General features: G+C 45.4%; 51 protein-coding genes and 1 tRNA gene (1 of these 52 only partly in view). 24 read left to right on the forward strand and 28 right to left on the reverse strand.

The features are described 5' to 3' along the window. The 4 genes in view from R7E51_RS16085 to R7E51_RS16100 are tightly spaced (at most 21 nt apart) and all read left to right on the forward strand, a layout consistent with a single transcriptional unit that may run on beyond the window. Positions 1–1,510 carry the 3' portion of a penicillin-binding protein activator gene (locus R7E51_RS16085; protein ID WP_206958040.1) on the forward strand. 302 nt of this gene lie to the left of the window's left edge, so 1,510 of the gene's 1,812 nt are visible here — the last part of the coding sequence; its start codon lies beyond the left edge, outside the window; it ends in the stop codon at positions 1,508–1,510. Further along, positions 1,497–1,865 (forward strand): YraN family protein, encoded by a 369-nt coding sequence (locus R7E51_RS16090; RefSeq protein WP_005372903.1) that lies wholly within the window; start codon positions 1,497–1,499, stop codon positions 1,863–1,865. The genes R7E51_RS16085 and R7E51_RS16090 overlap by 14 nt, the downstream gene beginning before the upstream one ends. Before the next feature lie 3 nt (positions 1,866–1,868). Further along, complete coding sequence (locus R7E51_RS16095) at positions 1,869–2,459, forward strand: phosphoheptose isomerase (protein WP_005372901.1); 591 nt, start codon at positions 1,869–1,871, stop codon at positions 2,457–2,459. 21 nt (positions 2,460–2,480) lie between these two features. Beyond that, a complete protein-coding gene (locus tag R7E51_RS16100; protein ID WP_005372899.1) occupies positions 2,481–3,149 on the forward strand; it encodes a BON domain-containing protein in 669 nt (222 codons plus the stop codon). A gap of 71 nt (positions 3,150–3,220) precedes the next feature. Here the strand turns inward: R7E51_RS16100 and sspB are convergent, their stop codons facing one another. From sspB to zapE, 8 genes are all read right to left on the reverse strand, one after another. Continuing rightward, positions 3,221–3,706 carry a ClpXP protease specificity-enhancing factor gene (sspB, locus tag R7E51_RS16105; protein ID WP_005372898.1) on the reverse strand — a complete coding sequence of 162 codons (486 nt, stop codon included), beginning with the start codon at positions 3,704–3,706 and terminating at the stop codon, positions 3,221–3,223. A gap of 17 nt (positions 3,707–3,723) precedes the next feature. Beyond that, on the reverse strand, positions 3,724–4,359 hold the full coding sequence (gene sspA, locus R7E51_RS16110; protein ID WP_005372897.1) for a stringent starvation protein SspA: 636 nt from the start codon (positions 4,357–4,359) through the stop codon (positions 3,724–3,726). 96 nt (positions 4,360–4,455) lie between these two features. Further along, positions 4,456–5,193, reverse strand: coding sequence for a cytochrome c1 (locus R7E51_RS16115; protein ID WP_005372881.1), 738 nt, complete (start codon positions 5,191–5,193; stop codon positions 4,456–4,458). Then, entirely contained in the window at positions 5,190–6,455 is a 1,266-nt protein-coding gene (locus R7E51_RS16120) for a cytochrome b (RefSeq protein ID WP_005372880.1), read from the reverse strand. Before R7E51_RS16120 ends, R7E51_RS16115 begins: the two co-directional genes overlap by 4 nt. Continuing rightward, entirely contained in the window at positions 6,455–7,045 is a 591-nt protein-coding gene (gene petA, locus R7E51_RS16125; RefSeq protein ID WP_005372877.1) for a ubiquinol-cytochrome c reductase iron-sulfur subunit, read from the reverse strand. The genes R7E51_RS16120 and petA overlap by 1 nt, the downstream gene beginning before the upstream one ends. Positions 7,046–7,738: 693 nt before the next feature. After that, complete coding sequence (rpsI, locus tag R7E51_RS16130) at positions 7,739–8,131, reverse strand: 30S ribosomal protein S9 (protein ID WP_005372876.1); 393 nt, start codon at positions 8,129–8,131, stop codon at positions 7,739–7,741. A gap of 15 nt (positions 8,132–8,146) precedes the next feature. Beyond that, on the reverse strand, positions 8,147–8,575 hold the full coding sequence (gene rplM, locus R7E51_RS16135) for a 50S ribosomal protein L13 (RefSeq protein ID WP_005372872.1): 429 nt from the start codon (positions 8,573–8,575) through the stop codon (positions 8,147–8,149). 251 nt (positions 8,576–8,826) lie between these two features. Further along, positions 8,827–9,930, reverse strand: a complete 1,104-nt coding sequence (gene zapE, locus R7E51_RS16140; RefSeq protein ID WP_005387411.1) for a cell division protein ZapE — start codon at positions 9,928–9,930, stop codon at positions 8,827–8,829. Between the two features lie 195 nt (positions 9,931–10,125). Between zapE and zapG the strand changes: the two genes are divergently transcribed. The 3 genes from zapG (at position 10,126) to degS (ending at position 13,392) form a co-directional block, all read left to right on the forward strand. Then, on the forward strand, positions 10,126–10,569 hold the full coding sequence (gene zapG, locus R7E51_RS16145; RefSeq protein WP_005379861.1) for a Z-ring associated protein ZapG: 444 nt from the start codon (positions 10,126–10,128) through the stop codon (positions 10,567–10,569). 200 nt (positions 10,570–10,769) lie between these two features. Continuing rightward, positions 10,770–12,137: a Do family serine endopeptidase gene (locus R7E51_RS16150; protein ID WP_017820244.1), complete on the forward strand. Its 1,368-nt coding sequence runs from the start codon at positions 10,770–10,772 to the stop codon at positions 12,135–12,137. Positions 12,138–12,327: 190 nt separating this feature from the next. Further along, positions 12,328–13,392: an outer membrane-stress sensor serine endopeptidase DegS gene (degS, locus tag R7E51_RS16155; protein WP_017633606.1), complete on the forward strand. Its 1,065-nt coding sequence runs from the start codon at positions 12,328–12,330 to the stop codon at positions 13,390–13,392. Between the two features lie 37 nt (positions 13,393–13,429). On the opposite strand, the gene parC is transcribed toward degS, so the two are convergent. From parC to nudF, 6 genes are all read right to left on the reverse strand, one after another. Next, entirely contained in the window at positions 13,430–15,715 is a 2,286-nt protein-coding gene (gene parC / locus R7E51_RS16160) for a DNA topoisomerase IV subunit A (protein WP_017633605.1), read from the reverse strand. A 3-nt stretch (positions 15,716–15,718) separates the two neighbouring features. Beyond that, positions 15,719–17,599, reverse strand: coding sequence for a DNA topoisomerase IV subunit B (parE, locus tag R7E51_RS16165; protein WP_005387417.1), 1,881 nt, complete (start codon positions 17,597–17,599; stop codon positions 15,719–15,721). Between the two features lie 249 nt (positions 17,600–17,848). Further along, a complete protein-coding gene (gene yqiA / locus R7E51_RS16170) occupies positions 17,849–18,433 on the reverse strand; it encodes an esterase YqiA (protein WP_017820245.1) in 585 nt (194 codons plus the stop codon). A gap of 47 nt (positions 18,434–18,480) precedes the next feature. Further along, on the reverse strand, positions 18,481–19,287 hold the full coding sequence (cpdA, locus tag R7E51_RS16175; protein WP_005387419.1) for a 3',5'-cyclic-AMP phosphodiesterase: 807 nt from the start codon (positions 19,285–19,287) through the stop codon (positions 18,481–18,483). Between the two features lie 61 nt (positions 19,288–19,348). After that, a complete protein-coding gene (locus R7E51_RS16180) occupies positions 19,349–19,792 on the reverse strand; it encodes a DUF1249 family protein (RefSeq protein WP_017633603.1) in 444 nt (147 codons plus the stop codon). Beyond that, a complete protein-coding gene (nudF, locus tag R7E51_RS16185; protein ID WP_017820247.1) occupies positions 19,792–20,442 on the reverse strand; it encodes an ADP-ribose diphosphatase in 651 nt (216 codons plus the stop codon). Before nudF ends, R7E51_RS16180 begins: the two co-directional genes overlap by 1 nt. 229 nt (positions 20,443–20,671) lie before the next feature. On the opposite strand from nudF, the gene tolC reads away from it, so the two are divergent. After that, entirely contained in the window at positions 20,672–22,036 is a 1,365-nt protein-coding gene (tolC, locus tag R7E51_RS16190; RefSeq protein ID WP_017820248.1) for an outer membrane channel protein TolC, read from the forward strand. Positions 22,037–22,213: 177 nt separating this feature from the next. On the opposite strand, the gene hldE is transcribed toward tolC, so the two are convergent. The 3 genes from hldE to R7E51_RS16205 form a co-directional block, all read right to left on the reverse strand. Further along, entirely contained in the window at positions 22,214–23,644 is a 1,431-nt protein-coding gene (gene hldE, locus R7E51_RS16195; RefSeq protein ID WP_017820249.1) for a bifunctional D-glycero-beta-D-manno-heptose-7-phosphate kinase/D-glycero-beta-D-manno-heptose 1-phosphate adenylyltransferase HldE, read from the reverse strand. A 67-nt stretch (positions 23,645–23,711) separates the two neighbouring features. After that, positions 23,712–26,555, reverse strand: coding sequence for a bifunctional [glutamate--ammonia ligase]-adenylyl-L-tyrosine phosphorylase/[glutamate--ammonia-ligase] adenylyltransferase (gene glnE / locus R7E51_RS16200; RefSeq protein WP_206958038.1), 2,844 nt, complete (start codon positions 26,553–26,555; stop codon positions 23,712–23,714). A 113-nt stretch (positions 26,556–26,668) separates the two neighbouring features. Next, complete coding sequence (locus tag R7E51_RS16205) at positions 26,669–27,925, reverse strand: methyl-accepting chemotaxis protein (protein ID WP_206958036.1); 1,257 nt, start codon at positions 27,923–27,925, stop codon at positions 26,669–26,671. Between the two features lie 105 nt (positions 27,926–28,030). On the opposite strand from R7E51_RS16205, the gene R7E51_RS16210 reads away from it, so the two are divergent. Beyond that, complete coding sequence (locus R7E51_RS16210; RefSeq protein ID WP_005387432.1) at positions 28,031–28,804, forward strand: potassium channel family protein; 774 nt, start codon at positions 28,031–28,033, stop codon at positions 28,802–28,804. 41 nt (positions 28,805–28,845) lie between these two features. Here R7E51_RS16210 and R7E51_RS16215 read toward each other — a convergent pair whose 3' ends face one another. Further along, positions 28,846–30,378, reverse strand: a complete 1,533-nt coding sequence (locus tag R7E51_RS16215) for a CYTH and CHAD domain-containing protein (protein WP_104975843.1) — start codon at positions 30,376–30,378, stop codon at positions 28,846–28,848. 212 nt (positions 30,379–30,590) lie between these two features. On the opposite strand from R7E51_RS16215, the gene R7E51_RS16220 reads away from it, so the two are divergent. From R7E51_RS16220 to R7E51_RS16230, 3 genes are all read left to right on the forward strand, one after another. Then, positions 30,591–31,271: a TIGR00153 family protein gene (locus R7E51_RS16220; protein WP_005379896.1), complete on the forward strand. Its 681-nt coding sequence runs from the start codon at positions 30,591–30,593 to the stop codon at positions 31,269–31,271. Positions 31,272–31,402: 131 nt separating this feature from the next. Beyond that, positions 31,403–32,662, forward strand: coding sequence for an inorganic phosphate transporter (locus R7E51_RS16225; RefSeq protein ID WP_005379898.1), 1,260 nt, complete (start codon positions 31,403–31,405; stop codon positions 32,660–32,662). A 178-nt stretch (positions 32,663–32,840) separates the two neighbouring features. Next, positions 32,841–33,452 (forward strand): TIGR04211 family SH3 domain-containing protein, encoded by a 612-nt coding sequence (locus R7E51_RS16230; protein WP_005379900.1) that lies wholly within the window; start codon positions 32,841–32,843, stop codon positions 33,450–33,452. Positions 33,453–33,540: 88 nt separating this feature from the next. On the opposite strand, the gene ggt is transcribed toward R7E51_RS16230, so the two are convergent. From ggt to R7E51_RS16245, 3 genes are all read right to left on the reverse strand, one after another. After that, positions 33,541–35,271: a gamma-glutamyltransferase gene (ggt, locus tag R7E51_RS16235; protein ID WP_025768393.1), complete on the reverse strand. Its 1,731-nt coding sequence runs from the start codon at positions 35,269–35,271 to the stop codon at positions 33,541–33,543. A gap of 273 nt (positions 35,272–35,544) precedes the next feature. Continuing rightward, entirely contained in the window at positions 35,545–36,231 is a 687-nt protein-coding gene (locus R7E51_RS16240; RefSeq protein ID WP_005379904.1) for a general secretion pathway protein GspB, read from the reverse strand. Further along, positions 36,231–37,847 carry an ExeA family protein gene (locus tag R7E51_RS16245; RefSeq protein WP_025768392.1) on the reverse strand — a complete coding sequence of 539 codons (1,617 nt, stop codon included), beginning with the start codon at positions 37,845–37,847 and terminating at the stop codon, positions 36,231–36,233. Before R7E51_RS16245 ends, R7E51_RS16240 begins: the two co-directional genes overlap by 1 nt. Before the next feature lie 137 nt (positions 37,848–37,984). Here R7E51_RS16245 and R7E51_RS16250 point away from each other — a divergent pair, with 137 nt between their 5' ends. Then, positions 37,985–39,205 (forward strand): multifunctional CCA addition/repair protein, encoded by a 1,221-nt coding sequence (locus tag R7E51_RS16250; RefSeq protein WP_005379907.1) that lies wholly within the window; start codon positions 37,985–37,987, stop codon positions 39,203–39,205. A 52-nt stretch (positions 39,206–39,257) separates the two neighbouring features. On the opposite strand, the gene R7E51_RS16255 is transcribed toward R7E51_RS16250, so the two are convergent. Genes R7E51_RS16255 through folB form a run of 3 tightly spaced genes read right to left on the reverse strand, consistent with a single transcriptional unit; the run spans position 39,258 to position 40,914 of the window. After that, the gene (locus R7E51_RS16255) at positions 39,258–40,061 is read right to left on the reverse strand and encodes an undecaprenyl-diphosphate phosphatase (RefSeq protein ID WP_005379908.1); all 804 of its coding nucleotides are present in this window, start codon (positions 40,059–40,061) and stop codon (positions 39,258–39,260) included. A gap of 14 nt (positions 40,062–40,075) precedes the next feature. Beyond that, complete coding sequence (gene folK, locus R7E51_RS16260) at positions 40,076–40,558, reverse strand: 2-amino-4-hydroxy-6-hydroxymethyldihydropteridine diphosphokinase (protein ID WP_005387457.1); 483 nt, start codon at positions 40,556–40,558, stop codon at positions 40,076–40,078. Beyond that, positions 40,555–40,914, reverse strand: a complete 360-nt coding sequence (gene folB, locus R7E51_RS16265) for a bifunctional dihydroneopterin aldolase/7,8-dihydroneopterin epimerase (RefSeq protein ID WP_005379859.1) — start codon at positions 40,912–40,914, stop codon at positions 40,555–40,557. The genes folK and folB overlap by 4 nt, the downstream gene beginning before the upstream one ends. A gap of 250 nt (positions 40,915–41,164) precedes the next feature. Here folB and plsY point away from each other — a divergent pair, with 250 nt between their 5' ends. After that, entirely contained in the window at positions 41,165–41,776 is a 612-nt protein-coding gene (plsY, locus tag R7E51_RS16270) for a glycerol-3-phosphate 1-O-acyltransferase PlsY (RefSeq protein ID WP_005379857.1), read from the forward strand. Between the two features lie 34 nt (positions 41,777–41,810). On the opposite strand, the gene R7E51_RS16275 is transcribed toward plsY, so the two are convergent. Both R7E51_RS16275 and tsaD read right to left on the reverse strand, forming a co-directional pair. Continuing rightward, positions 41,811–42,626 carry an alpha/beta fold hydrolase gene (locus tag R7E51_RS16275; RefSeq protein ID WP_206958034.1) on the reverse strand — a complete coding sequence of 272 codons (816 nt, stop codon included), beginning with the start codon at positions 42,624–42,626 and terminating at the stop codon, positions 41,811–41,813. Between the two features lie 176 nt (positions 42,627–42,802). Further along, entirely contained in the window at positions 42,803–43,819 is a 1,017-nt protein-coding gene (gene tsaD / locus R7E51_RS16280; protein WP_005379854.1) for a tRNA (adenosine(37)-N6)-threonylcarbamoyltransferase complex transferase subunit TsaD, read from the reverse strand. Between the two features lie 230 nt (positions 43,820–44,049). Between tsaD and rpsU the strand changes: the two genes are divergently transcribed. From rpsU to R7E51_RS16310, 6 genes are all read left to right on the forward strand, one after another. After that, on the forward strand, positions 44,050–44,265 hold the full coding sequence (gene rpsU / locus R7E51_RS16285) for a 30S ribosomal protein S21 (RefSeq protein WP_001145625.1): 216 nt from the start codon (positions 44,050–44,052) through the stop codon (positions 44,263–44,265). A gap of 27 nt (positions 44,266–44,292) precedes the next feature. Continuing rightward, on the forward strand, positions 44,293–44,736 hold the full coding sequence (locus tag R7E51_RS16290; protein ID WP_005379720.1) for a GatB/YqeY domain-containing protein: 444 nt from the start codon (positions 44,293–44,295) through the stop codon (positions 44,734–44,736). A gap of 149 nt (positions 44,737–44,885) precedes the next feature. Beyond that, positions 44,886–46,652: a DNA primase gene (dnaG, locus tag R7E51_RS16295; RefSeq protein ID WP_005379719.1), complete on the forward strand. Its 1,767-nt coding sequence runs from the start codon at positions 44,886–44,888 to the stop codon at positions 46,650–46,652. Between the two features lie 99 nt (positions 46,653–46,751). Next, positions 46,752–48,614 carry an RNA polymerase sigma factor RpoD gene (gene rpoD / locus R7E51_RS16300; protein WP_005395986.1) on the forward strand — a complete coding sequence of 621 codons (1,863 nt, stop codon included), beginning with the start codon at positions 46,752–46,754 and terminating at the stop codon, positions 48,612–48,614. A 155-nt stretch (positions 48,615–48,769) separates the two neighbouring features. Continuing rightward, positions 48,770–48,845: transfer RNA gene (locus tag R7E51_RS16305), tRNA-Ile, on the forward strand. Positions 48,846–49,106: 261 nt separating this feature from the next. After that, the gene (locus tag R7E51_RS16310; RefSeq protein WP_017633488.1) at positions 49,107–49,910 is read left to right on the forward strand and encodes a MetQ/NlpA family ABC transporter substrate-binding protein; all 804 of its coding nucleotides are present in this window, start codon (positions 49,107–49,109) and stop codon (positions 49,908–49,910) included. Between the two features lie 95 nt (positions 49,911–50,005). Here the strand turns inward: R7E51_RS16310 and R7E51_RS16315 are convergent, their stop codons facing one another. Further along, complete coding sequence (locus tag R7E51_RS16315; protein WP_005379716.1) at positions 50,006–50,281, reverse strand: hypothetical protein; 276 nt, start codon at positions 50,279–50,281, stop codon at positions 50,006–50,008. Positions 50,282–50,504: 223 nt separating this feature from the next. After that, the gene (locus R7E51_RS16320; protein ID WP_005379714.1) at positions 50,505–51,224 is read right to left on the reverse strand and encodes an SIMPL domain-containing protein; all 720 of its coding nucleotides are present in this window, start codon (positions 51,222–51,224) and stop codon (positions 50,505–50,507) included. 233 nt (positions 51,225–51,457) lie between these two features. Here R7E51_RS16320 and R7E51_RS16325 point away from each other — a divergent pair, with 233 nt between their 5' ends. From R7E51_RS16325 to R7E51_RS16340, 4 genes are all read left to right on the forward strand, one after another. Continuing rightward, positions 51,458–53,221, forward strand: coding sequence for a lysophospholipid acyltransferase family protein (locus R7E51_RS16325; RefSeq protein ID WP_206958032.1), 1,764 nt, complete (start codon positions 51,458–51,460; stop codon positions 53,219–53,221). A gap of 595 nt (positions 53,222–53,816) precedes the next feature. Continuing rightward, positions 53,817–55,769 (forward strand): PTS mannitol transporter subunit IICBA, encoded by a 1,953-nt coding sequence (locus R7E51_RS16330; protein WP_033906054.1) that lies wholly within the window; start codon positions 53,817–53,819, stop codon positions 55,767–55,769. Positions 55,770–55,880: 111 nt separating this feature from the next. Next, complete coding sequence (locus R7E51_RS16335; protein ID WP_206958030.1) at positions 55,881–57,029, forward strand: mannitol-1-phosphate 5-dehydrogenase; 1,149 nt, start codon at positions 55,881–55,883, stop codon at positions 57,027–57,029. A gap of 86 nt (positions 57,030–57,115) precedes the next feature. Then, positions 57,116–57,646 carry an MltR family transcriptional regulator gene (locus R7E51_RS16340; RefSeq protein WP_005379708.1) on the forward strand — a complete coding sequence of 177 codons (531 nt, stop codon included), beginning with the start codon at positions 57,116–57,118 and terminating at the stop codon, positions 57,644–57,646. Positions 57,647–57,671: the final 25 nt, after the last annotated feature.

Genomic DNA, 57,671 nt, shown 5'->3' on the forward strand with positions numbered 1-57,671 from the left:
ACTAGCGCGTGCGACCATACAGCAAAAACAGGGTAATTACTCTCAGTTGCTGCAATTGTTGAATTTTAAACCTTGGTGGAAGTTGCCAAATGAGCAATGGAAAGACTATTACTTGATGCGTGCCGACGCTTATCAAGGTCTTAACCAAGCGTTTGAGGCAAACCGCCAACTGGTTGCATTTGGTCAATATGCATCGTCCGCGGAGCAGAGAGAGATTTCTAGCCGTATTTGGATGAACTTTGGCAGCTACTCCGAGTACGAACTGACCTCATTAGAAACAGAGCCAAATGAAGATGTTTTGGATGGTTGGCTACAACTCGCTATTTATGCGAAAACGCTGTCGGGCAACTTATCCCAACTAAAAAATACCCTAGAACGCTGGTTAAACGAGAACCCATCGCACCCAGCCGCTATCTACACACCAGAAGAGATTCAAAACATTCTCTCTCTAGACATTGTTAAACCAAACAACACCGCTTTGTTACTGCCGCTTACTGGTAAGTTCTCGCCACAAGCGCAATTAATTCGTGATGGTTTTGTGTTTGCGATGATGAATGATCGTAACCGTGATCCAAGCGCTACCCTCACGGTAATAGACACTAATGCGTATAACGCCGACCAAATTAAACAACGTTTGATCAATGAAAACATCGACTTTGTTGTTGGTCCCCTAGAAAAAGAAAACGTTGAGCTATTGCACACAACCATGGATGGCTCAGAAAATGGTCCTACGATTCCAGCCCTTGCGCTAAATATTCCCGAAGATGTGCAACCAGATAGCAATATTTGCTACTTGGCATTATCACCAGAACAAGAAGCCGCACAGGCAGCGAAACACTTGTTCAGCGAAGGCTATAACTTCCCTCTGATTCTGGCACCAAAGGGCAGCTTTGGTGAGCGCGTAACTGAAGCGTTCAACAAAGAATGGCGCAAGTACAGCTCTAATAAAGTCGCAGCAAGTTATTTTGGCGACAAGCGCCAACTTCAAAAAGACATCAATGAAGTATTTGGTCTGCAAGAAAGCAAACAACGTATTGCTCAGATGCAATCATTAATGCGTATCAAGCTTGAAACACAGCCACGTAGCCGTCGTGATGTCGATGCGGTTTATATTGTTGCTAGAAGCACGGAACTGACTTTGATCAAGCCGTTTATTGAGGTAGCGATTAACCCAGACGCCAAAGCGCCACAAATTTTCTCTAGCTCGCGTAGCAACAGTGGCGGCGCGACTTACGAAGATCTAACAGGTATCATCTACAGCGATATCCCATTACTGATTGACCCAGACCCTAGCGTGACCGCTGAAATGAACGAGCTGTGGTCAGAGCAATCTAACATGGAAAAACGTTTGAAAGCACTGGGTATGGATGCGTATAAATTGATTGGGGAGCTGCCACAAATGAAGGTCGTTCCGGGCTACTCAGTTGGCGGCCAAACCGGTATTTTAAGTATCGACAATAATTGTGTTGTACAGCGTGAGCTAAGCTGGGCTGAGCGTGGGGCTCTTTAGTAAGCGCCAAATCGGAAATCAATATGAAGCTCTGGCGAAGCAGTATTTACAACGCCAGGGCTTAAACTTTATTGAACAAAATTTTCTGACTAAGGTCGGTGAGATTGATTTAATCTTCCAACAAGGTGAAACTATTGTGTTTGTTGAAGTCAAATACCGTAAGAACAATCACTTTGGCTCGGCAGCAGAAATGGTGACGCACGCTAAAATGCGCAAGCTAGTCAAAACCGCACAAGTTTGGCTTAGCCAACAAAAGCGCTTAAAACACAATATCGATTATCGATTTGATGTCATCGCCATTCATGATAATGGGCGAGATATCAACTGGATAGAAAACGCAATCTCTGAAGGATAAGCGATGCTAGACAGCATTAAAGACAGCTTTACAGAAAGTATTCAAATTCAAATCGCAGCAGCAGAGGCGCTGCCTGATGCCATTACTCATGCAGCTCAAGCGATGGTGTCGAGCCTGCTTAATGGCAATAAAATTTTATGTTGTGGTAATGGCGGCAGTGCTTCAAACGCTCAACAATTTGTTTCTTGTCTTTTAAACCGTTTTGAAACTGAGCGTCCTAGCCTACCAGCAATGGCCTTAACCGCCGATAATACCACCCTAACCGCAGTGGCCAACGATTACCACTACCAGGAAATCTTCTCAAAACAGGTACGAGCGTTTGGTCAACCAGGCGACATTTTGCTTGCCATGTCGACTAGCGGTAACAGTAAAAATATTATCAAAGCGATGGAAGCAGCCGTAACTCGAGACATGACGATTATCGCGCTAACAGGAAAAGATGGCGGAGAGATGGCAGGACTGCTCGGTGAGAACGACGTCGAAATTCGTATTCCATCACACCGCACTGCACGTATTCACGAAGTACATATGGTAACACTCCATTGTCTTTGTGATCTTATTGACCAGGTGCTTTTCCCTGCTCACGAAGAGTAACCAAGACTGAGAATCAGAATTATGCTACGTAGCCTCGTTATCTTATTAACAGCATTGAGTTTAAGTGGTTGCGCAGGTTTGTTTATCGCAGGTGCAGCAACCACAGCGAATATTGTCACGGACACACGCACGACAAAACAAATCTGGCAGGACAATAACATCGAATTCGAAGTTGCGGCGATCGGCAATAAAGCACCGTTTAAAGGTGAAGTTCGTGTCGTTGCCAGTTCATATAATGGGACTGTAGTCCTTATGGGACAAGCTCCGACACAAGACCTTATCCTTGCTTTAGAGCGAAGGGCTCGAGAAGTTAGTGGTGTAAAAGTCATACACAATCAAATCAAACAAAAAGAGCCACTCACTGTTACCCAGATTAGCAATGACAGCTGGATCACAACCAAAGTAAAGTCAGCTTTGCTTACTGATTCTGAGCTTAATGGTGTTAAGGTTAAAGTGATCACCGAAGATGGCGATGTTTTTCTGTTTGGTTATGTCACGCCAGAGCAAGGCGATCGAGCGACAGAAATCGCGCGTAATATCTCAGGCGTAAAACAAGTCATTAAAGGGTTCCAATACGGCGAAATGGAGCCTGTTGAAGTAGACTTACCGAGTGACGGTGTACAAACAATAGAAAGTGAGGCAAGCACAGAAAGTGAAGAGAACGTCGAAGTCTTTACGATTAGTGAGTAATTTCCAAAGTCTGGCTTGAAATCATCTTCAACAAGTTAAAAAGAAAAAAGCAGCGTTACGCTGCTTTTTTATTATTTAATCACTCTTAAGCTTGGTTTGCCTTTTGGTCGAGGAGCATCGTCCTCTTCGGCATCTGAATCAGAAACTAACTCAGAAGGCTCATCACTAACCGTTGTGAACGATGGGGATGATTCTTCCTCGGTCATCGCTTCTTCTTCGATGTGAGTGTACGCTTCTTCTGGTTCAAACATAGTACCAGCACCATTCTCACGTGCATAAATAGCTTGAACAGCATACACAGGCACGATCACTGAGTGCGGACGACCGCTAAAGCGAGCATGGAAGGTAATCGCATCATTACCTAACTCAAGATTACCCACTGCACGTGGCGCAATATTCAAAATAATTTGACCATCTTGAATAAATTCAACCGGGACACGCACCCCTGGCATTGTTGCATCCACAACCAAGTGAGGAGTCAAGTCATTGTCTACTAACCACTCGTAAAATGCGCGAAGCATATACGGGCGGCGAGCAGTCATTTTTGCAATATCCATAACGTGTTTTAAATCGCTTAGCGAACTAGGCGCATTTCACGTTCAGCTTCAGTCAAAGAAGCAAGGAACGAATCACGTTCAAATACGCGGTTCATGTATACCTTGATTTCTTTTGAACCTGGGCCAACAAGATCGATACCAAGTTGAGGCAAACGCCACAATAGTGGAGCTAGGTAACAATCGATCAAGCTGAATTCTTCGCTCATGAAGTACTCATATTCAGCAAAAATTGGCGCTAACGTCAGAAGATCATTACGCAGCTTTGTGCGTGCTTTTTCTGATTCTTCCGCATTACCTTTCATCACTTTTTCAGCGAGTGAATACCAGTTGCGTTCGATACGGTACATCATCAAGCGGCTGTTGCCACGAGCAACAGGGTAAACCGGCATTAGAGGTGGATGAGGGAAGCGCTCGTCCAAGTACTCCATGATGATTTTTGAATCGTAAAGAGCTAGCTCACGGTCAACAAGAGTTGGCACTGATTTATATGGGTTTAGCTCAACAAGCTCAGCAGGAAGGTTTGCTTCGTCAACAAGCTCAACTTCAACACTTACGCCTTTTTCAGCTAGTACAATGCGAACCTGATGGCTATACAAATCTGATGCACTTGAGAAAAGAGTCATCACAGAACGTTTATTGGCAGCTACAGCCATGGAGCCCTCCAGTACACTTACAAATAAAAACAATGGAGGCTAAGCCTCCATTGTACATCAATTAAAATTGGGAATTAGCACGGTATTTTAGCACAATTAATGCACATCGCGCCAATACTCTTTCTTGAGCATCACAACAACGATGGTTAGAAGCACTAAGAAGCCCATTACCCACCAGCCTAGAGCATGACGCTCAAGCTGCACTGGGTCACCTGAATAAACTAAGAAGTTAACGAGATCGCCAACCGCTTTGTCATATTCGCCTTCACTCAGCTCACCCGTGCCATCGGTTTCAGTACCAACAACAACTTGTACTTCTTCGCCATCTACGATTTTCGTATCGTAAATCGGCGTCGGGATGCCCTGTAGCTCTTCAAGCACATGCGGCATACCAACACTCGGGAAGACGATGTTGTTCACGCCGAATGGACGAGATGGATCAACATAGAAAGAGCGTAAGTAAGTGTATAACCAATCAGCACCACGAACTCGTGCAACCAACGTAAGATCTGGTGGTGGAGCACCAAACCAGTTTGCCGCTTGCTTCGGTGGCATAGCATTGACCATTAGATCACCGATTTTCGCTTCAGGATTGAAAATCAGGTTTTCTTTCATTAAGTCTGTTGGAATTTCCAAGTCTGTTGCTACACGCTCGTAACGCTGGTATTGCGTAGAGTGACAAGCAAAACAGTAGTTCATGAACAACTTCGCGCCGTTTTGTAGCGAAGCTTTATCCGTAAGGTCAACATTCGCTTTATCCAGCGGAACATTGGCCCCAGCTGCCATCGCTAGTGATGGCAACATAGCAAATAGAATTACAATCCACTTCTTCATTTGAATGTCACCCTCTCTGGTAATGGTTTGGTTGCTTCATTTTTGCTGTAGAAGAACAGCAACACAAAGAACATGAAGTAACACAAGCTAAAGATCTGAGATAGTAGTGTGTACGTTGGTGTCGCTGGTAACGCACCTAAAATACCTAGAGCGATAAAGGCGATAGTGAACTGTACAATATTCAATAGATGAAGTTTGCTACGGTAACGGTATGAACGAACTTTACAACGATCCAACCAAGGTAGAACGAACAGCACTGCAATTGACGCGCCCATTAGGATAACACCTAATAGTTTGTCTGGAACCGCACGTAGGATTGCGTAGAACGGCGTGAAGTACCATACCGGAGCAATATGCTCTGGTGTCTTCAATGGGTTTGCAGCTTCAAAGTTAGGCGGCTCAAGGAAGTACCCACCCATTTCTGGGTTAAAGAACAGCACGTAACAGAAGAAGAACAAGAAACCAGCAACACCGACCAAGTCCTTAACCGTGCCGTACGGATGGAAAGGAATCGAATCAATGATGTCATATTTCTTCGTGTAGTAATCGTGGAACTTGAATTGCGTTTTGTAATCGTCGCCCATTGAGCCTTTTGGCAGCTTAGTTTCGATACCATCCGGGTTGTTTGAGCCTACTTCGTGCAGCGCCAATACGTGCAAAACAACAAGAAGAAGCAAAACGATAGGCAGTGCAATAACGTGTAGTGCGAAGAAACGGTTTAGCGTTGCACCAGAGATGATGTAGTCACCACGAATCCAAAGCGTTAGGTCATCACCGATAACAGGAATAGCACCAAACAGGGAAATGATTACCTGCGCACCCCAGTATGACATCTGACCCCATGGAAGTAGGTAACCCATGAACGCTTCAGCCATGAGAACAAGGAAGATCAACATACCGAAGATCCACAATAGTTCACGAGGTTTTTGGTATGAACCGTAGATCAAACCACGGAACATGTGAAGATACACAACAACGAAAAACGCTGACGCGCCAGTGGAATGCATGTAACGCAGAAGCCAACCGTACTCTACATCACGCATAATGTATTCGATAGACGCAAATGCACCGTCACCTGAAGGAACATAGTTCATCGTTAGCCAAATACCCGTTAGGATTTGGTTAACAAGAACCAGCATCGCCAGAGAACCGAAAAGGTACCAAAAGTTGAAGTTCTTAGGCATTGGGTATTCAGACAAATGCTTTTTATAAGCATTCATTGCAGGAATACGCTTTTCAACCCAATCTAACATTGCTTGCATTATGCATCTCCCTCATCAACACCCACAATGAGTTTGGTATCGCTCAAATACATGTGCTTAGGAACGACAAGGTTCAACGGAGCAGGTACTCCTTGGAACACTCGACCAGCCATGTCGAACTTAGAACCATGACAAGGACAGAAGAAGCCAGATCTTACGCCCTGCACCTGCTCTGAGAAAGAGTCAGGTAGATAGGTTGGTGAACAACCTAAGTGGGTACAGAAACCAACTGCGACGAAAAACTCTTCCTTAATCGAACGAAACTCATTCTGAGCGTACTCAGGCTGCTGCTCCATTTCAGATTGTGGATCGCGAAGCTTATCACCGATCGATTTTAAGTTATCCAGAACGCTTTGAGTGCGGCGAACAATCCATACAGGTTTTCCCTGCCACTCAACACGAACCAGCTGACCTGGTTCAATTTTACTTATATCCACTTCCACTGGTGCGCCCGCCGCTTTGGCTTTAGCACTCGGATTCCATGATTTGATAAAAGGCACGGCGACGGCGACTGCCCCTAACCCACCAACAACTGCCGTTGTAGCGGTTAGAAAACGCCTGCGACCGTTATTTAAAGGCGCGTTGCTCATCCAAACATTCTCCCATTTGCTCCCTTTGGATCGTTATTATTCCGCTTATAAGAGCATGGCTAACAAATAATGAATTTAGTTCTATTTATTGGAGGGAAATGATAAAGAAAACCCTACTTTTTGACAAGATAAAGCTACCTTTTTGTAACATTTGTGAGGCAAATCGCTCGCGTCGTCACAAAAGCGGCAGAATTATAAAAAATTGATGTGATTTGTAACAAGAAAGCACCACATAGAAGCCCCGCTGAAAGCGGATAAAACCTTTTATCTTGGTAGTTTTCAGTTAATTACACAGAGAAATATTTCGTATTACGCGTTCAGCTTACTGTGTTTATATTTTCAATTTTGTAGCACGCAGAATGCTCAAAAAGGAACGTAAGTCATTTTAAAACATGTTACAGGAAGAATAAGATACAAAGACATTCCTGCTGATGAATACATCTATGCTGCATCACAAGAGAAAGCGTGGTGAGTCGCGATTAAATAAGGCACACATATAAAACGGCACTGACAACCTTTCGACGAAGAGGACGAATAAGAAGGCCTGCTCGGAGTGTGATGATAAGTGAAGGCTGTTCGTTGCTTGAAGACAAGTATGATGTCTTTAAATACAAAAAAGCCCGGCATAGAGCCGAGCTTTTGGTACACAGTTTCCAGAGTAACTCTGAAAGCATAATTCCCGATAAGAGGAAATTAACGCTTAGAGAACTGTGGACGACGACGTGCTTTACGTAGACCAACTTTCTTACGTTCAACGCAACGAGCGTCACGAGTAACGTAGCCAGCTGCGCGTAGAGCAGGACGTAGAGACTCATCGTATTCCATAAGCGCGCGAGTGATACCGTGACGGATAGCACCAGCTTGACCAGAAATACCGCCGCCTTTAACTGTTACGTAAAGGTCTAGCTTTTCAGTTAGTTCAACTAGCTCTAGAGGTTGTTGTACAACCATACGTGCTGTTGGACGACCGAAGTATTCGTCAAGGTTACGCTTGTTTACTACAATGTTACCGCTGCCTGGTTTAATGAAAACACGTGCAGCTGAGCTTTTGCGACGGCCAGTGCCGTAGTATTGATTCTCTGCCATTTTCGAAATCCCCAATTAGATGTCTAGTACTTGTGGTTGTTGAGCAACATGGTTGTGCTCAGCGCCCGCGTAAACTTTTAGCTTACGGTACATAGCACGGCCTAGAGGACCACGTGGAAGCATGCCTTTAACTGCAAGCTCAAGAGCCATCTCAGGTTTACGATCGATCAACTTTTCAAAAGTGATAGATTTTAGACCACCTGGGAATTCAGAGTGACGGTAGTACACTTTGTTCTTAGCTTTGTTACCAGTTACAGCAACTTTCTCAGCGTTGATAACGATGATGTAATCACCAGTGTCAACGTGAGGAGTGTATTCAGCTTTATGTTTGCCACGTAGGCGAGATGCAATTTCACTTGCTAGACGGCCAAGAGTTTTACCTTCAGCGTCTACAACGTACCAGTCGCGTTTTACAGTTTCTGGTTTAGCAACGAAAGTTTTCATGCTAACAATAACCCGTTAATTAAATTTTAAACTTTAAAGGAACACCCAATAGTGCTCCCACACTGTCTAAGAGCCCAGTCATCACCCCTTCGAGTCGTTGGTACTCTCGACCTTCAATTTCGAAATAACTTCGATAATCAGGTCTGCAGTAACGGTGGGTCGCAGGATTATAGAGAAGAGCGAAGAAAAAATCACCTTTTTTTGCGCCAAATCACTAATTTTTTCTTCACTTTTTTAAGAACCCATTGGATCTAGGCCAAATGTTCACGCGCGAGATACTCATGACTTTGCATCTCAGTAAGCCGAGACAAACAGCGCTTAAATTCGAACTCTAACTGCCCGTCAGTATATAAGTCGGCCATTGGCACTTCAGCAGAAATAATCAACTTAACATTGCGCTCGTAAAACTCATCGACCAGCGCGATAAAGCGTCTCGCCGCATCATCTATTTTTCGGTTCATTTGTTGAACATCTGCCAGTAATACAGTGTGGTAAATACGAGACAATTCAATGTAGTCATTTTGACTGCGAGCAGTTTGACACAACTGAGCAAACGACGCATGCAGCACCCCGTCACTTGCTTCAATCACCGCTAGTTGACGGTGGTTAACTTCGATTTGATGAGCAACAAACTGACGCTCTCCAGTCAGCTGCTGATAATATTTGTTAAGGTTTATGCTAGCCTGCTCATCAAGCGGGTAATGGTATATTTCAGCCTGTTCTAACGTTCTTAAGCGATAATCAACGCCACTATCGACATTCAACACTTCACAACGTGCCAAAATCATATCGATCGCGGGCAAAAAGCGCGCTCTTTGCAAACCGTTACGATATAAGTTCTGCGGCTCAATGTTTGAAGTCGCGACTAGGATCATCTGCCGCTTGAACATTTCTTGAAGTAGCGTTGCAAGGATCATCGCATCAGTAATGTCGGAAACAAAAAATTCATCAAAGCAAACCACATCGGCTTCTTCTTTAAATTTATCCGCCACTTTTGATAGCGGATTTTCGACATCACCTAACAGCTTCAACTCATCATGTACTCGATACATAAATCGATGGAAGTGGACGCGCATTTTTCTTTGGGTCGGTAAAGCATCAAAAAATGCATCCATAAGGTAGGTTTTACCGCGACCTACCCCACCCCAAAAGTAAAGACCTTTTGGTGGTTCAGGCTTGTCGATTTTTTTCCCCATTAGCTTTTGCCATTTGGAAAGCTGAGGAACAGGCGCTGACTGAAATTCAACGATAGCATGGTAAAGCTTGTCTAATGCAACGACCGCTTGATACTGAGCTTCATCACGCTGAAACCCGTGTTCTGCTATGTCTTTTTGATATTGTTGTAGTGGTGTCATCGTATTAAGTCGTATAGAGGTATAGAGAAAAGGGTTACCTCGGGGTCAACTTTGAGAATAGAGAGAAGTAGTTATCAGTCCCCGAAGACATACTGCTATTTTTCTTTATCGGCTGTTCAAGCCATAGTAACATGGACGAGCACCGCGTGTAACTAAGTAGTAAAAGACTTGTTAAAACAACTATAAGGAGCAGTTATGCCTTGGATTTATGCCATTGTGGGTTTGCTGGTCGGTACAATCGTAGGCGTAGTCATTAGTAGACTAACCACCCCTGAATACAAAAAACAAAAGTCTGTGCAGAAAGAACTTGAAGCGGCCAAGTTTGAATTAGAGCAACAACGTCAAGAGCTCGTCGATCACTTTGCACAAACCGCAGAAATGTTGGACACCCTAGGTAAAGATTACACCAAGCTATACCAACATATGGCCAAGACCTCTTCTGAGCTTTTGCCAAACTTACCAGAACAAGACAACCCGTTTGATAAGAAAACGGCAATGTCGTCTGAAACCATTGCAGAAGATCAACCAGAGTTTAACGAACAACCAAAAGACTACGCTAATGGCGCCACCGGTCTTTTGAAGGATCAAGAGAAAGAAATCATTAATGCTCCCGAAGCGGTAACCGCAAAAGCATCATAATCCTCTCTTACTTCTATCTAGGGCCGATACATTTGTATCGGCCCTTTTTTGAACTTTTTCCCCTCACCTTCGCTCTAACTTGGGTGTGCACTGCCTCCCCTTTTGATTGTCCGAACTAGACCCTATATTAGTTATTAACAAAGTGAACTAACCGTTCGGATATTTCTTTTTGGCAGACATGTTTCAAGAGGAGTTATTGGATGAAAAAACCACTGCTTGCGCTCACCGTTCTATCTCTGAGTTTGGGTTCGATTATTGCCCCAGTTCAAGCCACTGCCGCATTACCTTTGAATGTGGATGGCCAACAGTTACCTAGCTTGGCACCAATGCTTGAGAAGGTGACCCCAGCTGTTGTGAGTATTGCTGTAGAAGGTAAACAAGTACAAACCAGCCGCATTCCCGAGCAATTTCAATTTTTCTTTGGCCCAGACTTTCCTATGGAACAAAGGCGAGAGCGCCCGTTCAGAGGTTTAGGGTCTGGTGTCATTATTGATGCGAAGAAAGGCCATATTGTCACTAACTACCATGTGATCAAGGGCGCAGATGAGATTCGAGTTCGCCTCTTTGACGGGCGCGAGTATGACGCTACGCTCGTTGGCGGTGATGAAATGGCCGATGTTGCGTTACTTAAATTAGAGAAAGCGAAAAACTTAACGCAGATTAAAGTCGCGGATTCCGACAAACTGCGTGTCGGTGACTTTACGGTTGCGATTGGTAACCCATTTGGGCTCGGTCAAACCGTAACTTCGGGTATTGTTTCAGCCCTTGGCCGTAGTGGCTTAAACGTTGAAAACTTCGAAAACTTCATCCAAACCGATGCCGCAATTAACAGCGGTAACTCTGGTGGTGCATTGGTCAACCTTAATGGTGAGCTGATCGGTATTAATACTGCGATTTTAGGCCCTAACGGCGGTAATGTGGGTATTGGCTTTGCGATTCCATCAAACATGATGAAAAACCTCACTGATCAAATTCTAGAGTTTGGTGAAGTCAAACGCGGCATGTTGGGTGTGCAAGGTGGCGAAGTAACCTCTGAGCTAGCTGATGCACTGGGTTACGAGTCGAGTAAAGGGGCCTTTATTGGTCAAGTCGTACCGGACAGCGCAGCCGATAAAGCAGGGTTAAAAGCCGGTGACGTAATTGTATCGGTGAACGGCAAAGCGATTAATACTTTCTCAGAGCTCCGCGCAAAAGTGGCAACACTGGGCGCAGGTAAAGAAATCACATTAGGTGTGGTTCGAGATGGTAAGAATAAAACCTTTAATGTAACGCTTGGCGAATCTACGAATATGAAAGCTAAAGCGGAGACATTACATGAGGGACTCAAAGGTGCGGAGTTAAGCAATACAACACCAAGTGATGTAATCCAAGGTGTTAAAGTATCGAGCGTTGCAGATAACTCTCCGGCTGCTCAATATCAATTACAACAAGGTGACATTATTATCGGAGTGAACCGTCAACGAGTGAAAAACCTTGCCGAGCTTCGTACAATCGTAGAGAAACACAAAGGTGTACTGGCTCTTAATATTCAACGTGGTGAACGTACTATTTATCTTGTCATTCGTTAACCACTTTCAAAGTGATAGAAAATAAGGTTTTCGATGCATAGTACTGAGTGATAAGGCTCGATCACTTTTCCTTATCGCTCAATAACTAATGAAAAGGGCAGCGCGATGACGTGCTGCCCTTTTGTTATTTTTCAATGTAATGCTATTCTTCATCTTCGATGCCATTTTGGCGCTCACGCATGGAGAGGATATGCTCAGCTTTTTATTACGTTCTGTCTTTTTAGGCTTGGCTACTGCCGCAGTGGTATTACTGGCGGTTCCATCTTTGCGCAACAACGTAATTCCTGCCGCGCTTGATCCTCAACCTGTTAATATCGCATCAGTCGAATTGACGTTTAATCAAGCGGTCCGAAGAGCAGCGCCTGCCGTGGTAAACATCTACAGTCGTAAGTATGTTGAGAATGATCGTAGTAAACTCTCAACTCAAGGCCTGGGGTCAGGGGTCATTGTTAGTGAGAAAGGCTACATCATTACTAACTATCATGTGGTTGCTCAAGCTGATCAAATTGTTGTGGCATTACAAGACGGCAGAGCCGCAGCGGCTCAGCTCGTGGGGACAGATAAGCGTACTGATATAGCCGTGCTGCGTGTCGAAGGTTCGAATTTGCCCGTAATCCCTCTGAACTCTAATTACAAACCACAAGTGGGCGATGTAGTACTAGCCATCGGTAACCCATACAACCTTGGACAAACCACAACGTTCGGCATTATTTCTGCCACAGGTCGTTCATCTATTAGCGATGGTCGTCAAGCATTCATTCAAACCGATGCCGCCATCAATGAAGGTAACTCTGGTGGAGCCCTAGTGAACACACAAGGCGAGCTCGTCGGCATTAATACCGCCTCTTTTCAGCAAGCGACAGATTTAGAAACTTACGGGATCTCTTTTGCGATCCCTGCGCCGCTAGCCAGTAAGATCATGCAGAAAATCATCGCTGATGGCCGCGTGATTCGTGGTTATATTGGAATCGACGGCCAAGACATTAATGCGGTCACTGCTCGCCTACTTGGAAATGAACACATAGGTGGTATTGTCGTACTTGGTATTGATCCAAATGGTCCAGCAAATGCGGCTGGCTTTCAAAAACAAGATATCATTATCAGTATTGATGGCAATAAGGTTCAGGGGCGTCAGAGCGTTATGGATATCGTCACCGATTTACGGCCTGGCACCACCGTGGACGTCGGTATCATTCGCAAAGGAAAAGAGATGACCTTGAAAGTCACCATTGCTGAAGACAAGCAAGAAGCATAAAAAATCCCAGCCATTGGCTGGGATTTTTATTTGTGCGTTACTCGCTATCGCTCGGTGTTTCCGTCGTATCGGAATCATCTAGCTCAACTTCAATGCGAGTGACTCGCTGCAAACCTCTCGGTAATAACCCACCTCGGCGACCACGTTCGCCACGGAAGTTATCAAGGTCAGACGGTTTAAGACCCAACTTTCGCTTACCCGCGTACAGCGTTAACGATGCACCTTTTGGTAAAGACATTAAGTGAGATAGTACTTCTTCTCGCTCTTTTGCTTTAGCTGCAGGAATGTTGATGATCTTATTCCCTTTACCTTTCGCCAGTTGTGGCAAGTCTTTGATTGGGAACAGCAGCATGCGACCTTGGTTAGTGATTGCTAAGATTTCATCAGAGTCTAAATCTTCAATCTCTTTTGGCGTCATGATCTCAGAGTTGGCAGGTAAAGTGACGAGCGCTTTACCGCTGCGGTTTTTAGACAGCAAGTCCGCGCCTTTACATACAAAGCCGTAACCTGCATCTGAACCCACCAGCCACAGCTGATCTTCTTCACTCATGATGACTTGGCGAATACTGCTACCAGCCGTAATATTCAAGCGACCGGTAATCGGCTCACCTTGACTACGAGCAGAAGGCAGTGAGTGCGATTCCAGAGAGTAACTTCGACCGTCACTACCTAGGAATACCGCAGGCTGATTACTCTTACCTCGAGCATGCGCTAAATACTTATCACCCGACTTATAGTTTAAGCCTTCGGCATCCACGTCATGGCCTTTCGCGTGACGAATCCAACCTTTCTCAGAAAGCACAACCGTGATTGGCTCACTTGGTACGAGGTCACGTTCAGTCAGCGCTTTTGCTTCTGCACGCTCAACCATTGGAGAGCGACGGTCATCACCGTATTTCTCTGCGTCTGCTTTGATTTCTTTTTTCAGTAGTGTGTTCAGACGACGCTCAGAACCGAGTAGCTGTTCTAGCTTCTCACGCTCTTTCTCTAGCTCGTCTTGCTCACCACGGATCTTCATCTCTTCTAGTTTCGCTAGATGACGAAGTTTGGTATCTAAAATTGCATCCGCTTGGATATCGGTAATACCAAAGCGTTCCATCAGCACCGCTTTTGGATCGTCTTCAGTACGGATGATCTCAATCACTTCATCTAGGTTGAGGTAAGCAACTAACAAACCTTCCAAGATGTGTAGACGAGCCATTACTTTGTCTAGACGGTGTTGTAAACGACGACGCACAGTCGTACGACGGAACTCGATCCACTCAGATAGAATTTGCACCAGACCTTTAACTTGAGGACGGTTATCCAAACCAATCATGTTCAAGTTAACGCGGTAACTGCGCTCAAGATCCGTTGATGCGAACAAGTGGTTCATCAACAAGTCACAATCGACACGGTTTGACTTAGGCACCACAACGATACGCGTTGGGTTCTCGTGATCCGATTCGTCACGAAGATCGTCAACCATTGGCAGCTTCTTCGCACGCATCTGGTTAGCGATTTGCTCAAGCAGTTTGGCACCCGATACTTGGTGAGGCAAAGAAGTGATAACAATATCAGAACCTTCTTTATGCCAAACCGCGCGCATTTTGATGCTGCCACGACCGTTGCGGTAAATCTTCTCGATATCCGCTTGCGGCGAGATAATTTCTGCTTCTGTTGGGTAATCCGGACCTTTGACATACTGCATCACGTCCGGCAGTTCTGCTTTCGGGTTGTCGATCAAATGAATAGTCGCATCTGCGATTTCACGAACGTTGTGCGGTGGGATGTCTGTTGCCATACCAACGGCAATGCCGGTTACACCGTTAAGCAGGATATGAGGCAGACGTGCTGGCAACATTTGTGGCTCTTTCATTGTGCCATCAAAGTTAGGTTGCCATTCAACCGTGCCCTGACCAAGTTCGCCAAGCAATACTTCAGCAAACTTAGACAGTTTTGCTTCGGTATAACGCATTGCCGCAAATGATTTCGGATCATCTGGCGCACCCCAGTTACCTTGACCATCCACTAATGGATAGCGGTAAGAGAATGGCTGAGCCATCAATACCATCGCTTCGTAACACGCTGAATCACCGTGCGGATGGTATTTACCTAGCACGTCACCAACGGTACGTGCAGATTTTTTGTATTTTGCTGATGCAGAGAGACCAAGCTCTGACATCGCATAAATGATGCGTCGTTGAACCGGCTTTAAGCCATCACCAATGTATGGCAAGGCGCGGTCCATGATTACGTACATCGAGTAGTTCAGATAAGCGTCTTCAGTGAACTTGCGCATTGGCAATTGTTCGACGCCATCGTAGGTAATTTCTGTAGACATCCGTTACACCTCTGCCAAGTCGCCGTTGTTTTGTAGCCAAGAACGACGGTCATCTGCACGCTTTTTACCTAGCAGCATGTCCATCATTTCCATGGTCGCCGTAGAGTCGTCAATGGTTAACTGCACTAAGCGACGCGTGTTCGGATCCATGGTGGTTTCACGCAACTGAAGTGGGTTCATCTCACCCAGACCTTTGAATCGTTGCACGTTGATTTTGGCTTTCTTCTTCGACAAGCGCTCTAAAATGCCATCTTTTTCATCATCATCGAGGGCGTAGAACACTTCTTTCCCGCAGTCGATTCGATACAGAGGCGGCATCGCCACATAGATATGACCCGCTTCCACTAGTGCGCGGAAGTGACGAGTAAATAGAGCACAAAGCAGCGTTGCGATGTGAAGACCATCCGAGTCCGCATCGGCAAGGATACAGATCTTACCGTAACGAAGACTCTCGAGGTTGTCGCTATCTGGGTCAATACCCAAAGCAACTGAGATATCGTGTACTTCTTGAGACGCAAGAACTTGATCGGCAGAGACTTCCCACGTGTTCAAGATCTTACCACGCAGTGGCATCACGGCTTGGAATTCACGGTCACGTGCCTGTTTTGCCGAGCCACCCGCAGAGTCACCCTCCACAAAGAAGATTTCCGTGCGACTTAAGTCCTGTGCAGAACAGTCGGTCAACTTACCTGGCAGTGCCGGGCCAGAAGCCACTTTCTTACGTACGACTTTTTTCGCCGCTCGCATACGACGATGCGCGTTAGCGATACAGACTTCTGCCAATTGCTCTGCGAGCTGAGGCTTTTCGTTCAACCAAAGACTGAACGCATCTTTTACAACGCCAGAGACAAATGCCGCGGTTTGACGAGAAGAGAGACGTTCCTTGGTCTGGCCTGCAAATTGTGGATCTTGAATTTTAACCGACAGCACGTAAGAACAGCGGTCGAAAACGTCATCACCCGTTAGCTTCACACCACGAGGTAATAGATTACGGAACTCACAGAATTCGCGCATCGCTTCCAACAAGCCTTGGCGTAAACCATTAACGTGCGTACCACCTTGAGCGGTTGGGATTAGGTTAACGTAGCTTTCGGTGATCATTTCACCGCCTTCTGGCTGCCAAATTACCGCCCAGTTTGCCGCTTCAGTATCCGCCAAGAACTCACCAGTAAATGGTTCTTCAGGAATAACTGGATAGCCTTTTACACCTTCCGCAAGATAGTCTTTAAGACCGTCTTCGTAGTACCACTTATAGTCTTTGCCATTAACTTTGTCGGTTAATGTGATTTCTAAGCCCGGACACAAAACCGCTTTTGCGCGCAGGTTGTTGACTAAGCGCGTCACAGAGAAGTTAGCCGAATCGAAGTACTTCGCATCAGGCCAGAAATGTACGCTGGTACCGCGATTGCGACGACCACATGTGCCAGTTACGGTCAGATCAGACACTTTCTCGCCGTGTTCAAATGCAATTTCATACACTTGACCATCACGACGAACTGTTACTTCAACGCGTTTTGACAACGCGTTTACTACAGATATACCTACCCCGTGCAAACCACCAGAGAATTGGTAGTTTTTGTTAGAGAACTTACCACCCGCATGTAGCTTACATAGAATTAGCTCTACGCCTGATACTTTCTCTTCTGGGTGGATATCAACAGGCATGCCTCGACCATCATCGATCACTTCGAGTGATTGGTCAGCATGTAGGATGACTTGTACTTTTGAGGCATGTCCGGCTAGCGCTTCATCGACACTGTTGTCGATAACTTCTTGGCCCAAATGGTTTGGGCGCGCTGTATCCGTATACATCCCTGGTCGGCGACGTACTGGCTCTAAGCCATTCAGTACTTCAATGGCACCAGCATTATATTGTTCAGTCATAATACGGAATTATTCTCAAAGTTTACTTGTTGCCTGAGTATCACCAATGGGCGTACCCATACTCAGGAAACGAAAAAGCCACCCTGTTCACATCACTAAGAGTTTGTAAACATGATGCATAACAAAGTAGCCAGGGTCCTCGACCCTTAAGATCTTTTGGCAAAACATAGTCGGAAAGCATACCGCCCATGTCAAGAAACGGTTGGATATATCAATAAAAACTATGAGCCTTTTCCAATCGCTTTCGAATTACAGTTCTAGAAATTCGATAATCTGTGCAGGATAACGCTCAAAGCCTACAAAACTGTGATCACCGCCTTGTTCTACTGTTTGCTTAGCGTCTGCAAACTTATCTACCGCTTGTCGATAGTCTAAAACCTCATCTTCTGTTTGTTGCAATAACCAAAAAGAATGTGGCGACGCGATGCTTTGTACATCAAGAGCTTTTAACTCGTCAATATGACAAGCTTCAAGTGTATAGGTTTCATGCGTATATGGGTTAGTTTGCTTACCCAAATAATCTACTAGCAACTCATAAGGCTTGACTGCGGGGTTGACCACTACCGCTTTAAACCCAAACTTGTCATTTAGCCACGTTGACATAAAACCGCCTAATGAGCTGCCCACTAGACCAATTTTATAGTCGTCTTTATATTGCTCGATAATATCCAACAACATTTTCGCCGCTTGCTGAGGATAACAAGGTAACTGGGGAACAATCACCTTAATATCAGGCCTATGTTGCTCGCAGTAGGCTCTCATCACATTCGCTTTCATGGAGAGTGGAGAGCTATTAAAGCCATGGATATAGAGAAGAAGTGAAGGTTTACTCATAGATATCTCGCACAAAAAAGCGAGCCCGAACAGAGAGCTCGGGCGCGTTAGTAGCCGTTAGAAGAGAAGTCTGGTTGGAACTGGCCATCAGGAAGCCGACCTACTTGGGTCGTAATATCGCCACAAGCGTGTAGTTGCAGCTCCCGCCAACCAGGCGAAGTGGTATCAAGGGCAAAATCATCCGAGTTAGGCTTAAACTGAACACAAGTTGAGGGTGTTGCCATCACTCGAATGCCCTTGTGAAGCACATTCATATCTTGATGAACATGACCACAGAGAATGCCTTTCACGTTATCAAAACGCTCGACAACCTGCCAAAACGCTTCGGCATCTTTTAAAGTATGTTGATCAAGCCACGCGCTTCCCACCAGTAACGGGTGATGATGCAACAAAACAAGTGTGTGTCTTTCTGGGTGTTCGGCTAGCTTTTCTTCGAGTAGCGTTAATTGCTGATCACTCAAGCGCCCATGAGGAACGCCAACAACTTGCGAGTCTAAAAGAATTAACTGCCAATGCTCGCCAAGCAACACATGCTCTGCGGCTTTGATTTGTGGCGAAGGCAAAACACTGCCCATATTAGGCTTGTAATCATGATTACCAGGTAGCCAAAAGCAGTCTTTCTCTAGCGGTTCAATGCCGTTGGCAAAGCGCTGATAAGATTCTGCACTATGGTCTTGGGAAATATCGCCCGTCGCCAAGATGTAATCAAACGCCACGTTGCGGCGTAAAACATCAGCAACAACAGCATTAAAGCTATCGACTGTTTTTACGCTTAGCAAACTTCCCTCATCGGCAGCAAACAGATGAGTATCCGTAATTTGTAAAAGTTTGATGCTGTCACTAGATGATTGCAAAATGAAAACCTGATTCGTCCACTATATCGTTATTTGTTATTTTCCTTTAGTGACGTGACGATCAATTGAAGGCAAGTGGTGTTCTACTGATACCACTTCGTAAACAAAACGTCAGCCATTCACCGAGGAATGTGTTTAATTGATGCTTTTCATCTTTCTGCATCAGTTGGTCATTGGGATAATCATACTTAGCTTTTATGCGAGAGAACTCTCCGCTTGAGCATACTTCGGCTACTCTCGCATCATGATAAAGCCTGACAGACATCGTCGGTAAAGGAAACACTGGCGTTTCATCACTCTGACATATCTCAACAACTGTGGTGTATTTTGTGATTTCATTCACGGTCAATTGGTAAACCATGTTCGCCGCTTGGTAGCAACGTACATCCCCAACTTCGGCAGAAGCAGGCAATAAGGCGTTCAACTTAGCGTAGTTGGTCTCATACGTTCTCATAAGACCAGCTAAATCAACATGATATTGTTGTTTTTCAGCCAATTGTGCCATTACTCACTCTCCACCGTTTGGGATTGTCCCCATTCTGACTTTAACTCTTGATGGTGTAATTGCAGCCATTGCAACGCAATAATCGACGCACCATTTTCAAATTTCCCGTCCTTCACCCATTGATACGCCGTTTCACGACTCATGACATGAACTCGGATATCTTCATTCTCATAGTCTAAACCATGAATGCCGTGCGCTTTAGACGCATCCACTTCACCAACAAAGACGTCTAGCTTTTCCGAGCAACCACCAGCCGAAGGATAATAAGAAGTGACAGGTACAACGCGCCCCACCTGAATCCCCGCTTCTTCGACAGCCTCTCGACGAATTACGGCTTCAGCAGATTCATCGCGGTCAATCATACCGGCGACAATTTCTAGCTGCCAAGGGTGTTCATGTTCCAACGCGCCAATACGAATCTGTTCAATGATTACGACCTGGTCCGTCTTTGGATCATAAGGAAGCATCGCTGCTGCGTGACCACGCTCGAACATTTCTCGTTCGACAACTCCACTCCAACCACCAGCAAATAGCCTATGCTGAAAGCGGTATTTCACCATTTTGAAAAAACCTTCAAATAAGGTTTCTTTCGAGATGACTTTTACATCTCGCGAAGTAAAATCTTGTTGTTGTTTGTCACGCTGTTGCATTCAACACCTCTCTGAGTGAATCCTGTAGTTTACTCATTGTTATTCGCTTGCTCAAAGGACTTGGCTCAACTTTTTGTATAATAGTTACAAATTAATTTAAGTCTTTGCTAAAAATTTATTGCACAAGTGGATAATTACGTGTAAAAAAGTGCAAACTTTAGAGTAAATATCGTGCAAATTGAGTTAAACTACTGAGAATTAACCAATCTATGGACCGCGGGAATAGAAAATGAAAAAATTGCTTCCACTATTTATCAGTGCAGCGCTAGGTAGCATGAGTACGTCTGCGTTCGCAGACTCTTTGGCTGAAATCTACGACTTGGCAAAACAAAATGATCCACAATTGCTCAGTGTAGCAGCACAACGTGACCAAGCTTTCGAAGCAATCACCTCAAGCCGTAGTGCTCTATTACCACAAATTAACCTTACTGCGGGTTACAATTTAACTCGTGGTGACAACGATTATAACGATGGCGCTCTGGGCAAATCATCGAATGATCAAGATGCTCTAACTGCTGGGGTAAGTTTCTCACAAACTCTATACAATCGCGCATCTTGGATCTCTCTAGATACTGCTGAGAAAAGCGCTCGCCAAGCAGACGCGACTTACGCAGCGACGCAACAGGCACTGATCCTTCGCGTGTCACAAGCATATTTTGAAGTTCTACGCGCGCAAGATAATCTTGTTTTCGTACGAGCAGAAAAAGCCGCAGTGGGTCGTCAATTAGAGCAAACTAAACAGCGTTTTGAAGTAGGTTTGTCTGCAATCACTGACGTGCATGACGCACAAGCTCAGTACGACCAAGTGCTAGCGGACGAAGTGTTGGCAGAAAACGCGCTAACTAATAGCTACGAGTCACTGCGTGAAATTACAGGCCAAGAGCACAAAGATCTCAACATTTTGGATACTGGCCGCTTCACCGCTAGCCCATCGACCGTACCAGCTGAATCACTCATTGATGAAGCAAAAACCAAAAACCTGACCTTGCTATCTTCACGTATTCTTCAAGACATCGCGCGTGACAATATTTCACTAGCAAGCTCTGGCCACTTACCAACGCTCTCTCTAGATGGTGGTTACAATTACGGAGATTACTCAGGAACGGACAACACATTCAATAGTGGCCTAAACCGCAATGCCAATAGTGACCGTACTAGTGACAACTTCAATATCGGTGTGAACCTTGCTGTACCGCTATATACAGGTGGTAACGTAACCTCTCAAACCAAACAAGCTGAATACGCATACGTGGCAGCAAGCGAAGATCTTGAAGCACAGTACCGTAGCGTAGTCAAAGATGTTCGCGCACAAAACAACAACATTAACGCCTCTATCGGCGCATTACGTGCGTATGAGCAAGCGGTTATTTCTGCACGCTCTGCACTAGAAGCAACAGAAGCTGGCTTTGATGTAGGTACTCGTACTATCGTTGATGTACTGGACGCGACTCGTCGTCTATACGATGCGAACAAAAACCTATCGAACGCTCGTTACGACTACATTTTAAGTGTTCTTCAGCTACGCCAAGCAGTTGGTACGCTAAGCGAACAAGACATCTTAGACGTTGATGCAGGTTTGAAAGCGGCAAAATAACCGCGAATTGAATACTTCAGGTCTTAATAAATAAAAACGCCAGTTGAGTTATCAGCTGGCGTTTTTTATTACTTGTAGTTCAGAGCCTAAAAGTGTCTCTTAGCATCAAGTATCATAAAGGCCGCACTTAGCGACCTTTATGAGCAAATAGCATTTCAATGCTAACAAACAGCAGGCTTAGCCCTTACCGCCTTTGATTGCATTAATGATTTCACTGGTCGAGCAGCCATCTTCAAAGTTCAATACACGAACTTCACCACCCGCCGCAATGACTTCTTTACCACCAGCAATATCTTCTGGTTTGTAGTCACCGCCTTTTACTAGCAAGCTTGGTAGAACTTCTGAGATCAAACGCTGCGGCGTATCTTCACTAAATGGTACAACCCAATCCACAGCGCCCAAACCTGCCAACACCGCCATGCGGCGATCGGTTGGGTTTACCGGACGACCAGGGCCTTTAAGGCGTTTTACTGACTCATCGGTATTTACCGCAACGATTAGGCGATCGCCCAGTTCAGCAGCATGGTTTAAGTAAGACACATGGCCAGCGTGTAGAATATCAAAGCAGCCATTTGTCATAACGACTTTCTCGCCACGAGCACGTGCTTTTTTCACCGCTTCGATCAGTGCTTTTTCTGAAATAACACCGTAATCCGTGTCTTGGCTGCCATGTACCGCTTCAGCTAATTCAATCTCAGAAAGCGTTGACGTGCCTAGTTTACCAACTACAACACCTGCCGCTGCGTTTGCTAGTGCACACGCTTCTTCAAATGATTTGCCTGCGGCAACAGACGCTGCCAATACAGAGATAACCGTGTCGCCCGCACCTGTCACGTCGTACACTTCTTTCGCTTGAGTTGGAAGGTGGAACGGTTCCTGACCACGACGAATCAAGGTCATTCCGTTTTCGCTGCGTGTCACCAAAAGCGCTTCAAATTCAAACTCTTCAACCAAAGCCAGTGCTTTCTCTACTAGCTCTTGGTCAGATTTCACTTTACCTACAACGTCTTCGAACTCTTTCATGTTTGGCGTAAGAAGTGTTGCGCCACGGTAGCGTTCAAAATCCGCACCTTTCGGGTCAATGAAAACCGGAATATTTGCTGCGCGCGCTTTTTGAATGTATGCCTGAACATGCTCTAACGAGCCTTTTGCATAGTCAGACATAATCACGGCTTTAACGTTTGGCAGTGCGGCATCCATTCGAGATAACACTGGCGCAGAATCTGTGTTTTCAAACTTGTCTTCGAAGTCGAGACGAATAAGCTGTTGTCCACGGCTCATTACACGAAGCTTCGTAATCGTTGGGTAATCAGGCAGTGCAACGAAATCGCACTTCACATTGAGTGAGCTCAGCGTCTCCGTCAGCACTTTTGCAGGCTCATCTTCCCCAGTTAGACCAACAATGTGAGCATGGCCACCTAGTGATGCGATGTTCATCGCAACGTTCGCAGCACCACCAGGACGCTCTTCATTGTTTTCTACTTTTACAACAGGAACCGGCGCTTCAGGAGAAATGCGCCCGGTTGGGCCATACCAGTAACGATCTAGCATGACATCACCGATGATGAGCACACCAGCGCTGTTGTAATCAGGTAGAATTGGTTTCATTGTTGGTCTCCAAAAATTAAATCGAAGTGAGTTTATCACAGCCCTTATCGAGGCTAAATATATGGTCTTAACTGAACCACTGATTCCAAGCCTGTTTTACCCACTCCCTTTCGGCAACAAACTTGTCTTCCACCACATCAGCGTCTAAATTGAGTAGATTTCGTCGGTGTATTTCGTTGCGCATTGTCGTGTAAGCACGTATCAACTGCATTGCTTGGTCTTCGTCCATGACATTTTGCGCAATGAGCGTTTCAAAGATGCGCACATTATCACACCAACGCGTCAATTTCGGCTTATCGTGACTATAGTTGAGCACTAGGTACTGAGCGAGAAATTCGATATCGGTAATCCCACCCACATCTTGCTTGAGCATAAAGCGGCCTGGCTTTTTCCCCCCAAGATGACCGCGCATTTTTTCTCTCATTTCGACAACGTCTTTTTTCAGTTCAGCTTGATCGCGTGCTTTGCACAACACATCATGCCGCGTATTGTGAAATGCGATCGCCAGTGGTTCATCACCATAAATCATGCGCGCGCGGACAAGTGCTTGATGCTCCCATGTCCACGCGTCTTGATGTTGATAGTCGTCGAACGCGTCCGTTGGGCTAACCAACAAACCCGATGCACCGGACGGACGCAATCGGGTATCGACCTCGTATAAAATACCGGAAGCGGTGCGAGTGGAGAAAATATGAATGATACGCTGTGCTAAACGAAGGTAGAACTGACGACCATCAATCTCTTTTTTGCCGTCAGTGTAGACATTGACTGGGCAGTCATGCATGAAGACAATATCCAAGTCGGAGTTATAGCCGAGCTCCCACCCTCCGACTTTACCATAGCCAATTACAGCAAAGCCTTTGCCTTCACGATCTTTCACATGCGTTGGCTCGCCATACTTTTCAGATACTTGCAACCAAGCCTGACAGATCACCGCATCCACGATAGCTTCCGCTAAATAAGTTAAATGGTCACTCACTTTCATCACTGGCAATGCGCCAGCAATATCTGCCGCTGCAATACGCAAAATACAAATTTGCTTAAACTGACGCAACGCTTCCATTTGCTGTTCCATATCATCTTCAGGAATACGCGCCAAATAATCACGCAGCTCTGTACGGTAACTGTCTAATGGAATGGGATTGTACAGCTGCGCAGGGTCGATTAACTCATCAAGCAAGATAGGATAACGAGACAGCTGCTCTGAAATCATTGGGCTTGCGGTACACAAACGTACGAGCTGCACCAGAGCCGCTGGATGCTCATCCAATAATTCCAAGTAAGTTGTGCGAGTGCAGATGTTGTGTAGCAAATGAAGTACACGAGATAAACCAAACTGTGCATCAGGATGGGCAAAGACCGCATCAAACACTTTCGGCATCAAACGATTGAGCACTTCGCGTCCACGTGGGCCTAACGTTTTTTTGGCCAGATCGGTTTTAAAGTTGATGATGGTTTTCGCGCATGAAGCAAAGTCTTCAATCTGAATATCTTGCAGCAGGATATGCTCAAGAACGTCTTGTTTGTCGGCCATATCCCATAGCTCATGAAAATGACGAGCAACGGTAGTCCCCTCGTCTTCTTCATCATCACCAATTAGTGATTCAAAAACTTGGTGAACATTTGCCATATGCTGCTGGGTTTGCTCAATTAATTGCTCCCAACAGCTCATTTTCATCGCGGTGGCGAGCTTTAAGCGTTCGGTTTCGCAATCAGGCAGCGTCTGGGTTTGCTTATCCGCCATTGCTTGCAACAAGTTTTCTAATTGACGCAAGTACTTGTATGCGGCTTCTAGATCGCTGACTTCTTGTGGAGTAAGCAATGCCAGCTCTTCAATGCCTTGCAGCGTTTCCAACAGCCCTCGATTACGCAAAGAAGGCTCTCGACCACCTCGAATTAATTGAAAAACTTGAGCGATAAATTCAATTTCTCGGATGCCACCCGCACCTAGCTTAATGTTGTTATTCAACCCTCGGCGGCGAACCTCGCTACTGATCATCGACTTCATTCGTCGCAAAGATTGAATCGCACTGAAATCAATATAACGACGAAAAACAAAAGGGCGCAGCATTTGGCGTAGCTCTTGATACTGCGGGTACATCTCACATCCCATCACCCGAGCTTTGATCATCGCGTAGCGTTCCCAATCTCGCCCCTGTTCTTGGTAATAATCTTCAAGTGCGGCATAGCTCATTACCAAGGGGCCACTTTCTCCAAATGGGCGAAGTCGCATGTCGACGCGGTAGCAAAAACCATCGAAGGTTTGTTGGTCGAGCGCTTTGATGATGCGTTGACCAAGACGAGTAAAGAACTGGGCATTGGCAATGCTTCGGCGTGCGCCTTGGGTTTCGCCATTCTCTGGGTACGTGAAAATTAGATCAATATCGGAAGAAAAGTTTAGCTCGCCACCACCCAGTTTCCCCATGCCGATAATTAACATCGGCTGCACTTCACCGTCCTCACTTGTTGGCGTGCCCCACTCCTGACAACACACTTGATATTGCCATTGATAGGTTTCAAAAATCATCGCTTCTGCCAACTCAGATAAGTGGCTTAAAGACGTCTCTAGAGACCATGCATGCGTGAAATCCTTCCACGCAATGTACACCATTTCTCGATTGCGAAACTGACGCAATACGCGATGACCAGACATCTCATCAGGACATTGTTCCAACAGTTCAGCAAGGCGTGAGCGGTAAGACTCCTGACGACTTGGCTGCGCTAACATACTTGGCAACTCACGGGCTAGGACTTCATCGCGATGAATGGCTTCAGTTATAAACTGGCTTAAGCCCGCCACATAACGAAATTGCTGCGCAACCTCATCGGGCCAAAGGGGAAAATAACCTGCGTCTTGGGCGTTTTGTACGGCAGATTCAGCGATAGAAATCAGTGGCGAAGGCAGCTGCATTTTTCTTCCTTGTTTGAAAAGCACGGTAACTCATTCTTTATACCAGACTGAAAGCAAATAAAAACGCCCACAAAAGGTTTGTGGGCGTTTTATCAAAAGTTCGGGATCGAATATTAAACTTGGAAAGATTTGATCTTCTTGTCTAGCTCACCTGCATTATTTTGCATCATTTCAGAGGTTTCTAGCAGCTCGGTAACAACAACAACTGAGGCTTCAACCAACTCACGTACATTGGTGAGGTTTTGGCTCATCTCTTCTGCAACACTGCTTTGCTGACCAGACGCCGTCGCGATCTGGAAGTTCATGTCATTGATTTGCGTCACTTGCCCAACAATACCATCGAGCTCAGATCCAGCATTAGAAACCAGCTCGTTTCCATCTGCCGCTTCTACAACGCTTTTTTCCATGAGTTCTACCGCAGATTCAGCACTGGTTTGCAGCTGTGCGATCATCTCTTGAATTTCTACCGTCGCTTGTTGTGTACGTTGGGCAAGGTTACGAACTTCATCTGCAACCACAGCAAAACCCCGCCCAGCCTCGCCAGCTCGCGCCGCTTCAATCGCCGCATTCAGTGCAAGCAGGTTGGTTTGTTCAGAAATGCCTTGAATCGTCCCTACAACGCTACCAATGGCTTCAACACGTTCTTCAACTTGGTTAACCGCTTGTGCCGATGAAGCGATATCCGACGAAAGTTCACTCATTTTCGCCATTGTACTTTGCAAGAACTGCTGACCAGAAATTGCTTGTGCGGAAGCTTGCTCTGTTAGAGAAGATGCCGTCTGGGCATGTTCCGCAACCGTTTGGACCGTCGACGACATTTCACTCATCGCCGTAGCAAGTTGATCAATTTCGTTAAACTCTTCTTGCGCCGATTCCTTCGTTTCCGACATGCTCAGCGTCATGACTTCGGTGAGCGTTGATAATTCATCAGACGCATTAATTTGCATTTGAATCACATCGTGCAATTGTCGACGTGTCTTTTCTAATTCACGTGCCACGTCTCCGTATTCATCTTTACAATCCATACCAAATGGAACAGAGAGGTTCTTGCTCGCCATCAGTTTGATCGCGTCGCTCAGATACTGTGTTTGACGCAACATCACTCTAGCCGCCGCTAATAAGAGCACGACAAAAACCACTATCAATAAGGCGGTTTGCCAAGCAACTTGCGTTAAGTATGCTTCATAATGCTGTTGGGCAACTTGCGCGTTTTGTGTCGCCGCTAAAAGTGAGTCGTAAAAAGTGTTTGCGTCCCACAGTTGTTTTGCCACGATCTGGACAGTACTGAAGACCATCAACATGACCATTTTAGGCACCAGTCGAATGTCGGATATGACCCTTTCCCATGGCTTAAATGCCAGCTTTTCCATTGTCAGTTCTCCACCGAGTCTTATATAGTCTTTATCTATAATCTTTATATTACTTATAGTTATGTTCGCGCTTTGCGTGGTTACGCGATTTATTTTGAGCTTCGTATGAAAAACAATGATATCAAAGACAGCACACGACCGATGGGCCTGTTGTCACTAATATTGTCTTTTATGGCACTATTTGTGATCTCTGGCTTGTTGTTTTTCCCGATCGATCACGAAACCCGTCAAGTTCTTATCGGTCTGGATTTCATAATCTGTAGTATTTTCCTACTACAGCTCACCATTGATTTGATCCGGTCCACAGATCGCTGGTTATTCCTTAAACGTCATTGGATAGATTTCGTGGCGAGCATCCCATTGATAGAGCCCCTGCGCTTTGCTCGTATTTTTCATATTATGCGAGTGGTATTAGTACTGCGTTCGTCAAAGTTCATTTTGCATCAGCTCAAAGAAAACCGCCGCGAAACCACGGTCGCCTCTATACTGCTATTGATGGTTATCCTCATAACACTCGGTTCTAGTGCAATGCTGTTTATCGAAGCGAAAAACCCAGAAGCGAATATTCGTACTGGCGCCGATGCTTTGTGGTGGGTATTTGTAACAATCTCAACGGTTGGTTACGGCGATCATTATCCAGTGACCTCCATAGGAAAGTTTTTGGCTGTCATCATCATTGTTTGCGGGGTGGGTATCTTTGGTATGATCTCGGGTCTTATCACCTCTATCCTTACTGCCCCAACGAAACAACAGACGCACAGTTCAATCAATAAAGAACGTATGCTCGAGCAGCTCCTAAGCCAACAAGCGCAAATACTAGAACGACTCGATTTCATGGAAAAAGAGCTACAACAACGTAAAACAGAGACAAAAAAATAGGACCATGCGGTCCTATTTTTTTGTTCTTATCACCAGAACGATCATTCACGCCAATAAGGCTGAACTTCCACACTGATCGCTCGGGTTTGATCCATTGCATGCAAAATTGAGCGCTCTTGACGGTGCAACCAGCGTTCTAACTGCTCTTTTTCTGCGTCTTCCAGCATATCAACCAACGGGAGCAAGTGGTTCAGCATTAGCAGATCATCGATACCATGCACCAGATCCGCCCATGGTAAACGGAAGCTGTTACGCTCATCCGAGTTATACAAACTCGCGAAACCAATACCAGTATAGAGGTTACGCAATAAGCGATAACGCTGATCAACGTACTCTTGCGCCGTCAAATCGCGCTCTGCTGGGAAAGCTTCCATTAGCTCAGCCCAAGTGCGATCGAGCTGAGTAACTGAAAACGGCATGATGTTACTTGCCATTTTTTCACGTGCTTTTTCATCAAGAAATGGCTGCCAACCGCGCGCCAAGATCCAGCGGCTTAGATCCAGCAGTAACCCTGTGTAACGCGCGGAATTGAGCAACCCTAGCACTTCTTCACGGCTTGGCAACTCTTGTAACTGCTGAGTCAACTCAGATACTAAGAACTTACGCGCATCCAACTTGCGCAGCACATTGCCTTTGTCATCTAAAAGCTCTTCAAGGTGTGCATGCTCATCCAACCAACTCAGTTCTTCTTCCAACCATTTAAGCTCTTGGCGCAGAATCGCGCTCGCGCGACGAGGGACAATCCCGCCAAAAATAGTCAATGTTTGACGAATGAAACGAATGGCATTATTGATTTCACGCAGTGCTTCCACGCTGTCACGCTCAGCATAAATTTGCTCGTGATAATGCCAATGAGACAAAGCGTGCTCTAAAGAGTTGATCAAGCAAAATTCAACGGTATCCGTCGGACTACTGTCCACAAGTGCCAATGATTTTACTTCATCACCCGCATAACCACTTGCAAGTCGATAACCTTTCGCCGCTTTGCTCAAGTTACCCAAGCGCATACCGCCTTGCTCGCAAAAGCTGCGTGCCAGCGTGAATAAAGCTTCGGTTTGGCCTGACTTAAGTTCCAGTTCAACTTCGCAAATCGGCTCTTGCTTCTCTTCTTCGTCTTCACCTTTGGCTACAACTAAGCCTTGGTCAAAGGCAACTTCAATCTGACTGCCATCGGGCATGCCAATCAGCCATTGTTCACGTGTGAAGTTGGTCGAGAATAATGGCATAAGCTCGGATTGCAGCGTTTCTGCATCTTTACCTGGAGGCCAAATATCTAGAGGATGAAGCGACAGATTAGGCTCGTCGCTAGTGTGCTCAGCATTGTATTCTGGTCTTTGATGTAAGCCTGCGACGACGCGTCCTGCTGTCTTTACGGTTTGGACGAATACATCATCAAAACGGCGAATTCTTAAACCAATGTCGTGCTTTCGAAGCCATTTATCGGCAGTATCAAAATAGGTGTTACCCAAGTCACGACAACTATGCTGAAGTACTTTTGTCTCAGAAATTTTTTCTTTTAAAGTTTCTGAAAATTCAGGAGAAACAAAAAACTTCAGTTCTATTTCGGTTTCCATAGCTATACCTTTCAAAGCAGATAGAAACAGGATATTGCGTAATTTCTCACACGGCAAGAGAGAAATATCGCCGGAATGATGATCTAAAACAGTTTTAATGAGCGATTTAATGCGTTACCATGCGCGCCTTTATAGCCATCGTTCAACATTTCGCCAAGCACTCAGAAATGGTGTATGTTTTTTTAAGGTTATAGTTATTAGGTTGAATGACCATGCCAGTAAATACAATTATGGGGTTATTTGCAAAGTCCCCAATTAAGCCTTTGCAACGCCACGTTGTGTGTGTCAACGAATGTTGTTCACACTTGGTGAAATTCTTTGAAGTATCTTCAAAGGGTGATTGGGAAAAAGCAGCAGAAATCCGTGCACAAATTTCTCACCTAGAGAAAGAAGCGGATGTGCTGAAACGTGAAATCCGTCTAAAACTGCCTCGCGGTTTGTTCATGCCAGTCGACCGTACTGACATGCTTGAGCTTTTGACTCAACAGGACAAACTTGCAAACCTGGCAAAAGACATTGCTGGCCGTGTATATGGTCGTCAACTTGTCATCCCTGAGGCTCTCCAACCAAACTTCCTCGCTTACGTTCAACGTTGTCTTGATGCTGCCGATCAGGCGCAAAAGGTAATCAATGAACTTGATGAATTGCTAGAAACCGGCTTCAAAGGCCGTGAAGTGACGCTCGTCGCTGAAATGATTCATCAATTAGACGTTATCGAAGATGATACCGATGCCATGCAGATTGAACTTCGCCAGCAGTTGATGGTGATTGAAGCTGACATGAACCCTATCGATGTCATGTTCCTATACAAGATTCTTGAATGGGTAGGTGGTATTGCCGACCAAGCGCAGCGCGTAGGTGCTCGTTTGGAAGTCATGCTATCTCGATCTTAAAACATAAAGTTAACGACATAACGAAGAGCATAATTAACACGTGTCATAGGGACGATGACTATTTTCATCGTCTTATGGTTTGGCGCGCGTAAAATTTTGTTCCGCTTGTTATAAAACAACTAGGTATTACGATGGATATCCTTGCGAACTACGGCACTGTCCTGATTATTGTTGCAGCGATTTTTGGTTTCATGATGGCGATTGGTATTGGCGCGAACGACGTTGCTAATGCGATGGGTACATCTGTAGGTTCAAAAGCGCTAACTGTAAAACAAGCTATCATCATTGCGATGATCTTCGAATTTGCAGGTGCTTACCTTGCAGGCGGTGAAGTAACCGACACTATCCGTAAAGGTGTAATCGAAACTTCTTTATTTGCTAGTCAACCAGATGTTCTTGTCTACGGCATGATGTCTGCGCTTTTAGCAGCAGGTACATGGCTGCTTCTTGCTTCTTACATGGGCTGGCCAGTATCAACGACTCACTCAATCATCGGTGCAATCATTGGTTTTGCATGCGTATCAGTAGGTACTGAAGCGGTTGACTGGGGCAGCGTTCAAGGCATTGTTGGTAGCTGGATTATTACGCCAGTGATTTCAGGTTTCTTTGCTTACGTTATCTTTGTCAGCGCACAGCGCCTGATTTTTGATACTGAGAACCCTCTGTTTAACGCGAAACGTTTTGTACCTGTTTACATGTTCATCACAACAATGGTGATTGCACTTGTAACCATCAAAAAAGGTCTAAAACACGTTGGTCTTCACCTGACCAATGGTGAAGCCTGGATGTGGGCAGCAGCAGTTTCAGCACTTGTGATGATTGGCGGCTACGTATACATCCAGAAAAAATTCGCTAATCGCGAAGAAGACCGCAGCTTTTCTGGCGTGGAAGGTATCTTCAGCGTTCTGATGGTTATCACCGCTTGTGCGATGGCATTTGCACACGGTTCAAACGACGTTGCAAACGCCATTGGTCCACTGTCTGCTGTCGTATCGACTGTTGAACACATGGGCGAAATCAGCACGAAAAGCACCATCGCTTGGTGGATTCTACCTCTTGGTGGTATTGGTATCGTGGTCGGTCTTGCAACACTAGGTCACAAAGTAATGGCAACCGTTGGTACAGGCATCACTGAGCTAACGCCTAGCCGCGGTTTTGCAGCACAGCTAGCAACAGCATGTACGGTAGTTCTAGCGTCTGGTACAGGCCTGCCAATTTCAACCACTCAAACATTGGTTGGTGCGGTTCTCGGAGTTGGCTTTGCTCGTGGTATCGCAGCACTGAACCTAGGCGTAGTTCGTAACATCGTGGCATCATGGATCGTTACACTACCAGCGGGTGCGTTATTGGCCGTAGTATTCTTCTACGGACTTCAAGCGATGTTCGCTTAAGACACTCGTCAATAGAATGTAAGCGCTTTGTCATTATTGACTCAAACGCACAGAAAGGGAGGCTTTGCCTCCCTTCTTTGTTGCACCGAAGTTTGAAACTGCATACTATTCGTCTATTTCCGGCTCCAATCATTCGGTGCCAACGCTGTCTCCAAGAAAAATCGTTAAGGGATTTACTGTGAAAAAACTAATCATCACGGTTTTGTTTACTTTGCTAGCAGCGCCAGCGGCCCTAGCAGCAGACCGTTATATTTCTGATGACCTCTTCACTTTTATGCACTCAGGTCCAAATAACACCTACCGTATTATTGGTAGTGTTAACGCCGGTTCTAAAGTACAACTGATTAAAACCAACCGAGATACTGGCTACACGCAAGTTCGTGATGACCGTGGTCGCACTGGTTGGGTACAAAGCAAGTTTGTGACAAACCAAGAGAGCATGGCAATTCGCCTTCCTCGCATTGAGAAAGAGCTAGCCGAAGTAAAAGAGCAGCTTGCTAATGCTCGTCAAACTTCTGATGCAGAGAAAGCAGGTCTTGTTACCTCTCTCGAAACACGTAACCAACAAATTTCAGATCTAGAAAATAAATACTCTGAGATCAGTGATCAGCTTACTTCTGTTGAAACAGAAAACCGCGAGCTACGCGCAAAGCTGGATACACAAAAAGATGACATGCTGCTTAAGTACTTCACTTATGGCGGCGGTGTTGCAGGTTTAGGTTTACTATTTGGTTTGATTCTTCCGCATGTCATGCCTCGTAGAAAGCGCTCTCCTGCGGGTTGGGCATAAACCCTTACGCTTTTATCTTTAAAAAGAACGCAAAAGCCAGTCGATATTGACTGGCTTTTTAGTTTGCTTCGTTTGATAGAAGTGAGTACTACTCCCCCATTGAACTAGAGGCTCGACGACGATCCGTTGCGCCATAAAGCTTGCCATCTTTTAGCTCAATTGCATTCAAACCGCTTACCACTGGAATAACGTGCACTGGGTAGCCAAGCTCCATAAACTCAGGCACCAACATTTCTGCGAACGTTTTCTTTTCCACCAGCAAACCAGTCGGGTCATAAGACTTGGTGCGGTCTATCTTAGTGCCATACTGGATGTTTGGTAAGTCAATAGCCTCTTGCGCTGATAAATTCCAATCCAGCACCCCAACCACGGTTTTGAGTACATACCCCGGGATTTGTGAACTACCTGGTGACCCAACCACCAAACGCAAGTTATCATCACTGTCCATCACCATTAATGGCGTAATAGCCGAACGTGGACGCTTGCCCGCTTCAATTGAGTTTTGCGTAGGCTTGCCGTTAACCGTTGGCTGAGGTGAGAAGTTAGCCATCTGCGCATTCAAGATAACGCCATCGACCATCACACCCGAGCCCATACCCGTGCCAACGGTGCTGGTCATCGCAATTGCATTTCCATCTCTATCGACGATAGAAATATGCCCTGTATCTTTGCTCTCGAAGCCTTGATATTGCGCATACTGAGTTTGCGTTATCTGTCCTGCTTTTGGATCCTCTTTTAAAGTGCCATTATCAGGGATTAAATCACGTCTCTGATCTAGATAGGCTTTAGACAACAACTGTTCAACTGGCGTTTCCACATAATCCGGATCTCCGGCATACGCAATACGATCGGCTTTTGCAATTCGCATCGCTTCAGTCATGAGACGCCAAGGTTCCACATCCGTTTTCGCCATATGGGCAATGTCATAGGGTGCGAGCAGTTCAAGACTCTGAGCGACCATCACACCGCCCGAAGCTGGGTAACCAAAAGAGACGATTTTATTCCCACGGTAGTCGCTCTCAATGATGTCACGCTGCTTCACTTGGTAATGTTTAAAATCTTCTAAAGACAACTTCTCGTGTTGGTCATCAATACGACTATTAACCGTCTCTACGATGTGCTGACCAAGCTCACCACCATAAAGGTAACGATCGCCTTGTTGCGCGATCTTCCTCAGCGTCTCAGCCATCTTAGGGTTCTTCATCAAGGTTCCCGTCGGCTTAATATCGTCCCCTTGCCAATACAAGGCTTTCACTTCCGGATCTTGCTCAAGTCGGCTTTGCTCTCTTACTACGATGTCGTAGGTGTAGCTGTTCATCGCGTACCCATTGCTCGCCAATGTAATCGCCGGCTTAATCAGCTCTGCCCATGGCAACTTGCCATATTGTTCATGAGTGGTGTAAAGCAACCGCAATGTGCCCGGAACCGCAACAGAACGAGGGCCTAATATTTCGTTGCGACTGAGTACTTCCCCATTCTCAACAAACATTTCAGGGTTCGCGCTAGAGGGCGCTTCATCTCGACCATCAAGGGCCAGAAATTTTTTCTCGTCATGTTGATAAAACAGCGCGAAAGTCCCGCCGCCAATTCCGGTCATATCTGGCTCAACGACAGACATCACCATCTGCATCGCGACCATAGCATCAACAGCATTACCGCCTTCTTTCAATATTGAGTAACCGGTACTGCTCACGTAAGGATTCGTCGCACTGACCATGAAATCTTGCCCGCGACTATCTGGTGTAACTGGGAATGGGTCTGGCTTTGCTGCATAGCTTGTCGATGCAACAATGCTTAAAGAAAAAATCAGAATACGCATGTGTCTCTGTTTAGACTCCTATTATGTGATGGGGTCTAACGTGGACCAAGTCATTACTCCGAAGTTCGTGAAGATGGTGTCTTTTTACACAACGCTGACTGGAATCGCGCTATCAATAGATGAATGATATTGGTGCTATTTAAACGACTGAGGAAAGCTATATTTTGCTTGTTTGAGTATCTAGAAATCATCACCAGAATAGATGCAAAAGATGCTCTGAAAAATAAAAAGCCAGCGATATGATTTCGCTGGCTTGATGTGTTTCTACAAGAGTTACCCTTTCCACTCATACAACGCTGGTATACGAATTTGCTCACCTTGGAACTCAACAATCACAGCTTGCGGTTGTATTTCTCTTAGAGTGACCTGATCATCAACGACATCCCCCTGATGATACTCAACATTGTTAATTTTCACCCAACGGCGATTTTCATCACTAGCGTACATATGGGTTTGCAAATTAAGCGCAGGTAGACGCCCTTGCCACTGGTGAGCGTTGCGCTCTAAATCGTTCACGCGTGCCGTTTGTGATGACGAATTGTCATCATCTCGGGATAAGGCATTTTCGACCTTCCTAGCTAAATCTGGAGATAATGAGGATAAATCCAGATCATCCAAAGACAACCCGAGGTCCTCTTCAGCAGCAGAAGTCGTTTGGGTTGATGCTGAGTCGCGTGTTTCATCTCTGCTTGGTGTATGGCTCGTGTATTCATCGGGGGTGGTAAATGTACCAAAATCACGCGATAGCTCTGCACTTGGCCACTCTCTTGGCAATTGGGCCAACTGGGTGTTCTCTGGATAGTCTAATACTTTGAAAGGTGATACCACTTCGACCTTTTCTATCGGGGACGTTGTATCTACTTCAACACTCGGTGCAAAGAGATCTAAGTACCAAGCGACTCCGATAGCAGAAGCAGTGATTGGCAGCAAGAACAGACCTATATGTTTCACAGCTGACATTATGCGTCCTCCTTCTCTATTCTCGCCAGTTGAGGCGCATCTGGCTGAACATTTTGCTGAAGTCGGTCTAGCGTTCGCTTACCTGCAATACCATCGACACCAATTCCTTGCCAACGTTGAAATAACTCGACTCGCTCTTTCATCGCACCATCAAAAATAGACGTTTCAAGCAGTGGCTCACTCACCGCTTCTGCTAATAATCGGTCTAATACTTCAATCGCAGGGCCTTCCATGTCTAAACGTAATGTTTCATTCAGCGGAGCATGCCGCAGTTCGATAATATTGCCCTGCCACAACGGCTTTAGCCACGAAACTGGCAGACGCAGACGCTGCTTGCCATTGAGCACTTCAGCTTGGTCATTACCGACGGCATATAGAATGACATACCCAACATCACCTTGATAATTCAACTCCAAGATCACAGGGCGATTTTGTTGCATCAACAGCGGCCAAGTCGCCATTTTACGCTCACAACGCATAGTCGACTGCGGTTCTGACAAACAAAGATTATCGCGAACCGATGCTTGATACCCCCACAAACGATACAAATCATTTACAGCGAGGTTCGACTGTTTTTGTGTTAACAATAAATCACGCTGCTCATCCGTTAACTGTTGGCTTACGACGGTTGGTGTTGGCTCTACTCTTGGCTCCGTCACTTGTGTCAACACTGACGTCGCTTGAGCTGGCATATAATTCACGACCGCCCACCCCGTACTTAATGCAGCAATAAGGCCTACCGTGACAGAGCCCCAAGCAGGCCAACGGAAAGTCCGGCGCTCTTTTTTATCTTGCTGATAAATATCTGCCTGAAACTGCATCACCTCTTCACAGGCCTGCTGAACGGTTTGCTTATCCACCACCACATTACCCTGGTGATAACTAATGTTGAGGGATTTGTCACAGATAAGGTTGATGAGCCGCGGTATACCGTGACTGTATTTGGCTATAAGTTTACAAGAAGCACGATTAAACAGTTGCTGGTCGCCACCTGCTGTATGTAGTCGAAATGCGATGTAATCTTCTGTCTCTTTTTCATCCAACGGCAACAGGTGATAACGCCCGGTAATACGCTGGGCAAGTTGGCGTAGTTGTGTTGTTTGTAATAACCGCTGCAATTCAGGCTGCCCGACCAACAACACTTTGAGCAATTTTCTGGTATCGGTTTCCAAGTTGGTCAACAAGCGCAACTGCTCTAGAACGTCGGCAGCAAGGTGTTGAGCCTCATCAATGACCAGCAATGTCTGCCAGCCTGAACGATAATTACGCAGCAAATATTGATGGATAACCTGGTTTAGCTGTTTGAGGTTTGCATCTGGCGGATAGGTGATTTTGAACTCATCGCAAATGGCTTCGAGCAAGTCTCTACTCGAAAACGTGGGATTGAGGATAAGACCCGCTTTGGTGTTATCACCCAAATTCGCCAGCATCGCTTTTGCGACGGTCGTTTTGCCTGTACCTACTTCGCCAGTAAGCATAGCAAAGCCACCGCCATCGCCTAGCCCAGCTTGGAGATGTGTGATTGCCTCTTTGTGACGTTGGCTTAAATACAAATAACGTGAGTTTGGAACAATCGAAAATGGTTGTTCGACAAACCCAAAAAAGTCCTTATACATTAGGCTCTCCAGCTAAAAAACCACCTGGGAATAGTCAGACATGGTATAAACGCTCTTCTTCTATTCTTAGGAGTAAAGAAAAGTACCATTGCTTGCTACAATGTCCAACGGCATATCCATAAATTAAGAGGTAATTCGTGCAAGTTTATTTAGTAGGTGGCGCAGTTCGAGATAAATTGCTCGGAATTGATAGTTATGACAACGACTGGGTGGTCGTAGGCGCGACGCCCGAGATGATGCTGTCCCAAGGATACACCGCCGTTGGTAAAGACTTTCCTGTATTTCTGCATCCCAAAAGTAAAGAAGAATATGCCCTTGCACGAACAGAGAGAAAGTCAGGTTCTGGTTACACTGGTTTTGAATGTTTCTTCGATCAAAACGTCACCTTAGAAGAAGATTTGATACGTCGTGATTTAACCATTAACGCGATGGCAATGGAGAGTGATGGCACGATCCATGACCCATATGGTGGCCAGCAAGATCTCAACGATAAACTGCTACGCCATGTATCAGACGCCTTTATTGAAGACCCTCTACGCGTTTTACGTGTCGCTCGCTTCGCAGCGAAGCTTGCTGATCTAAACTTTACGGTTGCCGACGAAACCATGCGGTTAATGCGTCACATGGCAGAGTCCGGAGAGCTGAGCACACTGACTCCCGAGCGTGTTTGGCAAGAATGGCATAAATCTCTCTCTACTCCTCGCCCTGATATTTTCTTATCGGTTCTACGAGACTGTGGTGCATTAACCGTGGTGTTACCTGAAATTGATGCACTATTTGGCGTACCTCAACCTGAGAAGTGGCATCCAGAAATCGATACTGGCATCCATACTTTGATGGTGGCAGAGCAAGCCGCAAAATTGAGTAACTCACTCCCCGTCAGGTTTGCCGCCCAAGTGCATGACTTGGGTAAGGGCGTGACGCCAGAGAGCGAATGGCCAAGCCACAAAATGCATTGCCATACAGGATTAAAACTGATCAAAAAGCTGTGCGAACGTGTCCGGGTACCAAATGAGTTTCGTGATTTAGCCTTGATGGTGTGCGAACAGCACTCCAATATTCATCGCGCGGCTGAACTTAAACCACAAACCATAATTAAAATACTCAATAAACTTGATGTGTGGCGTAAGTCCGAACGTCTGCAAGATATCTTGCTTTGCTGCCAAGCGGATCACGCTGGTCGTAAAGGACTGGAAACGCAACCATATCCACAGGCGGATATTTTTAGGCAAGCCTACCAAGCAGCAGCGGCAGTTGACGTTCAAGCCATTATCAAAGAGGGCTTTAAAGGCCCTGCGATTCGTGACGAGCAAGAAAAACGACGTATTGAAGCAGTGAAAGCAGCACTTAAGAAGTAACGAACAAACAAAAACGCCCGCGGATTTCGCGGGCGTTTTTCGTTAACATCAATTATGCACTTAATAGAAAAGCGAACAAACCGACGCCCAAAATGAGACGGTAAATCACAAACGGTGTCATGCCCATTCGTGAAATCATCTTCAAGAAGAAGTGGATACAGATGTACGCACTGATAAACGATGTGATAATGCCAGTCATTAAGAAACCAACATGGACAGGTTCACCACTGGTCACTAACTTCATGCCTAAGTAGCTACCAGCTAATGTAATGATTGGGATCGACATTAAAAACGAAAATCGGGCAGCCGCTTCTCGAGTAAAGCCAAGGTAAAGCGCTGCTGTGATGGTCGCCCCTGAACGTGAAGTTCCAGGAATCATCGCTAAGGCTTGAGCAATACCGATAAATACAGCTTTCTTCCAACCCGCTTGGTATTCATCGGCAACGAGTTTAGCGTTTTTGTCTACCCACCATAGCAACAGGCCAAATACGATCGTAGTAGTCGCGATGACGTAAGCGCTACGTAGATACACTTCAATGATGTCTTTCATCAATAAGCCGAACACACAAGCTGGAATCGTCGCAATCACGATCATCCAAGCCAATTTAGCTTCTTTACTGCGATCTCCTTTAAAGATCGAAGCAAATAACGCTTGAAACAAAGTGATTACTTCATGACGAAAATAGATCACGACAGCCATTAATGTACCGACGTGAACAGCAACATCAAAGGCTAGACCTTGGTCTTCCCATCCTAAAATAGCGGAAGGCAGGATCAAATGGGCAGAGCTTGAAATAGGCAAAAACTCTGTCAGCCCCTGAATCAGAGCCAAAATAAAGGCTTCAAAATAACTCATGTAAACAACTCAAATTAAAAATGAAAGGAAACGGGTTTGAGCGAATCGACTGGCTGCATAGCATGCCAAATGTCTGCGACTGTGCGTCCATCGCCTGGGATCACTAATTGCGGTTCGAGATCATACAGCGGCTTTGTGACAAAAGGATATTTGTAGATATCACTGCGAGGTAGCTCAGGTTTTTTCTTGGAGACGCGCTCACCGAACAACACTATATCGAGATCCAGTGTTCGATCCTGATACTTTTGCGCGTTTTCTTCGCGTCCCCACTTAAATTCAATCTCGCGTAGTTGATGGCTCAACTCTTCTAATGACAACTCGGTACGCATTGCAACGACAAAGTTGTAGAAATTCTTGCTGCTAAAACCAATAGGTTCGCATTCATATATCGGTGATACGAGGAGATTTTCTCCAAGCCGTTGCAGCTCCTGATACGCAGCAAGCACATGTTGCTCTCTTTCTACGTTCGTCCCAACACCGATATAGGTGGTGATCATGCTCGGCCTCGCTCAATCACCACACCAACAGCACGTGCTTGCGGCACGGCGCCAGGCTTCGCTAGGCGGATTTTCACCCAAGGCACTGAGAAACGCAGCATGATAAGCTCTGCTACTTCTTCAGCCACGCGCTCGACCAGTAAGAAACGACCATTTTCAATGTGGTTAAGTACCGCCTCACTCACCTGCGAATAATCCAGTGCATCTTGCACATCATCACTTTTGCCCGCAGGTTTATTATCGTGTGCCATTTCAATATCTAGAACCAACTTTTGTTTGATTTGTTGCTCCCAGTCGTACACGCCAATTGTGGTGATTACTTCTAACTGTTCAATAAAAACTTTATCCAGAGCCATCTTATGTCCTTCTATTACAGAGGTCGGATACCCGTGAGGGGTAATTTGATCGTAGTATTCTATACCTAAGTAACATTTACTTTGGTCATCACAATGTTACTTAGGTATAAACTGCGAAAGCATCTTTATATACAAGAAATCACATAATGCAAGCTCTATCACAGTGAGGATTTCTGCATTATGTAAATTCGGGGTATGATAGCAACTACGCGGGAACCGAGCATTAAATTCCAATCCATCAAGGACTTCTATGGACGCACTGGCACTGATAATGACAATGGCCGCCTATTTATTAGGTTCGGTTTCCAGTGCGGTTTTGATCTGTCGACTCTTAAAACTGCCAGACCCACGCAGTGTGGGATCTAACAATCCTGGAGCAACGAACGTATTGCGTATTGGCGGACGAGGAGCCGCTGTTTCAGTCTTGTTGTGCGATATGCTCAAAGGCACTATCCCCGTGTGGGGCGGATACTTTCTTGGTATCGACCCTATCATTCTTGGCGTCATCGCCATTGCTGCCTGTCTTGGCCACATGTACCCCATCTTTTTCCACTTTAAAGGCGGAAAAGGTGTCGCAACCGCGCTTGGCGCTATCGCTCCGATTGGTTTGGACTTAACAGGATTGGTGATGTTAACTTGGCTGTCAGTAGCCGCGCTATTCCGCTATTCATCCTTAGCGGCTCTCGTCACGGTTTTGGTCACTCCGTTTTATACTTGGATGTTTAAACCGCAATACACGTTACCTGTTGCTATGCTGTGTTGCTTAATCGTATTTAAGCATCATCAAAATATTCGTCGGCTTTTGTCTGGCGACGAGCCAAAAATCGGCGAGAAGAAACTGACACAAAAAAACTCGGCTTAATGCCGAGTTTTTCGTTTAAAGAGGGATGCATTGGTTACGCATGAACTCGATTCAGGAAGTTCAACAACATTTGGTTGACGAACTCCGGCTGTTCTAAACAACTGATGTGTCCCGCTTGCGGAATTTCTACCAACTCACTGCCCGTGATACAGTCTTTCATTAAATACGATTCGAAAACCGGGCGAGGCTTATCTTCACAGCCCACCGCAATTAACGTCGGCAGAGCGAATTTTTCCGAATCTTCAATCACATCACGGCGACCAAACACCATGCGCCCCATGCGAGCTACTTCCACCGCACGCTCACCGTTCAGCTCTTCTAAACTGCGTTTGAATGAAGCGACAAGTTTAGGGTTATCCTGATTGACGTTGTTGGCAAAGAACAGCGGCACAACGGCTTCAATAATTGGCGCAGGCACTGCTTGGACTTGGCTGATGGTATCAAGCATTGCAAAATACTTTTTATACGTAACTTCTGGCTCCCAGCCAATGAAGGTATCCATCAATACCAGTGACTTAACACGTTGCGGCGCTTGAGCCGTTAGCTCAGCTCCCCACATGCCGCCAACAGATAAGCCCACTATCGAGAATTCTTCGATATCTAAATGATCCATCAATGCCAACATATGTTGTGCATAGTCGGCCAATGACTGTGTCGATGCAGGTGCAGCGTCCGATTCACCATGTGCCCAAAGATCTGGCACAATACAACGGAATGACTGGCTTAAAACCTCAACTTGTGGCGCCCACATTTGGCGATCCCAAAGGTAACTATGACCAAATAGAAGCACAGGGCCCTCACCTTTATCTAGATAAGCAAGTTGCTGACCTTCAATTTCAAACTTATTCATTGTTATATCCATTTCTTATTCTTCCACGTCATCCTAGCACTGAAACAATAGCGAACTGATCGCATCAGTCAGAATGTAAAACGAGGCGGTTCATTGAATAATTAAAAATAAAGGCCTCTGAGGAGCAGAGACCTTTATTACACAGAACCGGTTTCAAACTTACCGCATAAATTTGATTAAGCGACAGGTGTTAGTTGATCAATTGGCCAACGTGGACGAGCCTCTACTGACATATCAGCCACTTCACCATTCTTCAAGCGCTGCATGCCTGCGTAAGCGATCATCGCACCGTTATCTGTACAGAACTCAGTACGTGGGTAGTAAACTTCGCCGCCAACTTTCTTCGCTAACTTCTCTAACTCAGCTCGCAAACGACGGTTAGCACTCACACCACCAGCAATAACAATGCGTTTCATGCCTGTTTGCTCAAGCGCGCGCTTACATTTAATAGCCAACGTAGCACACACAGCCTCTTCAAATGCCAATGCGATGTCCGCGCGAGTTTGCTCGTCATCACCGTTTGCAGCAATCGTGTTAGCCGTAAAGGTTTTTAGACCAGAGAAACTCATGTCCAAACCTGGCACATTCGTCATTGGGCGCGGGAACTTAAAGCGGCCCGGTGTACCTTTTTCCGCCAGTTTAGATAATAGTGGACCGCCTGGGTAATCCAAACCCATTAGCTTCGCTGTTTTATCAAACGCTTCGCCCGCCGCATCATCAATCGACTCACCTAGAATTTTGTACTCACCGATGCCTCTCACCTCCACCATCATAGAGTGACCGCCCGATACTAATACCGCCACAAACGGGAACGGTGGAGGGTTATCTTCCAACATTGGGGCCAATAGGTGACCTTCCATATGATGAACAGGTACCGCTGGCACTCCCCAAGCATAAGCAATACTGCGACCGATAGTCGCACCCACTAATAGCGCCCCAACAAGACCAGGCCCCGCGGTATACGCGACACCATCGATGTCTTTTGAAGTTAAGTTCGCTTCTTTTAGTGCCTCTTTAATAAGAGGAATGGTTTTCTTTACGTGGTCACGTGAAGCCAACTCAGGCACCACACCGCCGTAATCTGCGTGCAGTTTTACTTGGCTATATAGCTTGTGTGACAAGAGACCGTTTTCATCGTCATAAATTGCGATGCCAGTCTCGTCACAAGAGGTTTCAATACCAATAATGCGCATGGTTTTCTCAGTATGCTTTCTGTATAGAGGAAATTTGGGCGTCATATTACCTCGCCTTGGTGCTGCAAACAAATTTTGTACAGACAATAATCGACAAAAGGCTTTACAAAGTAGTTGTGATCGGATTAAAATTCCGCACCATTTTTGATCAAGCTGGTAAGAGACCTAACAATTGTGATTTGGTCTGTTGAATACCAGCGTTAACGAATAACCCCTGAGGTGAAAGGCATATGCCAGTAGTTAAAGTACGTGAAAACGAACCGTTCGACGTTGCTCTACGTCGTTTTAAGCGCTCTTGCGAAAAAGCAGGTATCCTTTCTGAAGTGCGTCGTCGTGAGCACTACGAAAAACCAACTACAGTTCGCAAACGCGCTAAAGCAGCAGCTCAAAAGCGTCACGCTAAGAAGCTAGCTCGCGAAAACGCTCGTCGCGTTCGCCTGTACTAATAACTGAGCTCCAAAAGGAATTTAGTTATGGCTCTGATTGATCAACTCAAAGAAGAGCAAAAATTAGCGATGAAAGCCAAGGACAAATTGCGCCTTGGTACTATTCGTTTAGCCCTATCAGCAATCAAGCAACGTGAAGTTGACGAACAGATTACTCTGAACGATGACGACATTCTTGCAGTATTGACCAAGATGGTTAAACAACGTCGCGACTCTGTAGCGCAGTTTGAAGCAGCGGGTCGTCAAGATCTTGCTGATGCGGAACAAGCAGAAATTACCGTTCTTGAGGACTTTATGCCTCAACCACTGACAGACGAAGAAGTAGCGGCTCTCATCGAGAACGCGATTGCTGAATCTGGCGCAGCTGGCATGCAAGACATGGGCAAAGTAATGGGCGTTCTGAAACCGCAAATTCAAGGGCGTGCAGATATGGGTAAAGTAAGCGGTTTAGTTCGCGCTAAATTGGCTTAAGGTACCCCACCCAATTGCAGCAAGCCGTGCTATCCTTTGGAGCGCACGGCTTGTTTGTATCTGGATGGATGGAATGAAATCAATGGGCAATACGCTCATTCTTTTAAGGCATTCACTCCACTCATCATCTTCTTTTTTTGTTAGGTTTTATGGCTGGACACATCCCTCGCAGTTTTATCGATGACCTTCTAGCTCGACTTGATATTGTCGATATCATCGACGCACGTGTGAAACTTAAGAAAAAAGGCAAAAACTACGGCGCATGCTGCCCGTTCCATAACGAAAAGACACCCTCATTCAGTGTCAGTCAAGAAAAGCAGTTCTACCATTGTTTTGGTTGTGGCGCGCATGGAAATGCCATCGATTTTTTGATGGAATTCGACCGACTAGAATTCGTCGAAGCCATTGAAGAACTCGCTTCATACTTGGGTTTAGATGTTCCTCGCGAACAACGTAGCGGCGGTAATGGTTCGTTTCAGTCAGGCCCACAAGCAAGCAGCAGTGAAAAACGTAACCTGTACGACTTAATGGGCAGCATTGCTCAATTTTATCGTAACCAACTCAAACAGCCAGCAAGTAAGGTGGCGATTGAGTATCTAAAAGATCGCGGCCTGTCTGGTGAAATCGTCCAGAAGTTTGGCATCGGCTATGTGGCTGATGAATGGGATTTAGTTCGTAAGAACTTTGGCCAAAATAAAGAAAACCAAGACATGCTCGTCACAGGCGGCATGTTGATTGAAAACGATAAAGGCAACCGCTACGACCGATTCCGTGGTCGAGTGATGTTTCCTATTCGAGACAGACGCGGCCGAGTAATAGGCTTTGGTGGTAGAGTATTAGGTGATGGGACACCAAAATATCTCAACTCACCCGAAACCCCGATATTTCATAAAGGTAAAGAGTTGTATGGCCTTTATGAAGTACTACAAGCGTACCGTGAGCCACCACAAATTTTAGTGGTTGAAGGCTATATGGATGTTGTCGCGCTTGCTCAATATGGCGTAGATTATTCCGTTGCCTCATTGGGAACCTCGACAACGGGCGATCACTTGCAAGTGTTATTCAGGCAAACAAGCACCGTCGTGTGTTGTTATGACGGTGACCGCGCAGGCCGTGAAGCCGCGTGGCGTGCCATGGAAAATGCATTGCCTTACCTAACTGATGGTCGCCAGTTAAAATTCATGTTTTTGCCGGATGGAGAAGATCCCGACTCTTATATCCGACAAAACGGAAAACAAGCATTTGAGCAGCAAGTGTCTAATGCGATGCCCTTGTCTGAATTCATGTTCAGCTCATTGACTCAGCAGGTCGATATGAGCACGAAAGAAGGCATGGCAAAACTGAGTACTCTTGCGGTTCCTCTCATTGATAAAGTCCCTGGCGGCACTTTAAGACTATACTTGAGAGAATTGCTTGGCCGCCGTTTGGGTTTGGTTGATGAACGCCAACTACAGCAGCTAATTTCAAAACAAGGTAAAGAGGATAAAAGGCCTCAACCTCATAAAGAAATCAAGCGAACGCCGATGCGAGAAGTGATCGCGTTACTGATTCAAAACCCACAATACGTAAGTATGGTGCCAGATCTAACTAGCGTTAGAGATTTGCCCATTCCTGGTCTAAGTTTATTTGTTGATGTACTTGATAAATGCCAAGCGCATCCCCATATCAACACAGGCCAATTATTAGAGCATTGGCGAAACAGCCAAAATGAGACCCTTCTGTCTCGTCTCGCGAGTTGGGACATTCCACTCGATGAGGACAACCAAGAAGAAATCTTTTTAGACTCACTGGATAAAATTATTGCCCAGTGCGTAGAAAAACAAATTGAAAACCTGCAGGCCAAAGCAAGAAGTGTCGGTTTATCAGCCGAAGAGAAAAGGGAGCTGCTAGCACTTATGCTAGATTTAAAAGCGTAACCCTGTTTAATTAGTCAGCAACGATTTAATTTGTTATAGTAAGTGGTTTGCATTTCGCATACTGATTCCTTCACCAGATTACGAAGTTGGATACCGTCTATGGATCACAATCCGCAGTCACAGCTAAAGTCACTTGTTATTAAAGGCAAGGAACAAGGCTATCTGACCTACGCCGAAGTAAATGACCACCTACCTGCTGAAATCGTAGATTCAGAACAGGTAGAAGACATCATTCAGATGATCAACGACATGGGCATTAAGGTAGTAGAAACTGCTCCTGATGCTGATGATTTAGCACTGAACGATGACACAAATATTACCGATGAAGATGCAGCCGAAGCTGCAGCCGCTGCACTTTCTAGCGTAGAGAGTGAGATTGGTCGTACAACAGACCCAGTACGTATGTACATGCGTGAGATGGGTACTGTCGAACTTCTAACTCGCGAAGGCGAAATCGACATCGCAAAACGTATTGAAGAAGGTATTAACCAAGTTCAATCGTCTGTTGCTGAATACCCAGGCACAATTCCGTACATTCTTGAGCAATTTGACAAAGTTCAAGCTGAAGAACTACGTCTTACAGACCTAATTTCAGGTTTTGTAGATCCAGATGCTGACGACACCGCTGCACCAACGGCAACACACATCGGTTCTGAACTGACTGAATCTCAGTTAGAAGAAGAAGACGATGAAGACGTTGATGACGACGAAGATAGCGATGACGATTCAGATGATTCTGAAGAAGATGTAGGTATCGATCCTGAATTAGCGCTAGAGAAATTCAACCAACTACGCAGCACCTATCAAAATCTTCAATTAGCAATCAACGAGTACGGCTATAACAGCCCGAAAGCAACCGTTGCTAATGAAATGATGCTAGACGTATTCCGCGAGTTTCGTCTAACGCCTAAACAGTTTGATCACCTAGTGAATGAACTGCGTACTGCTATGGATCGCGTTCGTACACAAGAGCGTCTGATCATGAAGTCAGTGGTTGAATACGGCAAAATGCCGAAGAAATCATTCATCGCGCTGTTCACTGGTAATGAATCAAGTGAAGCTTGGCTGGATGAAGTTCTTGCTTCAGACAAGCCATACGCTGAAAAGATCAAACGTAACGAAGAAGAAATCCGTCGTTCAATCGCTAAGCTAAAAATGATTGAAGAAGAGACTTCTCTAAACGTACAGAACATTAAAGACATCAGCCGTCGTATGTCTATCGGTGAAGCAAAAGCTCGCCGTGCGAAGAAAGAGATGGTTGAAGCGAACTTGCGTCTTGTAATTTCTATCGCGAAGAAATACACCAACCGTGGCCTACAGTTCTTGGATCTGATCCAGGAAGGTAACATCGGTCTGATGAAAGCGGTAGATAAGTTCGAATATCGTCGTGGTTACAAGTTCTCGACTTACGCAACGTGGTGGATCCGTCAGGCAATCACTCGTTCAATCGCGGACCAAGCACGTACGATTCGTATCCCGGTACACATGATCGAAACGATCAACAAGCTAAACCGTATTTCTCGTCAAATGTTGCAAGAGATGGGTCGCGAGCCACTACCGGAAGAACTGGCAGAGCGCATGCAAATGCCAGAAGACAAGATTCGTAAAGTTCTAAAAATCGCTAAAGAGCCTATCTCAATGGAGACACCAATCGGTGACGACGAAGATTCGCATCTAGGTGATTTTATCGAAGATACAACGCTAGAACTTCCGCTAGATTCTGCAACAGCAACTAGCCTTAAAGTGGCAACAAAAGACGTGCTTGCAGGTCTAACGCCACGTGAAGCGAAAGTACTTCGTATGCGCTTTGGTATCGACATGAACACTGACCATACTCTAGAAGAAGTTGGTAAGCAGTTCGACGTTACTCGTGAGCGTATCCGTCAGATCGAAGCAAAAGCACTACGTAAACTTCGTCACCCAAGCCGCTCAGAGACTCTGCGCAGCTTCCTAGACGAATAATCGCAGCGCATACAAGCTTTTAGAAATCAAAAAAGGTGACTTTAGGTCACCTTTTTTATTATCTACTGTTCTAAGTGGATAAAAACTAAGCGCAATTGCCCTAGTTGGTATCTAGACACCTTGCAACGCTTCCCCTATAATCGTTGTCCTATTAAGGCCCCTTAGCTCAGTGGTTAGAGCAGTCGACTCATAATCGATTGGTCCGCAGTTCAAGTCTGCGAGGGGCCACCATATTTCGAAAGGCGTAGCAGGTTAATACCTACTACGCCTTTTTTGTATCTTATATCTTTGGGTACAGTTTCGGTTGCGGTAACTCGTCACTAACCTCGTAATAGCTTTTCTTCTTCCCCTCTTCTTTAACTATTATCTGGCTTTCTATACGAGCAATAGAAACAAAATGTCTGCTCGTGATTTAAACCATTGACCCTCAGACAACTTCTGATAGTATGGACATATAAACGTATGGACGTCTAAAGAAAAAATGGAGCTACAATGAAAAGTATTGGTCACTTAAAGAAACTAGCTTTGATTCTCACGGCAGTAGTCGGCTTAAGCGCTTGTGGAGAAAAAGATGACTCTGTCATTAAAGTGGGCGCGACAGTTGGACCACATGCACAAGTAGTCGAGGCGGTAGCGAAGGAGGCAGCGAAGCAAGGTTTGAATGTCGAAGTCATTGAGTTTTCTGACTACGTGACACCTAATGCCGCTCTTAGCGATGGTAGCATCGATATTAATAGCTATCAGCACCAGCCATTTTTAGACAACTTCAACAGTAGCCATAACGCCCAATTAGTATCAATTGGTCAGTCCATTCTTATGCGTATGGGGCTTTATTCCAATAAGTATCGCTCACTGCAAGAGCTTCCAAACAATGCACGTATAGCGCTTCCAAATGACCCTACCAACGGTGGTCGTGGTCTGTTGCTACTCGCCGATGCAGGTTTAATTGAGCTGAAACAGGGTGTTGGCCATAAAGCCGCCCTAACTGATATCACAAAAAACGCAAAATCATTTGAATTTGTCGAGGTAGATGCCGCTCAGCTACCAAGAACATTAGATGATGTGGACGCGGCTGCGATTACAATGAACTACGTAATGTCTTCTGGTTTAGATCCGAAGAAACAAAGTATCTATCTTGAAGCAAAAGACGCCCCATTAGCAGTCATGGTCATCGCCACTCGTGACGCAGACAAAAATAATGAAGCGTATAAAAAGTTCGTTTCTATTTATCAATCTCAAGCGATTCGTGATTATCTCGATCGCACTTTCAAAGGCACAATCGAAGCAGCTTTTTAATCAATAAAGCAGCGAATACTTTGCCCCACGAATCAGATAGAAAAGAGGCTAATGTTTTCTCATAGCCTCTTCTTTTCATTACTCACTAAATCGACTCATTGTCGACTTTCAGCCTCTAACTTCATTGCCAAATAAGCTTGATCAGCAGAAACCAATTCAGGGCGGTTAATCAACTTCCAGAGGAAGTATGGTGGGATTAAAAATACGATGAAGTAGAGAGATTCATGGAAAAAAACATCGGCTATCGTTTGCTGATGCTCCCAAAGTGCCGTCAGTGCGAAGAGCTCTAACATCACGCCTAATACGCCAAAGACGACAGAGACAACAATCGCTAAACCCAGTAGTTCTCTAACAAAGTGCTTGTATGCCATGATACTAATTCCTTCTAGCAATAAGTCATACTAACTTACGCTCATAAGAAACAAGTGAGCTTGATTATTATCAAACTCACCTCATCACTGTTAAGAACTTAGTTTTATAAAAAAGTACTTGTATATAGCGTCAGCGAAGACTGATTTCCCTATCACAGAGCATAGATACCTCTACAAATAGAAGGTGATGGAACGACCAACTATTGACTATATGAGCGCAACTTTAATCAGATAAGTAATATTGAACCGTCGATACCACTCGTACTTTCTTAATGTAAGGCGTGTTGCTGTCTCGGTCATAAATCGAGAACTGCCCTTGAGTTGCACGTTTGATCTTACCCAGTGAACTCTGTGAGTCTTTCGCAAATTTCTCAGCCACTTCACGCGCATTCTTAGTCGCTTCTTCGATCATGTCTGGCTTCACATCATTCAGCTTAGTAAAGCTGTACTCAACACGATTTGCATAAGGATCTTGGTTAAGCAAAACGCCTTGCTTTCCTAGCTCACCTATTTCATTGATTGCCGCTCGAACAACATCAACACTCTGGCTATAAACCGTAACGGTTCGCGAGGCCAAATAACGATACTCAATGTCTTGCTCGCTCCCATATTGCTGTGCTTTTCTGTCAATGACCGCTGGGGAAGAAAGGGAAACGCTGGTTTCAGGAAGCCCTTTGGCACTTAGAAAGTCCAAAATCAAACGAGTTTGCTGGTCAATTTCATCAAACATGGCTCCCATATCATTACTCGCTAGAGTAAATTGAATCGGCCAAATCACCGTATCAGCAGGATACTCACGCTCCGACAAACCTTTTACTGTCACGACTCTTTCATAGGCTCGGTATTTCACCGCCGTCTGCTGCATAAAATAGCCAAGTATGCCAAGACCAAGTATCAAACTTAGCCCAATCCAAAGTGCTGCTTTATTGGAAACTCGTTCCATTATTTCCCCCTGATAAATATCAACTTAGCTTAATCTTTGTTCTAGATAAGATAGCCTATCTCTTGTTTTAAGAGGGAGACATAACGCGAGTTTTGATTCATAGCACAGTGATATACCGTTTTCTTTAGTCAATAAAGCTTCATTGGTTTGTCACCAAAGGCTCATGCTTTTGCCTCTGAATTGTCATCTGTAATTTCTACTATCCAATCAGCAACTTGTACGCTGAGGTAAATATGGATAGTTCGACCCCTTTTCGTCTCCCACGTAAAACGCCGTTTGGCATTGGTGAAAACGTTGCTGAATGGGCAACCGGTTTAAACCAACTTGATAAGTTCTACGCCCAACGCCCCGTTAATGCCGATACCAAAACTTTTCTCCGCTTCACGCTGGATGTCTTAGGTATCGACTATCGTATTGCTCATGGTTCACTCGATTCAGTTCCCAAACAAGGTGCTACCGTCATTGTGGCGAACCATCCGCTTGGTTGTGTGGAAGGCGTGATCTTGGCTGAATTACTGTTGATGGTCAGAGACGATATCCAAATCCTAGCCAATCAATACCTGAAAACCGTGCCGGAGTTAGATCAGCTCTTTATTGGTGTCGATGTATTTGAAGGCAAAGACGCCGTCAAATCGAATATGAAAGCCCTGAGAGCGGCCAATAAACACCTCGCAAGTGGCGGCTTATTGCTTGTCTTTCCTGCCGGCGAGGTTTCCCAGTTAGTCGATGCCAAACAGCAACGCTTGGAAGACAAAGCGTGGAGTCGAAGCGTAAGCAGCCTAATCCGAAAAAACAAAGCAACAACAGTTCCAGTGTTCATCAGTGGTCAGAACTCGAAACGCTTCTATATGGCAGGGAAAATCCATCCACTTTTGCGTACCCTACTGCTTGGTCGAGAGTTGCTAAACAAACATGCGCAAACCATTGATTTATCTTTTGGCCAAGTGATCAAATTCAAAGAGATCAACACACTTAACGATGATCAAGTGGTGAACTATTTGCGGCTCAACACTTACTTGCTCAATCGTGAAACCCATTCAGTGAAGCCTTCTTCTTCATCAGAAATGCTCTCTCCAATAGCGGCAGGGTTACCCGTAGGCGAATTGCTTGAAGAGCTGAACAACTTACCAAAAGAGTCCAAGCTGCTAACAAGTGGTGAATTCGATGTTTACTGCACGGAGTCGCAGAACATCCCTTCCCTACTGCATGAAATTGGTCGCCTACGTGAGCTCAATTTTCGACAGGTTGGCGAAGGGACAGGACTAGCAATAGACATTGACCATTTCGATCATGATTACCTGCATCTGTTTGTGTGGGACAGAGAAAACCAATGCTTGGTGGGCGCGTATCGTTTAGGTCTAGTTGATCAACTGATTGAAAAGCGCGGCGTAGCAGGTCTGTATTCACGAACGTTGTTTAACTATGACCAACGCTTTATAGACCAAATGGGTAAATCCATCGAAATGGGGCGCTCAGTGATTGCACAGCAATATCAGAAGAGCATGAGCGCGCTACTGTTGCTGTGGAAAGGCATCGCAACCTTCGTTCATCAAAATCCTGATTACACTCACCTATTTGGTCCGGTAAGCATTAGCAACGATTATAGCGATACTGCACGTCAATTACTGGCTCAATCAATGACACTGCACCACTACGACAACAACTGTGCAGAATACGTCACGCCTTCTAACCCACTTCCTGAGCACCACCGTGACTGGAATACCAGCATGCTCACCGCTCTGGGTGATTTACAGCTATTGTCACGTGTCATTGCCAGAATCGATGAAGGGAAAGGAGTGCCCGTTTTGCTGCGTCAGTACTTAAGCCTCAATGGCAAGCTGGTATGCTTCAACATCGACCCTGCATTCAATAACGCTCTAGATGGATTGATTATGGTGGATTTGCGCGATATTCAAGAAAAGACGTTGGCAAGGTATATGGGACGCGAGCAAGCTCATGACTACCTCGTCTATCATACTAATAGCAACGATGATTAAGAACAGTGATTAAGTAGAGAGTTGGGAATCACAAGAAGAACCGTGTGGCGACTCTCTTTATTTACCCTTTCATTAACTAATTAGGCGTGCTCCGTGAAGTGCGCCGAAAAGACTCTTATAGATACAATCTATCGAAAGATCTAGATAGCATTTATCTCACCAATTCCGTCACAAACTTTCACAAAAAACAAAAGCAGACCCAAGTCACACTTTAAATCCACCACAACTCAACACAAAACGTGATATTGATCATCGCAAGTATTTAATTCGAATTTCAAAAAAAATCAAAAGTGATCAAAGTCACAAAGTATTTTGATTTTAAATTTGTCAGAAGATCGGATTGATCACTAAGATTTTTATTGACAGATTTAAAAGTGGCTTTTTGTTATTAAGTTACAAGTTAATAAGTTGAACTTGGTCACTTAAAAACCGTTTCTCAGCCTAAGAAATGCGGGCGTAGATCACGAAAAACCCGTTGTCAGTTCCAATTGGAAAATGTGTGGTAAATTGATTGGGTACTAAGCAATCAAACAAACGGTTTTGGCGAACCGTTTACTACAACAAGATTCATCAGAACATCGAACGGGGAATTGTTATGATATCACCAGATGCCAAGATCAAGATACAAAATTTTGGTCGTTTTCTGTCAAACATGGTAATGCCAAACATCGGCGCGTTTATCGCGTGGGGCTTTATCACTGCTCTATTTATCCCAACTGGATGGCTACCAAACGAAACGTTAGCCTCTATGGTTGGCCCAATGATTACCTACTTGCTGCCACTACTTATCGGTTACACCGGTGGTAAATTAGTTGGTGGCGATCGTGGTGCGGTAGTCGGTGCAATCACAACAATGGGTGTGATTGTCGGCACAGACATCCCAATGTTTATGGGGGCAATGATGGTCGGCCCAATGGGCGGCTGGGCTATCAAGAAATTCGATAACTACATCGATGGTAAAGTAAAAAGTGGCTTCGAGATGTTGGTTAACAACTTCTCTGCGGGCATCATCGGCATGCTATGTGCGATCCTTGCCTTCATCTTTATCGGTCCATTCGTAAAAATTCTTTCTGGTGGCTTGGCGGCTGGCGTTAACTTCCTAGTTTCTGCTCACCTACTACCACTGACTTCAATCTTCGTTGAACCTGCGAAGATCCTGTTCCTAAACAATGCGATCAACCACGGTATTTTCTCTCCACTGGGTATCCAACAAGCGTCTGAAACAGGTCAATCGATCTTCTTCCTAATCGAAGCAAACCCAGGTCCTGGTCTAGGTATCCTGCTAGCTTACATGGTGTTTGGTAAAGGTACGGCTCGTCAAACGGCAGGTGGTGCATCAATCATCCACTTCTTCGGCGGTATCCACGAGATTTACTTCCCATACATCCTAATGAACCCTCGCCTAATCCTTGCGGCTATCGCAGGTGGTATGACTGGCGTATTCGTTCTAACTATCTTTAACGCAGGTATCGTTTCTCCAGCATCACCAGGTTCAATCTTTGCAATCTTGTTGATGACTCAGAAAGGCTCAATCGTTGGTGTTCTAGCGTCTATCGCAGCAGCAACAGGCGTGTCATTCGCCGTAGCAGCACTGCTAATGAAGACTCAAACGTCAACAGAAGAAGACGGTGATGAAGCAGCACTAGAAAAAGCAACATCACAAATGAAAGACATGAAATCTGCATCTAAAAACGATGCGGTGGTAAACAACCAAAGCAAAGGTGACGTAGACCTAGCGACAGTACAAAGCATCATTGTCGCTTGTGATGCGGGCATGGGCTCGAGTGCAATGGGCGCGAGCATGCTACGCAAAAAGGTTCAAGACGCAGGTCTGAACATCCACGTAACCAACCTTGCCATTAACAGCTTACCAGAGAGTGCAGATATCGTGATTACTCATAAAGACTTAACGGATCGTGCACGTAAGCATGCTCCAAACGCACACCACATTTCATTGACTAACTTCCTAGACAGCGAGATGTACAACCAGCTAGTCACCAAACTACTAGCAGCACAAAACCAATCCGCAGCCAATGACGACCAAATGGTAAAAGTGTCGCTCGTGGCAGCAAACGACGACAACTTCGAGCCACAGCAAACGTCGGTGTTCCAAATCCAGCGTGAAAATATTCACCTAGGTTTGAAAGCTGCCAACAAAGAAGAAGCGATTCGCTTCGCGGGCAACAAGTTGGTCGAACTTGGCTACGCAGAACCAGAATACGTAGACGCGATGTTTGAGCGTGAAGCATTGGTTCCAACTTACCTAGGCGAATCTATCGCAGTGCCTCACGGCACGGTAGAAGCGAAAGACCGCGTGAAGAAAACCGGCATTGTAATCTGCCAATACCCATCGGGTATCCAATTTACTGAAGACGACGATGATGTAGCGAAACTGGTTATCGGCATTGCCGCTAAGAACGATGAGCACATCCAGGTGATTACCACCATTACGAACGCGCTCGATGAGCCGGAGGCAATTGAGAAGCTAACCAGCACCAACGATGTGGAAGAGATTCTAAACATCCTTGGCGGTCAACAAGCGGCTTAATTACCCCTTTAATTTGCTCCTGAGGCAAATGAGGTCAGCTGTCACCCCCTATGCGGTTGGCCTCCCCCTAGTTTCGTAAGTCAACATTTTAGACATTGGTAGGTAAGAATTATGAAAAACGCAGTTCATTTTGGCGCAGGTAACATTGGTCGTGGCTTCATCGGTAAACTATTAGCAGATGCAGAAGTCGAGGTCACATTTGCAGACGTTGATGCTCCACTGGTTGATCAACTTAGCCACAAACAAGAATACAAAGTAAAAGTGGTCGGTACGGAATGCCAGATTGACACCGTAACCCACGTCACCGCTGTTAACTCCACCAGCGAAGATGTAATCGATCGCATTGTAAAAACTGACTTGGTAACCACTGCCGTAGGTCCCAACGTACTGGACATCATTGCAAAAACCATCGCGACCGGCATTGCAAAGCGCTTTGCGGCAGGCAACGAAAAACCGTTGAACATCATCGCGTGCGAAAACATGGTTCGTGGCACGACTCACCTAAAAGGTGAAGTGTACAAACATTTGGATGAATCATTGCACGCAAAAGCAGACGAGTTGGTTGGCTTTGTCGATTCAGCGGTAGACCGCATCGTGCCACCAGCAGAAGCAGCGAACGATGACCCACTAGAAGTGACGGTAGAAAGCTTTAGCGAATGGATTGTGGATGAACAGCAATTCAAGGGCGAAATCCCTGATATCGCAGGCATGGAAAAAACCAACAACCTAATGGCATTTGTAGAACGCAAGCTGTTCACTCTCAATACAGGTCACTGCATTACCGCTTACCTAGGTTGCTTGAAAGGCCATCGTACTATTCGTGAAGCGATTGAAGACCCAAGTATTCATGCTGAAGTAAAACAGGCGATGCAAGAGAGTGGTGAAGTGCTGATCAAACGTTACGGTTTCGACCGTGACATGCACAATGCTTACATCGAGAAGATTCTAGGACGCTTTGCCAACCCATACTTAGTGGATGAAGTTGATCGCGTAGGTCGTCAACCAATTCGTAAATTAGGTGCAAACGATAGATTAGTGAAGCCTTTACTCGGTACAATTGAGTATGGCACTGAAAATAAAACACTTTTAAAAGGCATTGCCGCTGCGTTGAAGTACACTAACGACACTGACCCACAAGCCGTAGAGCTACAAAACTCATTAAAAGAAGTGGGTGTGAAGAAGACGCTAGCGACATACACAGGTCTTGCAGAAGACAGTGATGAAGTGACTCAAATCGAGACACTTTACAACCAACTTTGATTTACCTAGGGGAGCTCGGCTCCCCTTCTATGTCCTTCTCTGCTTGAAGAGTTGGGATAGCTAATAATTAGAAATGTATTCAGTATATGGCAGATAACATCAACGAAACCGAGATCATTGAGCGATTAAACAGCGCACCATCGGTACGAGGCTTTTTCATTGCAGCAGTCGACGTTTTTAACGATTCGATCGACGGGTTGGTGCAAAGAATCTTTCGTAAAGATAACTTCGCTGTTCAATCGGTTGTCGGTCCGCTGCTACAAGACTCTGGACCGCTGGGCGATCTGTCTGTTCGTTTGAAGTTATTGTTTGGCTTGGGAGTGCTCCCCGATGACATTTACCACGACATCGAAGACATCATCAAACTCAAAAACCAACTCAATAGTGACGCTTCAGATTACGAATTCACTGACCCGAATATTCTAGAACCAATTAAGAAACTGCACTTGGTGAAGAAAATGGGCATGGTACAACTGGAAGTCAGCGAACCAGATGACGACATCGACCTTGAGTTTTATCAGCTACAACTGCAACGTCAACAACAAATCATTAAGTCAGGGCTCTCACTTGCCATTGTCGAGATTTGCAATGAGCTCGGCAAAGACAGCCCTTTTTAATCGAAAAACTGGCAAGGAAGCCTCC

Source organism: Vibrio sp. Vb1166 (assembly GCF_033338695.1).
Lineage (GTDB): Bacteria > Pseudomonadota > Gammaproteobacteria > Enterobacterales > Vibrionaceae > Vibrio > Vibrio alginolyticus.

Bases quoted from the DNA above. Each gene is read 5' to 3' on its own strand.
- R7E51_RS16095 (WP_005372901.1), top strand. From the start codon at position 1,869: ATGCTAGACAGCATTAAAGACAGCTTTACAGAAAGTATTCAAATTCAA.
- R7E51_RS16100 (WP_005372899.1), top strand. From the start codon at position 2,481: ATGCTACGTAGCCTCGTTATCTTATTAACAGCATTGAGTTTAAGTGGT.
- sspB (WP_005372898.1), bottom strand. From the start codon at position 3,706: ATGGATATTGCAAAAATGACTGCTCGCCGCCCGTATATGCTTCGCGCA.
- sspA (WP_005372897.1), bottom strand. From the start codon at position 4,359: ATGGCTGTAGCTGCCAATAAACGTTCTGTGATGACTCTTTTCTCAAGT.
- R7E51_RS16115 (WP_005372881.1), bottom strand. From the start codon at position 5,193: ATGAAGAAGTGGATTGTAATTCTATTTGCTATGTTGCCATCACTAGCG.
- R7E51_RS16120 (WP_005372880.1), bottom strand. From the start codon at position 6,455: ATGCAAGCAATGTTAGATTGGGTTGAAAAGCGTATTCCTGCAATGAAT.
- petA (WP_005372877.1), bottom strand. From the start codon at position 7,045: ATGAGCAACGCGCCTTTAAATAACGGTCGCAGGCGTTTTCTAACCGCT.
- rpsI (WP_005372876.1), bottom strand. From the start codon at position 8,131: ATGGCAGAGAATCAATACTACGGCACTGGCCGTCGCAAAAGCTCAGCT.
- rplM (WP_005372872.1), bottom strand. From the start codon at position 8,575: ATGAAAACTTTCGTTGCTAAACCAGAAACTGTAAAACGCGACTGGTAC.
- zapE (WP_005387411.1), bottom strand. From the start codon at position 9,930: ATGACACCACTACAACAATATCAAAAAGACATAGCAGAACACGGGTTT.
- zapG (WP_005379861.1), top strand. From the start codon at position 10,126: ATGCCTTGGATTTATGCCATTGTGGGTTTGCTGGTCGGTACAATCGTA.
- R7E51_RS16150 (WP_017820244.1), top strand. From the start codon at position 10,770: ATGAAAAAACCACTGCTTGCGCTCACCGTTCTATCTCTGAGTTTGGGT.
- degS (WP_017633606.1), top strand. From the start codon at position 12,328: ATGCTCAGCTTTTTATTACGTTCTGTCTTTTTAGGCTTGGCTACTGCC.
- parC (WP_017633605.1), bottom strand. From the start codon at position 15,715: ATGTCTACAGAAATTACCTACGATGGCGTCGAACAATTGCCAATGCGC.
- parE (WP_005387417.1), bottom strand. From the start codon at position 17,599: ATGACTGAACAATATAATGCTGGTGCCATTGAAGTACTGAATGGCTTA.
- yqiA (WP_017820245.1), bottom strand. From the start codon at position 18,433: ATGAGTAAACCTTCACTTCTTCTCTATATCCATGGCTTTAATAGCTCT.
- R7E51_RS16180 (WP_017633603.1), bottom strand. From the start codon at position 19,792: ATGGCACAATTGGCTGAAAAACAACAATATCATGTTGATTTAGCTGGT.
- nudF (WP_017820247.1), bottom strand. From the start codon at position 20,442: ATGCAACAGCGTGACAAACAACAACAAGATTTTACTTCGCGAGATGTA.
- tolC (WP_017820248.1), top strand. From the start codon at position 20,672: ATGAAAAAATTGCTTCCACTATTTATCAGTGCAGCGCTAGGTAGCATG.
- hldE (WP_017820249.1), bottom strand. From the start codon at position 23,644: ATGAAACCAATTCTACCTGATTACAACAGCGCTGGTGTGCTCATCATC.
- glnE (WP_206958038.1), bottom strand. From the start codon at position 26,555: ATGCAGCTGCCTTCGCCACTGATTTCTATCGCTGAATCTGCCGTACAA.
- R7E51_RS16205 (WP_206958036.1), bottom strand. From the start codon at position 27,925: ATGGAAAAGCTGGCATTTAAGCCATGGGAAAGGGTCATATCCGACATT.
- R7E51_RS16210 (WP_005387432.1), top strand. From the start codon at position 28,031: ATGAAAAACAATGATATCAAAGACAGCACACGACCGATGGGCCTGTTG.
- R7E51_RS16215 (WP_104975843.1), bottom strand. From the start codon at position 30,378: ATGGAAACCGAAATAGAACTGAAGTTTTTTGTTTCTCCTGAATTTTCA.
- R7E51_RS16220 (WP_005379896.1), top strand. From the start codon at position 30,591: ATGCCAGTAAATACAATTATGGGGTTATTTGCAAAGTCCCCAATTAAG.
- R7E51_RS16225 (WP_005379898.1), top strand. From the start codon at position 31,403: ATGGATATCCTTGCGAACTACGGCACTGTCCTGATTATTGTTGCAGCG.
- ggt (WP_025768393.1), bottom strand. From the start codon at position 35,271: ATGCGTATTCTGATTTTTTCTTTAAGCATTGTTGCATCGACAAGCTAT.
- R7E51_RS16240 (WP_005379904.1), bottom strand. From the start codon at position 36,231: ATGTCAGCTGTGAAACATATAGGTCTGTTCTTGCTGCCAATCACTGCT.
- R7E51_RS16245 (WP_025768392.1), bottom strand. From the start codon at position 37,847: ATGTATAAGGACTTTTTTGGGTTTGTCGAACAACCATTTTCGATTGTT.
- R7E51_RS16255 (WP_005379908.1), bottom strand. From the start codon at position 40,061: ATGAGTTATTTTGAAGCCTTTATTTTGGCTCTGATTCAGGGGCTGACA.
- folK (WP_005387457.1), bottom strand. From the start codon at position 40,558: ATGATCACCACCTATATCGGTGTTGGGACGAACGTAGAAAGAGAGCAA.
- folB (WP_005379859.1), bottom strand. From the start codon at position 40,914: ATGGCTCTGGATAAAGTTTTTATTGAACAGTTAGAAGTAATCACCACA.
- plsY (WP_005379857.1), top strand. From the start codon at position 41,165: ATGGACGCACTGGCACTGATAATGACAATGGCCGCCTATTTATTAGGT.
- R7E51_RS16275 (WP_206958034.1), bottom strand. From the start codon at position 42,626: ATGAATAAGTTTGAAATTGAAGGTCAGCAACTTGCTTATCTAGATAAA.
- tsaD (WP_005379854.1), bottom strand. From the start codon at position 43,819: ATGCGCATTATTGGTATTGAAACCTCTTGTGACGAGACTGGCATCGCA.
- rpsU (WP_001145625.1), top strand. From the start codon at position 44,050: ATGCCAGTAGTTAAAGTACGTGAAAACGAACCGTTCGACGTTGCTCTA.
- R7E51_RS16290 (WP_005379720.1), top strand. From the start codon at position 44,293: ATGGCTCTGATTGATCAACTCAAAGAAGAGCAAAAATTAGCGATGAAA.
- dnaG (WP_005379719.1), top strand. From the start codon at position 44,886: ATGGCTGGACACATCCCTCGCAGTTTTATCGATGACCTTCTAGCTCGA.
- rpoD (WP_005395986.1), top strand. From the start codon at position 46,752: ATGGATCACAATCCGCAGTCACAGCTAAAGTCACTTGTTATTAAAGGC.
- R7E51_RS16310 (WP_017633488.1), top strand. From the start codon at position 49,107: ATGAAAAGTATTGGTCACTTAAAGAAACTAGCTTTGATTCTCACGGCA.
- R7E51_RS16315 (WP_005379716.1), bottom strand. From the start codon at position 50,281: ATGGCATACAAGCACTTTGTTAGAGAACTACTGGGTTTAGCGATTGTT.
- R7E51_RS16320 (WP_005379714.1), bottom strand. From the start codon at position 51,224: ATGGAACGAGTTTCCAATAAAGCAGCACTTTGGATTGGGCTAAGTTTG.
- R7E51_RS16325 (WP_206958032.1), top strand. From the start codon at position 51,458: ATGGATAGTTCGACCCCTTTTCGTCTCCCACGTAAAACGCCGTTTGGC.
- R7E51_RS16330 (WP_033906054.1), top strand. From the start codon at position 53,817: ATGATATCACCAGATGCCAAGATCAAGATACAAAATTTTGGTCGTTTT.
- R7E51_RS16335 (WP_206958030.1), top strand. From the start codon at position 55,881: ATGAAAAACGCAGTTCATTTTGGCGCAGGTAACATTGGTCGTGGCTTC.
- R7E51_RS16340 (WP_005379708.1), top strand. From the start codon at position 57,116: ATGGCAGATAACATCAACGAAACCGAGATCATTGAGCGATTAAACAGC.